This is a genomic window from Methylobacterium sp. GXF4 (assembly GCF_000272495.1).
GTDB classification, from domain to species: Bacteria; Pseudomonadota; Alphaproteobacteria; order Rhizobiales; family Beijerinckiaceae; genus Methylobacterium; species Methylobacterium brachiatum.
Genome location: NZ_AKFK01000010.1, coordinates 54,931 through 101,897, shown reverse-complemented (window position 1 = coordinate 101,897; position 46,967 = coordinate 54,931). Strand labels below are relative to the sequence as shown.

Genomic DNA, 46,967 nt, shown 5'->3' with positions numbered 1-46,967 from the left:
AGGGGTCAGGGGTGGGGGTGGTGCAGGATCGAGCGTCCCGGTGCCATCTGCCCCCCACCTCCAACGCCTCCCCGCAAGGGGGAGGAGCGTGCGTCCCGTCTCGCCGCAATCGCTGCGCCAAACACGTGGAAGGGCTGGGCTGAAACCCGATGCCGGCCGCCGGCTCAGGGCCCCACCGTCCCCGGTCTGCCCCCACCCGCGCTTGCGCCCGCGCCCCGGATCGCCGACAGCAACGGCTCTCCCACGGAACCGGGAATCACCCGCGTTGAACGTCCTGTCGATCCAGTCCCACGTCGCCTACGGCCATGTCGGCAACGCCTCGGCGGTGTTCCCGATGCAGCGGCTCGGAGTCGAGGTCTGGCCGGTCCACACGGTGCAGTTCTCCAACCACACCGGCTACGGGGCGTGGCGCGGCCCGGTCTTCGAGGCCGCGATGATCCGCGACGTGGTGCGGGGCATCGGCGAGCGCGGGGTGTTTCCCGCCTGCGACGCGGTGCTCTCGGGCTATATGGGCTCGGCCGAGATCGGGTCCGCGATCCTGGAGGCGGTGGATTCCGTGCGGGCGGCCAACCCGCAGGCGCTCTATTGCTGCGACCCGGTGATCGGCGACGTCGCGGAGGGCGTCTACGTGCGGCCGGGGATCGAGGCCTTTTTGCGCGAGCGCGCCGTGCCGGCGGCCGACATCCTCACCCCCAACCAGTTCGAGCTCGGCCTGCTCACCGGCCTGCCGAGCCGCACCCTGGCCGAGGCCGGGGCGGCGATCGCGGCGCTCCAGGCCCGGGGGCCCCGGGTGGTGCTGGTCACCTCGGCGCTCTGCGCGGACACGCCTTCCGACAGCCTCGACCTGCTGGCCGGGGCGGGGGGCCGGGTGTTCCGGGTCCGCACCCCGCGGCTCGCCATCGCGGTGAACGGGGCGGGCGACTGCATCGCGGCCCTGTTCCTGGTCCACTACGCCCGCACCGGCTCGGCCGAAGCGGCGCTCGGCGCCGCCGCCGCCTCGGTCTACGGCCTCCTGAAGCGCACCGCCGAAGCCGGCGCCCGGGAGATCCTCACCGTGGCCGCGCAGGAGGAGTATGTGAATCCGAGCGAGGTTTTTGTGGTGGAGGCGGTGTGAGGGGATTGGGTTGGGGGGCGTCGCGCAGGGCAGGGCCCTTGGGCCGCCGGGCGAGGTGCGGACTCCCTCTCCCGTGCGGGAGAGGGCTGGGGTGAGGGACGAGGTCCTTCCGGATACGGCGCATCCCTCACCCTGTCCCTCTCCCGCACGGGAGAGGGGACCCGCGCCTCAACAGACGACGGGTGAGCCTGCTCGCCCGCGCGGGACGCCGGCGACGCCCCCTCATTCCCCCGCCCGCACGATCGTCGGCTCGTGCGTCACGGTGAAATTCACCGAGCGGGCGATGAAGCATAGGGCGTGCGCCCGGTGGTGGAGCGCCAGGGCCTCGGCGGCGTCAGCGTCCGCGGTGATCGTCACGCGGGGGCGCAGGGTGACGGCGGTGAACTGGCCGGCGCCGTCGGCCTCCTCGGTCATGCGGCCCTCGGCCGTGTCCGTGTAGGCCGTCACCACGATCCCGGCCTGGGCGCAGAGGCCGAGATACCAGAGCTTGTGGCAAGCGCTGAGCGAGGCGACCAGCAGGTCCTCCGGGTTCCAGCGGGCCGGGTCGCCCCGGAAGGCCGGGTCCGAGGAGCCCGGGATCGGGGGCTTGCCCGGGACCTCCGCCGCGAAGGCGCGGTCGTAGCCGCGATAGGTCCGGGTGCCGGTGCCCCGGTTGCCGGTCCAGGTCACCGTGACCGCGTAGCTGTGCTCCGTCTCAGACATGGCGCCCTCCCGGCTGGACCGTCTGGGAAGCGGCACCGCACTCGGCTAGGCTTCCGGACCGCGCCGCCCGGATCGCATCGGGCGGCCGCACAGCCTAGCAAAGCGCACCGCCGCCAGCCGGTTGCGGGCGCCGCCTGGAGGACCGACACGATGGCGCGCCGCTTCGTCACCCTCGACGTGTTCACCGAGCAGGCACTCGCCGGCAACCCGCTGGCGGTGGTGCTCGACTCGGAGGGGCTCGACACGGCGGCGATGCAGGCCATCGCCGGGGAGTTCAACCTGTCCGAGACGGTGTTCGTGCTACCGCCGAGCGAGGCCCGCCACCGGGCGCGGCTGCGGATCTTCACGCCCCTGCACGAGCTGCCCTTCGCCGGCCATCCCACCGTGGGCGCGGCCGTGCTGCTGGCTTTGGAGGGGCCGGCGCAGGGGGATGCCCGGGCCTTCGGCCTGGAGGAGCGGATCGGGATCGTGCCCTGCGTGGTCGAGCCTTTCTCCGACGGGAGCGGCGGGCGGGCGCGGTTCAAGCTGCCGGCCCTGCCGGAATTCCTGGGCGAGGGGCCGGATCCGGCGGTGCTGGCGCCGCTCCTCGGGCTGGAGCCCGGCGATATCGGCACTGGCCGGCACGTCCCGAGCCGCCACGGGGTCGGCCCGAGCTTCACCTGCGTGCCCATCGCCACGGTGGCGGCGCTGGACGCCGCCAAACCCGCCCAGGGGCCCGAGGCCGCGGACGGGCTCTACCTCTATGCCCCCGATCCCGAGGCCACCGGCCAGAGCTGGCGGGTGCGGATGTTCGCGCCCCATCTCGGCCTCCGGGAGGATCCGGCCACCGGCTCGGCGGCCGCCGCCTTCGCGGGGGTGCTGATGCAGTTCGAGACCCTGGGGGAGGGCACCCACGACGTGGTGATCCGCCAGGGCGAGGCCATGGGCCGGCCGAGCGATATCGCGCTCCAGCTTACCGTCGAATCCGGCGCCCTGCGCTCGGTGGAGATTGGCGGCGCGGCCGTCATCGTGTCGGACGGACGTTTACGTGTCTGAGGGCTTCCGGATCAGCCGGCTCGCCGGCGTCACGGCCCGGCGCGTGGATTACGACTGGCCGTTTCCCCGGGACAACGCGGCGGCCATCGCCGACCATTGGCGGGCGCGGCTCGCCCGCAGCCCCGGGATGTTCGACGGCACCGTGCTGCTGGGCTGCGCCTGCGCGGTCGAGGCCGGGATCGCCCGGGTCGACCTGTTTCCGGCACGCTATTCCAGCTTCATCGCCTACCGGGATTGGGGGCGGACGGAGGGCGGCGTGGTCAACGCCTTCGCGGCGACCGTGCCCTGGAGCGCCGACGGCGCCGTGCTGCTCGGCGAGATGGGCGCCCACACGGCCAATGCCGGCCAGCTCTACTTCCCCTGCGGCACCCCGGACCTCGACGACGTGCGCGGCGACGCGGTCGACCTCGCCGGCAGCGCCGCCCGGGAGCTCGCCGAGGAGACCGGCCTCACCCTGCCGGAGGGCGCCGCGACGGCGTGGGTGATGCTGGCCGGGGCGGGGCAGTTGGCCTTCCTGCGCCCGGTGCTCTTCCCAGAGCCGGCGGAGGCTCTGTGCGCGCGCATCGCGGCCCATCACCGCCGCGAGGCCGAGCCGGAGCTTGCCGGGATCCACCTGGTGCGGGCCGCGGACGGCCCCGAGGCGGTCCGGATGCCGGGCTTCGTGCGGGCGTATCTCGCGGATGTTTTCGGGGGTTAGGGCGCCGAAGGCCGGTGGGATCAATCGCACAACGGCGACACGATAAACCACCCTGTCATTCCGGGGCGCCGCAGGCGAGCCCGGAATCCAGATCCGCCGCCGACGCAAGACCTGGAGCCATCCAGTGGTTCTGGATCCCGGGCTCCGCTGCGCGGCCCCGGGATGACAAGGAGAGTGAGAGAGCGGCCGGCGAACTCCCGATCTCTTGGTAGGAACAGGTCTTCTCTCGATGCGCCTGTCCCACCCCGACGATACCGATCTTCTCGCAGGGGCCGAGCGCGCAAAACACCATCACCCGAAGCGCCCGCAATACGGATCACCGTTTCCTTGTCCGCGGCAGGGGCTTCCTTAGACTTTGCCGCTCCGCTGGACCGCTCGCGCACGCGACGCCGAGCCACACGACAGGCCCCATGCCCCTCCGCTTCCCTGCTCCCCGCCTCACCCGCCGGCGCGCGGCCGCCGGGCTCGCCGCCGCCCTCGCGCTGTCCGCCGTCCCGTCGCGCGCGGCCGAGCCGGTGGTGCTGCGGGTCGGCGATCAGAAGGGCGGCAACCGCTCGCTGCTCGAGATCTCCGGCTTCGGAAAGGACCTGCCCTACACCATCGCCTGGTCGGAATTTCCCGCCGCCGCGCCGATCCTGGAGGCGCTCAATGCCGGCGCCCTCGATGTCGGCTATACCGGCGACCTGTCGCTGCTCACCGCCTACGCGGCCGGTGCCCCGATCAAGGCGATCGGCGGCACCAAGTCGGACCCGCGGAGCCAGGCGATCCTGGTACGCCAGGATTCGCCGATCCGCTCGGCCGCCGACCTCAGGGCCAAGCGCCTGGCCGGCACCCGCGGCGGCTGGGGCCAGTTCCTGATCGACGCGACCCTGGAGAAGGCCGGGATCAAGCTGGAGGACGCCACCTTCGCAGCCCTCAATCCCGTGGACGCCAAGGTTGCCCTGGTCGCCGGCTCGGTGGATGCCTGGGCGGTGTGGGAGCCCTACGTCTCCTTCGCGACCCTGAAGGACAAGGCCCGGGTGATCGCCGACGGCGAGGGCCTGACGCCGACCATCACCTTCATCGTCGCCTCCGACAGCGCCATCGCCACCAAGCGCGCCGCTGTGCAGGACCTGCTGGAGCGCCTGAACAAGGCCCGGCTGTGGTCCCTCGACCATCTCGACACCTACGCCAGGAGCACCGCCGCGCTGACCCGGATGCCCGAGGACGTGCTGCGCGCGGCCTACGGCGCCCAGCGATCCAGCCCGATTGGGATCGACGACGGCGTGGTGGCGGAGATCCAGGCGGCGTCCGATCGCGCCACGCGCTACGGGATCCTGGGCAAGCGCCTCGACGTGAGCCGGGTGCTCGATCGCAGCTTCACCGCGCCGGCCCCGAACGCGAACTGAGGCGAGCCCCGCCGGCCCCGAAATCGCACCGCAAAAATTCGCCCGCGCCGACGGGAGCTTCGCTGTGCCCGGGACGTTTGCGTTGCAGTCCGGATCACCGGCCGAGGCGCCCTGCGGTGCGCCGGCCGGCGTTCCGGGCTGCCAGCACCGGAGCTCCCATGGCCGACCCGATCCGTTCGACAAGCTCGTCCCGCGCGACCCGCACGCGCATCCAGGAAGGCCAACCCTATCCGCTCGGCGCCACCTGGGACGGGCTGGGCGTCAACTTCGCCCTGTTCTCGGCCCACGCCACCAAGGTCGAGCTCTGCCTGTTCGACGACCAGGGCGAGCAGGAGATCGAGCGGATCGAGCTCCCCGAATACACCGACGAGATCTGGCACGGCTACCTGCCGGATGCCCGCCCCGGCACGATCTACGGCTACCGGGTCCACGGCCCCTACGAGCCGAAGGCCGGCCACCGGTTCAACCACAACAAGCTGCTGATCGACCCCTACGCCAAGGGACTGGTGGGCTCGATCACCTGGAACCCGGCCTTGTTCGGCTACAAGATGGAATCGGGCGACGACCTGACCTTCGACGACCGCGACAGCGCGCCGTACAACCGCCGCTCGCGGGTGATCGACCCAGCCTTCACCTGGGGCCGGCACCGCAAGCCCAACGTGCCGTGGGAGAAGACGATCTTTTACGAGGCCCACGTAAAGGGCATGACCAAGCTCGACCCGCGGGTGCCGGAGAAGCTGCGCGGCACCTATGCTGGGCTCGGTACCCCGGACGTGCTCGACTACATCAAGAGCCTCGGCGTCACCTCGGTGGAGCTGCTGCCGGTGCATTCCTTCGTGCAGGACGATTACCTGCAGCAGAAGAACCTGGTGAATTACTGGGGCTACAACACGATCTCGTTCTTCACGCCCGCCCGGCGCTACGCGGCGGTGCCGGACTTCGCCTTCTCCGAGTTCAAGGAGATGGTCTCGCGCTTCCACGGCGCTGGCCTCGAGGTCATCCTCGATGTGGTCTACAACCATACCGCCGAGGGCAACGAGAAGGGCCCGACCCTGTCGTTCAAGGGCGTCGATAACGCCTCCTACTATCGGCTGATGCCGGGCGAGCCGCGCTACTACATCAACGACACCGGCACTGGGAACACCTTCAACCTGTCGCATCCGCGGGTGCTGCAGCTGGTGACCGATAGCTTGCGCTACTGGGCGACCGAGATGAAGGTCGACGGTTTCCGGTTCGACCTCGCCACGATCCTCGGCCGCGAGCCCTACGGCTTCGACGAGGGCGGCGGCTTCCTCGACACCTGCCGGCAGGACCCGGTGCTCAACGGCGTCAAGCTGATCGCCGAGCCGTGGGATTGCGGCCCCGGCGGCTATCAGGTCGGCGGCTTCCCGCCCGGCTGGGCCGAGTGGAACGACCGGTTCCGCGACGACGTGCGCGCCTATTGGCGGGGCGATCCCGGCCTGCTCCCGGACCTCGCCGCCCGGGTCTCTGGCTCGGCCGACAAGTTCAACAAGCGCGGCCGCAAGCCCTGGGCCTCGGTGAACTTCCTCACCGCCCATGACGGCTTCACCCTGCACGACACGGTCGCCTACAACGAGAAGCACAACGAGGCGAACGGCGAGGGCAACCGCGACGGCCACTCGCACAACCTCTCGTACAATTACGGGGTCGAGGGCCCGACCGACGACCCGGAGATCCAGGCGGTGCGCCTGCGTCAGATGCGCAACATGCTGGCGACCCTATTCCTGTCCCGCGGCACGCCGATGCTGCTGGCCGGCGACGAGTTCGCCCGCACCCAGGGCGGCAACAACAACGCCTATTGCCAGGACAACGAGGTCTCCTGGCTCGACTGGGGGGCGATCGGCGACGAGCAGCGGGACCTGGCCGAGTTCACCCAGCGCCTGATCATCCTGCGCAACGCCCTGCCGATCCTCAGCCGCGGACGCTTCCTCACCGGCCAGTACGACGAGGAATTCGGGGTCAAGGACGTCACCTGGCTGCGCCCGGACGGGGGCGAGATGGCCAGCGAGAACTGGTCCGAGGGGGGAGCGAAGGCCTTCGCAGTCCAGCTCGACGGCCGCGCCCAGGCCACCGGCCTGCACCGCCGCGGCGGCGACGCGACGCTGCTGATCATGTTCAACGCCCACCACGACCTGGTGACGTTCACCCTGCCCGAATCGCCTAACGGCATCGCCTGGACCCGGCTGCTCGACACCAACCTGCCTGACAGCCAGGACGTTGAGAGCTTCAAATTCGGCACCGGCTACGACGTGACCGGGCGCTCGCTGCTAATGTTCGTGCTCAAGCCGGAGGACACCCCAGGCGACGACGCCACCGAGATGGAGCGCTCCTACCAGCACGTGATGCAGGCCTACGAGCGCGCCAACGTGGAGAGCGTGCACTTCCACCTCGACCCCGAAGCGTAAAACGCCCGGGCGGGACGGTTTTCGTCCCGCCCGGGCCCCGCCGCCTTGCGCCCGGCGGCGCACCCGGCTAACAGCACCCCACCGCGCGGCCCTGGTCGCGCCCGGCGCCTTGCGCCCGGGCGCCGTGTCCGCGGCCGGAGGGGTGGCCGAGTGGTTGAAGGCGCACGCCTGGAAAGTGTGTATACGGGAAACCGTATCGCGGGTTCGAATCCCGCTCCCTCCGCCATCTGACCCGCACAAACCGTTATTTTGCAACGAGTTAGCGGTTTCCATCCTAACCTTGCTTACAATGATACCTACAAGCCCCTCGCACGGGATGCGCGAGCGGCGTTCGTTAGGAATGTGAGTTGACCGGAACGGTCGTCCCGGTATTCGCGGAATGTAGGTTGGCAGTGAGATGCGCCGACCTTCCCCGTCCGCCCCGAAGTGCCCCTCAACCCACAGATGGGGCGGGCGTGGTTGCAGTTGACGTTGGCAGTGCGCCGACGGCGTTCGCGAAAACTTCCACATAGGTGAGAGACAAGCTTTGCCGTGCAGCGGTAGCGCGGGAGGGTCGACCTCACACTCGACCTCCACGCCCGCGGTGATCGTTTTCCTCCCCCGATAGCGATAGGTCAGCGGGCGTGGGCGTCGGGAGGGGGTCGCGAACTGCTCCCCCCCCAAGCTCCCATAGCTTTCGCCAACTTGGCGACTCCTCAGCAGGCCAAGTGACAGAGTTTGCCACTTGGACCGACGCAGATCTGCGTTCGTCGTGGCCGACCGTGCAGATGCCAACTTGGCGCCTGCACCGGCTACGGGGGTGGTAAAACACCACATCCTCACCGCATCGAGGCCAGCGTCCGCAGGTCCGCCCGCACGTTATGCGCTAGTGGCGTTCGTTAGGCTGTGCATGCATTTTGCATTCAGTTTGAGGTCGGATTGGTCTCCGATCTCCCCGCCCGCCCCGACAAGCTTTCCTCCCCCGACTGCTCGAAGGGCGGGCGTGGATGCTGTGATGGCTAGCTGGCCGGGCAGAACGGTTTCCGTCCAGCAAGCTTCAGCATAAGGTGGCGGCGTCGGCACGCCTTGAGGGGGCGGTACGTCGGCCTTTCACGCCCGTCTCAGGCTCGCCCCAAGCTGCAAGGGGCGGGCGTGGATGCCAGGGGGTCGCGAATTGCTACCCCCTAAGCTCAACTTAGCCCTCCCCAACTTGGCGACTCCTCGGCCGACCAAGTGGCCAAGTTGGCCACTTGAACCGACACAGAGATGCGTTCGTCGTGGCCGCCCGTGCAGATGCCAACTTGGCGCCTGCACCGGCCAAGGGGGTCGTAAAACACCACCCCCTCACCGCATCGAGGCCAGCGACGGCAGGTCCGCCCGCACGCGATGCGCGAGCAGCGTTTGTGAGGGGCGTAATCAAGCCCGATCATTTCCTGGTCGCGCCTCTGGGAACCATCGACAAGCCCCCGAGCTTCCTAGCTTGACCGTGGGATGACCTGCACCTTCCGCGGCTCCGTGAGATGCCACCGTTCCCAGTGGCGGTACGAGAGGAGACATTCCTTGCGCACTTCGATGATCACCGCGGCCCTGCTCGCCACGCTCGGCGCCGCCGCTCTCGCGCCCCCTGCCTCGGCGGCCCCTCTCAGCCCGGCTCCGGCAGTGGCCGTCGCCGGCGTCCATGACAGCATCGTAGACGCTCGCTGGCACCCGATCCGCCGTATGCGTCGCATGATGCATCGGAACCAGCACCACCGCCGATAGCAGCCGAGCGGTCGCTGCCAGCGACATCGCCCAAGGCTCGGCCGCGGATGACACCGCAGCCGGGCCTTTCTTTTGCAATTGGAGCATCGGTCTGCTTCACCGCATCGAGGCCAGCGATGGCAGGTCCGCCCGAGCGGTTAGAGCCTCAGCTCGCCGCACCCGATCCCGGGACCGAGCGAACGCTGCATCACCGTCCCGGTACAGCATGTCTGATCGGGCGAGATCGAAGCGGGCGAGCCGGAGCATCCGGACCGCGAGGAAGGTGTAGATCACGCGCATAGCTTGATCACCTCCCGCAGGACCGTGATCACCATGCTCTCAAGGCCGTCCGGTGCCCTATTCTGCGCCGGATCCTTGAATGGGAATGTGTGAGACAGGTAGTCCTGAAGGCAGAGACGAGCCTTGGCATTCAGGTCGGCATGAGTCACCGACGGCTCTGCTAACGCGCGATCCCAGACCTCACCGTACAGCTCCATCTCGGCATCAAGTTTGTCGTCGTCTCAGTCCTCAGCCTCGCACCGAGGAAGTATGCCCGCCCAATGGGCAGTCGCCCAATCGCATGCGCGGGCTAAGATCAGCAAGATACTTTGGATTAAATATCTCGGCGCAACCCATCAGGTCACACGCTCGGCCTAATCTCTCCACGTGCGTATCACGTCCCGTGACGGCTCTGAGAGTTAGCTGCGCTGAATTAGACGCTAACTTTGTCGCAAAATCTGATCGGTCAATTAGCATCATCTCGAATAAGTAGAGTGTTCCCTGAAGAGACTTCCTCAGCAAAATGAAGGAAACCGCCATCTTACCTTTGCGAGAAGCCTCAAGCGCCTCATAAATCAAACTCAACGCATCAGATAAAGCCGCTGAAAAAACGTTGGACGCTAGTATATTTTCTAGATTTTCGCCCCTGTCTTGTTTTTGAAGCCATGCAAATATGTCATCAGAGGCTTCGAATGATGCACGCTCAACTTCATTCTCGAAATTTATTGCAGTGTAAAAGGATTTTTGTTCGACACCTGATTTTAGCAGTGTAAGCATGATGTCATGCATTGCGAAACAAAATTCGTGGGCAGGATGAATAGCCTCAGGTAATCTAATGTTTTACCTGCCGGCAATTGAGGATACGGTACCGGACATGAACGCTTCCTTTGGGAGAAACAGACTCGAAGCCAGCAATATCGGTGCTACGTGTAAATCCGCCGGTGGCGCCGAGCAAGGTGAAGTCTGCCATGATGACGGCATTAACGAGGGTCGATCTTGGCCGACCGCGAAGCTACCGACTTACAGAAGGCGATAATCGATGAAGATTTTTTCTTGCGCGGTCGAATAATATCACACTACTCTCATGCAGGGTTTCTGCTTGGAGATTTTTCGGTCAAATGCCACACACTTGGGCTGTATCAGGTGGACGATTTTAGGTTTCCATATCGCCTCGAAAGCAAGCTAGCCGTCGTTCGAGAAATATCAAGATCTGTCGTAGCCATCCAGAAATATGAAAGCCGCATCAATGGTCTAATCGACGAAATTTTTGCTTTTTAAGAAACGCGTCATTTCATGGCTCACAGTTGGATAATGCCAAAATACAATAAGACACAAAATCTCATCGAAATGAGCATGTATATTTAGAAAAAGGCCATCCCCTTATCCTCCAGATACGAGAATTCGACTTGGATCAAATGAGATCTCTTAGCGACTCGGCATCAAATTTTGTCGGACGAATGATCGACTTTTTCGTGAGATATATTTGAACGAGAAACTTGAGAGCAACTGACAGCGTGCTGGTAGTGTGGCCTTGCTCCCATGCGCACAGCCCTCGCCGCCCTCGCCTTCGTCGTCGCTGCCGGTCGGGCACGCGGCAGAAGGACCGGCTGCCCTCGCCACGGGATCAGTCTCTGAGCTGCCGCCTTCTCTCTAATATGAACCGCTTCGCACTCATCGGCATCTTCGCAGCCCTCTTCGCCGGGATCGTAGCCATCGGAGGCACTTGGTCATACGTGACGAGCATCAGCCCGGCCGTTGGGCCTGATACGAGCTCTACGCCCAATCCAACCGCGCAGAGGAAGCGGCCGTAGCTCGGCTTGCGGGACCCATACAAAAAGCCCGCGCCGGCGAACCGGGCGGGCGAAGGTTATGATTTCGAACTCTAGGGGGAGTCGAAAATCGCAGGGACCATACCGCAAATACCGGTAGAGGAAAGCCCGCCACGATGCTGGATCGGGCGGGCTTTCAGCCTCGGACAAAGGTGTCACCTCGGTGCCCGAGGCTCTGATGGCGCCAGCTGTTGAGACGGGCGCCGCAAACAATTTTAGTGCTGCAGCGCAACAAGGAAACCCGCCTCGGCAGTGCGCCGGGTGGGCTGAAGTTGTCATTGGGCTTCGAGCGCTATGCATGGCCCAGCCGATGCTGGTTCGCTTCGCCCGTTTGGATGACGTCAGGGCCTCACTCCGCCTTCGGCGTCTGCCGCCCATGGTTCTGGACCACGTCGCGGAATAGATTGGCTAGAGACGCATGCGGCAACCCTACGGTGAGTGCGACTTTCAGGCTGCGCTCAGGCCCATCAGCCCTACGGCCATTTGCCAACCAGCGACCAACATCGCGGCGATCCACGCCACCGTCGCGGCCCCGCCTGTGACCAGGATCAATACAACAAGGCGGTCCATCCGGGGGGGCATGGACTGATCTTGAACCAGAGCTGTCCCAATCTGAGCCATAATTCACCGCCTAATCAACGCACTTTATCGATATTTGCAAGCTTTGTTCCTGCTGCGAGCAACGGTACCGCCTGCCACTCAAGAGCATAAAATGTAGATCACACTCGCTGGAGCGATCACCGCATTGGCTGCGCCAATCAGAGCAAGAATCATGACGGCGTTCGCATGAAGTTTCGGCTTGTCCTTGAACAGCCACTCAGCAGGAAACGCGAGCACTGTTATTGGTAGCATGCATACGACTATTGCGATCCATAGCAGCGCGCCGGGCACTAAGAGGAAAATACCTAATCTGCTTCTGGGTAAAAATTCGCTCAGTTGCTCGCGTGTGAGGATGGCTTGTGCCATTGGACGCGCCACTCCTCTTCCAGTCGGCTACTACAACTGAAAGTAGTATATGCTCGGCGGCGCTACCTCAACGGGAGATCGCTCAGTGTCGGGAGGCGGATTACGCAGAACCTAAGCAGTAGTTGCGCGCCTGATTATCCACCGGCCTTCACCATCTGCCGCCCGTGGTTCTGCATGAAAAAGCACGTCCCGCAGCAGGCGAGTTAACGATTCGTTAACGAAATTTGTTAACATATCTTTACGTGCCGAAGTCGGTCGCAAGGCAGCCCCTTCAAGCAGAGGGTCTAATTCTCATGCGTTTCTACTTCGACTTTGAGAATGGCGAGGAAGCTGTCCGAGACAGCAACGGCTTCGAGGCGGTTAATCTAAAACAAGCTCTGGCCGATGCTCTGGATATAATCCTCGAAGTGGCTGAAGAGACCGCCGCTAACCGACCAGATGATCTATGGACATTGGTCGTACGGGACCAGACCAAAGCACCGGTCGCGTACCTGCCAATTAGGAAGAATGTGACTCAGGTCGCTCTGGCGGCCTGACCGCGCTGCGCACCCTCAGGTGCCACCAGCCGGCACCATCGTCCGCCCACGCTGCAGCACGACATCCTTGAACAGATTGTCGGAGGCCGAGGTGCGGACGCTGGTTTCCGGCCCAGGCTTCTGAACGAGGACGTTGACGCTGCCGTTCGCCCCGATCTCGCGTCCGAGTTGGCCGAGGCTCGACAGGCTGCCGGAGAGGCTGTTCGGCGCGTTCACGACGCCGGCCACCGCTACGCCGGTGCCAAGGCTCGTGACACCGATCGTTACCAAGGCGGGGTTGAGAACGGTCTGTGCCGCCTGCCTCGCCGATCTGGCCGCGCCTGATCGTCCCCCGACTTCACGGACATGGGGTTTAGCTCGCGTTCCGTTCGGCTTGCTCGGGCGTGATGTAGCCGAGTGCCGAGTGGATGCGCTGCCGATTGTAGTAGCCTTCGATGTAAGCGAACAAGTCGCGTCGGGCCTCGTCCCGGGTCGCCCATTGTCGCTGGTGGACAAGTTCGACCTTGAGAGTGTGGAAGTCCTTCGGCAAGCTCAGGATGAGGGCTTTCCATCGGAGCGTTATCGTGAGCCCCAGCCGGTCCGGCTCATGGAGGGGATCGCCTTCATGCCGACGAGTTGCTTTCGATAGGCCTCGGCGGCGTACTGGCTGCCGCGATCAGAATGACAGATGAGCCCAGCGGCCGGTCTCTGCCGTTGGGTGGCCATCATCAGGGCGGCCAACGTCAACTCGGTCCGCATGTGATCACGCATGGACCAGCCGACGATCTTGCGAGTGGCGAGATCGAGCACGGCGGCCAGGTAGAGCCAGCCCTCGCCGGTGGGCAGGTACGTGATGTCGGCGAGCCAGACCGTGTTGGGCAGCGCGGCGGAGAACTGCTGCTTCAGGAGGTTGGGGGCGATCGGCAGATCGTGGCGGCTGTCGGTCGTGCAGGGCCGGAATCGGCGCCCTGCCAGGGCTCGGCTGCCATGACGGCGCATCAGGCGCTCCACCCGCCCTCGACTGGCCGTTCGTCCCTCCGCACAAAGGGTGGCATGCACCCGAGGCGAGCCGTAGCGCCTGTGATGCCCGGCATGAATACGCCGGATGTCGTCGAGAAGGCGACGGTTGGACGCCGACCGGGCACTCTCGGGACGAGATCGCCAGTCGTAGTAGCCGCTGTGAGAGACTTCGAGCACGCGGCACATGAGACGCACCGGCCAGGTGCTCGCATGCTGCTCGATGAAAGCGAACGTCACTTGGGCATCTCCGCAAAGATGCCGATCGCTTTTTTTAGGACGTCGCGCTCCATGCGCGTCCGATCGAGTTCACGGCGCAGACGAACGATCTCAGCGGCTTGGTCGGAGGGGGAAGCCACCGGGCTCGCAGCCGCGGCTCCTGGTGATGCTGCTGCCCGTGGTGGTGAAGAGCCTCCCATCAGCGCCGTGCGCCACTGCCTCAGCATGGAGGGTTGGATCCCAAGTTCGGCCGCGATCTGCATCTGTGGTCGCCCGCTGCTTTCCAGCAGGGCCACCGCCTCGCGTTTAAACTCGGGCGTGAACTCGCGTCTCGTCTTCGCCATCAAACACCTTCCCAGCCCGCAAGGAGCGTATCAGAGGTGTCCGTAGAGCCGGGGGAGGATCAGTCTGACATGCCCCGGCGGTACGGGCGAATGATTGCCGAAACGGAAAAACCGGCCAGGCGCTGGGCCGGGTGGGCAGATGTCATTAGCGGTGTTCGCCGCCGCTCCCTCGACGGTGAGCACTCGGCCTTTCGTCGCACGCTGGCTTTTCCTCCGAACCGTTAGCGGCGCACGCAGTTGCCGCCTGACCACGATGGAGGAGAGCGCGATGTCGAACCCAGCCAAGGGACAGCACGGCGATGGCCAGCGCCACAGCACGATGAGCGCCAAGGAACAGAAGGCCGCCGAGGTCCAAGAGGCCGGGAGCGCAAAGGCCGACGCAGGCCACCCTGAGGTTCTCGAAGGTGGGAAAGCGGAGCCGACGACCGAGGGCAAGGGGCATCCCAAGTCGGCGGCATCGAATGCACCGGCAGGCGGGACCAGCGACGCGGCCACGAGCTCGGCGACAGTGGGCAAGGCTGAGAAGGAGGCTGCGGCTGCGGCCGGCGCTGAAAAGGACCAGCACGGGCGCGGACACCGGAAATCGGAGTAGCCTTCCCGTATCGAATGATCCGCTCGGCCCCGCCCCGATCTGCTCAGGGGGCGAAGGAGCATCCGATCTCACCAGCGGGCAATTGACACCGGCGAGGGCCCAGCCGGGGTTGTGCTTCATCGCCAGAGCCTGGAACAGCTTAGGCCGTGGATGGCGTTGCCATAAGCAACCCGCCGAAGCGATCGGAAGTCGAAATGGCCGACGACCTTACCCCGGACGAAAAGCGGGCCATCAACGAGGAGGCCCGCCTCAAGGTCGCGCGCATGCAGAAGACATGGGCGCAGCAGATCCGGTCCTTCAAGGTGAGGGCGCAGCTTCTCGCCGACGGAGGCAATCTGTCCCCGCGCGGTCGCTACGAAGCATCGGCCTACATCGCGGCGCTGGATCTCGCCGATGAAAAGCTGTCGCAAATTGCAGGAAGTTTGGCTGGGGGCGAGGTCACTGACGGCGAGACGCCGATAGCGGCGGCTTTGAATTGAACTTCAGGAAGGCTTTAGGCCGAAGTTAGAACGCCCGACACGCGAAAAAGCCCGCGCCGGTGGCCCCCGGGCGGGCTTGTCCAGACCTGAGCCCCGAGGGGTGGCGGGGCAGGATCCGGAGGCATTGTATCTCGGCGGCGGATACAGAAAAGCCCGCCGCGGCGCTAAGCCGGGCGGGCTGAAGGTGGTTCGGGAGGAACCGGGGAAGCTTCGCAAGCCGCAGGCCAGCTATGACGGGGCCTTCGACGAGGGTCCGCTCAAAAGTCACCCGGTCAGCCTCCACGCCCTGAATTGGGCTGCTGTCGATACTCGCCAGCTACGTGGCAGGAACAATATCGGCGGGCCGGATCCGCCTCTCAGTTGGGTCCTGGAACACCCCAGACCACAGACCCAGATGCCGCCCCCAGGCCCGCTCGGCGGCCTTCGTGTAGTCCAGCCCACGGCTCCGATCTGGCACGGCATAGCCACGTCCAATCATCCAAGCGCCGAGGTCCTCGTCGCCGACCCGGCAGATTGCTTCGACCGCACCCCCGGTCGCACCACCGCGAGGCTCACAGGCGATGGCAGCCCCGCCGATGTGATCCTCGAGTGCCCGCGCTGACGCTCGGCCGCATGGATAGGGCTGGTCCTGGGCGTCCGAGCAGGTCTGATCGGCATCGGGGGCTGCGATGCCGTAGAGGCTGATGCGGTGCGAGCCGACCATCACGGTCCCGCCGTCGAGCACTTGGGTTGGGCCGCGCAGCGGCTCGGCCGCCCTGGCGGGGGCGTGCCAGGCGAGGCCGCCCAGCAGGAACACCGCCAGCAGCGGCAGGCGCGAGCGCCGGGTGGAGTCGTCGGGGCAGAGCACGGTGCCGGCGAGGCCGGCGGCACAGGCGAGGAGGGCACCGAGGATCAGGGACATGGAGGCATCTCCGCAAGAGGACTGCCCGCCTTCTGACCGGATCCGGCCCCGCGACCCTGACGGCGCCTGTCAGCCCCCCGTCAGGCTGGTGGCGTCATGCCGTGCGGGCGCGGGATGATTTCGCGCGCTCGGATCCCACTTGCCCCGCCATGGTCGAGCCCGTCTCCGCATGATCCAACCCCCGTCGCGCCGCGCCGCGCTCCTGCTGCTTGCCGGCGCGGTCCGGCCAGTACGCGCCTCGGAGTATGCCGACCGGGCCCGCCGCTGGAGGCACGCGATCGTCCCAGTTAGGGATTGCTGGCTTGAGCGGCGCGACAGGCGTGCTCTCGACGAGCAGCGCCAACATTGCGGTGCGTGAGCTTAGAAGGACGGCCGGCGGCTCGCCTGTGATAAGGCGCCACCGCTCGACAAAAACGGCAGCCGGCAGAACGTTCACTGCATCCGCACTAGACCTCAGGCCGTTCTCTGGCGGCTGAACGGGTGTACCCATGCGCCCTGAACGGGCACTGCCCTCTTACGGTCCATTCCTTTGTCGGAGATGGTGAAGTGGGCGTTCCCGCGGCAGATCATGGAAAAAGCCGGCGCTGGCGAACTGGGCGGGCGAAGTCTGTGATTTCGAACTCTAGGGAAGTCGAAAATCGCGGGGCCATATCGCCAAAGCCGGCACAGGAAAGCCCGCCACGATGCTGGATCGGGCGGGCTTTCAGCCTCGGACAAAGGTGTCACCGCGGAGCCCGAGGCTCTGATGGCGCCAGCTGTTGAGACAGGCACCGAAGGCAATTGTAGTGCTGCGGTGCAACAAGATAACCCGCCGCGGCGTGAGCCGGGCGGGCTGAAGTTGGGTCTCGGGGAGAGAACCCAGACTAAACGGTCGACGGCCTGATACTCCATCATGTGGCAGTTTTCGCTGCGTTCGAAACAGAAAAGCCCGCTCTGCTGTTGCTGGCGGGGCGAAAAATTATAGGATATTAAGCCTTTTCAGCGTGGGCTCAGCTGTAACGGGGGCGGCCGCAGTCTTCTTTGCGAAGGCTCGTCAGCCACGGTGCCGTTCATGACGAAATAGTGTGACCGCTACGCGCCTGTCCTCATAGCTTCGTCGGAGTGGCGTGCCTAGGCCACCTTGTCCCTCTGAAGCATAGGCGCAAGCTAGATGTTCGGTCCCGGCATGTGGTTTGACGGATCGAGCCTGAAACGTTCGGGCTCTTTCGTCCAGGTCTGGCAGATGAACTCGTAGGGGGTGAGGCCGCGTAGGGTCTTGAGCCGGCGGCCGTAGTTGTAGGCATCCACGAACAGCTGCAGGTGCTGCCGGAGCTCGTCATGGCTGGCGTAATGGTAGCGCTGGACCGTGGCGTCCTTGATGGTTCGGTTCATCCGCTCGACTTGACCATTCGTCCACGGGCAGCGCGGCTTGGTCAGGCGATGCTCGATCTTCGTCTGCTCGCAGGCCCAATCGAACGAGTGCCAGCGGTAGATGCGCGGCCGATCCTGGGTCGCCCAGTAGGCCGCCGCTTTGGCCTCGGCCTCCTCGTCCACCGGACGATTGTCGGCGAACTGGATGCCGTTATCCGTCAGCACCGTGTGGATCGTGTACGGCACGGCGGCGACCAGATCGTGTAGAAAGGCTGCCGCGATGCGCTGCGTCGCCCTCTCGTGCAGTTGAACGAAGGCGAACTTGCGTGTGCGGTCGATGGCCACGAACAGGTGTAGCTTGCCCTGTTCGGTGCTGACCTGCGCGATGTCGATGTGGAAGTAGCCGATCGGGTAGGCCTTGAAGCGCGAGCGCTTGGGTTTGTCGCCGTCAACATCCGGCAGGCGACTGATGCCGTGACGCTGCAGACAGCGATGCAGCGACGAGCGGGTCAGGTGCGGCAGGCTCGGCTGCAACGCGTAGAGGCAGTCGTCGAGCGGCAACAGGGTATGCCGCCGGAAGGCGACGATGACCGCCTCGTCCTCCACGCTGAGCACGCTGGAGCGGGGCTCCTTCGGTCCCATCCGCGCATCGGTACTGGTCTGGCGCGAGCGCCACTTCTGCACCGTCGTGGCGCTGATGCCGTAGCGCTTGGCGGCGGCCCTCACGCTCTCTTGACGAGCTTGGATTGCCCGACGGATCGTCTCAGTCGTCGTGGCGCTGCCGTGGAGAACCTGTCCCATAGCGCGTCCCTCCATGCGGCATCATTCGTACCACCACACAGCGGGACCAAACATCAGGTTGACCAGCGCTACGTCGCCACCATGAGCGCGGACCACTGACCGCGCGATGGCCAGGCCGAGACCGGTCCCGCCCGTGGCCGCGTTGCGCGAACTCTCCAATCGTGCGAAGGGCGCAAACAACTCCTCGATCCTGTCAGGCGGAATGCCCGGCCCGTCATCGTCGACTCCTACGAACCTGCTTCGGAGTCTGACGCCCCGACATTTCGCTGGGCGCTTTGCTCAATATGGGCCGCCGCTCACTTGATGTCATGATGCTGATCGACACAGCAGGTCGTTTGCTCGATTTGTGAGAGACCAGTCATGTTCGACGTGACGAAGATGCTGGCCGACGCGCTTGGCGAGCACCTCGCGCTCACCTACCAGCGCACCTTTGGCAGTCGTGAACCACGTTTCGCGGAGGTGATCGAGGCGTCCGCACGTCTGACCATCGAGCGCATCGTCGGCAGCGATGCGCTTTACCACGATGGCGACCATACCGCCCTCGTCACCCTCGTGGCTCAGGACATCCTGCGCGGCCGGTTCCTCGACAAGGGCATCACGCCAGAGGATTGGCTGCATATGATCTTGGCCGCCCTGTATCACGACATCGGCTACGTGCGCGGTGTCTGCTCAGGTGACCAGGCGAACGCCTTCGTCATCGACGCGCAGGGCACGACCATCGGTCTGCCGCGCGGCGCCTCGGACGCGGCGTTGGCGCCCTACCACATCGAACGCTCGAAGCTGGCGGTGCAGGAGCGCTTCGGCACACATGATCTCGTCGATGCGCAGCGGGTGATGCGGGCCATCGAGTTGACCCGCTTCCCCGTGCCCGCGGACGATGAGCACCGGGAGACTGGGACCGAAGCTGGCCTAATGCGTGCGGCGGACCTGATCGGGCAACTCGGTGATCCACTCTACCCACGCAAACTGAACGCGCTGTTCCACGAGTTCGCCGAGGTCGGCCTCGACGCCCAACTCGGCTATGCCAGCCCGGCCGACCTCGCGGAGCGGTATCCGGCGTTCTTCTGGGGCAAGATCGAACCGGTCATCGGCGACGCGGTGCGCTTTCTCGATTTGACGGTGGAAGGGCGGAGCTGGGTGGCCAACCTCTACAGCCATGTGTTTGCGATCGAGCATGACCGTCGCCGCATGGGACCACACCCAGGCTGAGTTGCAGAAGTGGTCCTCACGCAGGCGAAAGTGGTGATAGCTTTCGAGAACAACCGCGCTCACGCTATGACGTATCGTCGGCTTTGCGCCCATCTCAGTCATTCAGGCAGCTCAGGCCGCTTCTCCATAGCAGACATTCAGCGCGACGGCTGTTTCGCTAAGCGATTCGCATTAGGGCACGCTACGGATCAAGGCGCACCGAGATAGTCCGCAGGCGTGTGCGACCCAGTGCGCGACTTGGGAAAGTCCGCTCCCAGGCTGACGAGAGGAGCGGCCTATAGCTGGTTTGGGTAGTTTTGGGCCCGTCCGCTTTCGGGAAGCAAAGTCGGGAAACCGAACATTCAATCAATTGGGGCGTAGGACAGCTTCGCGCCCAATGTCGCCATTTAACCAATCCTCGCAGCATCTTAAAAGCGAACGCTGCTGCAAACGTCGTGGGTTGGATCACCTGAACGAAGGTGCCCGGCCCGGGACGGACATGTGTACCTGCCGATTCGCAAGTATGCGAAGATCCCACACTCACATGTCTTCGGATGATCCGAGGAACGCCCGTACCGTATCGCGGAGAAAAGCCGCATCGGCCGGGTGGGTGGAGGGATTGCCCGCACGGTGGCCCCAAATGCTGGGGATCGGTCGCAGGATGGCATCGCGGAGGTGGGGCAGCTCGGCCGTGTTGTCGGCGACGCGGAAGTAGAGGTCGGTCTCCCCGGGCATCAGCAGCAGCCGGGCCGTGATCGCGCCGAGCGCCCGCGCCAGGTCGCCGTCGAAGCCCGGGTTGCGGCTGATGTCGCCCGTGTCCCAGGTGCAGAGCTGTGCGTAGAGGTCGGCCGCCGGGCGCCGGGCGAAGCGTTCCTCCCAGTCGGTGCGCAGGAAGGTGTCGAGGTCCGGCGCGCCGAGCGTCGTCCGGTGCAGGTCTGCCCGGTAGAAGTCCTGGCTGAGCGCCCAGCCGGCGTAGATGCGCCCGAAGGCCCGCAGCGACGCGGCGGGCTCGGCCGAGAAGCGGCCCGCGCCGCGATGCTCGGGCGCCGCCTCCAGCACCGCCATCAGGCCCTTCAGAAAGACGCGATTGTGGGTGGCCGTGCGGGCGCTGCCGCAATTGATCACCGCCCGGGCGACCCGGTCGGGGAACAGGGCTGCCCAGTGATAGGCCTGCTGGGCGCCCATGGACCAGCCGTAGACGGCGTGCAGGTGCTCGATCCCCCAGGTCTCGGCGAGCAGGCGGCGCTGGGCTTGGACATTGTCCCAGGCGGTGACGAGGCTTGGCCAGTCCGGCGTGTTCGACGGGCTCGACGACAGGCCGTTGCCGAACATGTCTGGGATGACGATGAACCAGCGCCCTGGATCGAGCACGCCGTCCGGGCCGATCAGCCATTCGAGATCCGGGTGCTGGGCCGCGTAGCTCGTCGGGTAGAGCACGACGTTGTCGCGCCCGGGCGAGAGGGTCCCGTGAGCCTTCCAGCGCAGATGCGCGCCCGGCAGCACGGCGCCCGACTGCAACGGCAGATCACCGAGTTTGAAGGTTCCTGTGGCCGTCGGCCATCCGGTCACGGGCGCAGCGTCCGGACGAAGCCGACATGCCATTTCGCGTAGCCGCGCTGGAGCACGACGAGCCGCTCGCGCATCGCCGCATGGGCGTCCGGCAGGCGGTGGAACGGGATCGACGGGTAGAGGTGGTGCTCGGTGTGGAACGGCATGTTCCACATGAGCAGACGCATCAGACCGTTGGTCAAGGTCGTGCGGGTGTTGGTCAGGCCGTTGTCGTCCATCGTGCAGAGCGTGTGCTCGGTGAGCAGGTAGAGCCGCAGGAACGGCTGCCCGAGGAGTTGCGGTCCTATCCAGAACACCAGGGGCGCCCACCAGCCGATCAGCACCATCGCAAGCACCGAGCCGCCGAGCATGAAGGCGCACATCAGCCGAAGCGACCGGATGATGCGCGGCGCGGCGCGCTCGGTGATGAAGGGGTAGGCCGAGAGGTCGCCGCGCAGGCCGGCCCAGGCCACCTGAAGGCGGGTGCGCCAGTAAGGCAGCGCGAGCACGCGCCAGACATAGGCATCGAGGGTGGAGGGCGGCAGCAGCGCGAGTTCCGGATCGTGGTCGGGATCCTGCGTATGGCGGTGATGGGCCAGGTGGAAGGCCGTGTAGAAGTGCCAGTTCAGGAGCGACGGGCAGGCCACCAGCCAGCCGACGACGGCGTTGGCCCGGCGCGAGCGGAACGCGGTCAGGTGGATGGTCTCATGGATCGGCGCGAACAGGGCCGATTGCACGATTCCCAGCAGAAACATGGCGGGCAGCAGCGTCCATGGCCCGGAGCGCCAGACCAGCCAGCCGGAACCTGCCAGCATCAACACATGCGCACCCAGGCGCAGCGCGCCGCGCAGGTCCGAGCGCTGCGACAGCGCCTTGACCTCCGCGCCCGTCAGAATTCGTCCGCTCGCCGAAGCCATGGATCTCTCTAAGGGTTGTAGACGCCGCGAAAACACACGTCAGGTGCATTATCCATGCCGGGGCCGCGGCCACTCTCAGGCGGTCAGCGCCTCGGGCGCCGGCGCGTCGAGGCCGCCGAACAGGCGGCGACCGGGCATCGCCGCCATGAGGCCGCGCGTGTAGGGGTGCTCGGGCGCGGCGAAGAGGGCCGCGGCCGGTCCCGTCTCGACGATCCGGCCCTGCTGCATCACCGCGACCCGGTCGGCGATCCGCGCGGCGATGCGCAGGTCATGCGTGATGAACAGCATCGCGAGGTTGTACTCGGCGCGAAGCTCCGCCAGAAGGTCGAGCACGCGGGCCTGGACGGAGACGTCGAGCGCCGAGACCGCCTCGTCGGCCACGAGGATGCGCGGCTTGAGCGCCAGCGCCCGGGCGATGCAGATGCGCTGGCGCTGGCCGCCGGAGAATTCGTGCGGGAAGCGCTCGGCCGCGCCGGCCTTCAAGCCGACCCGGTCGAGCAGCGCATGCGCCTCGGCGACGGCCTCGGCCTTCGGCACGCCGTACGCCATCGGGCCGCGGGCGATCGCCTCGCCGACCCTCTGGCGCGGGTTCAGCGCCGCGAACGGGTCCTGGAACACGATCTGGATGCGACGGCGCGCCACCCGCAGGGCCTCGCCCCGCAGGGCCAGGAGATCCCGGCCCTCGAAGCGGATCCGGCCCGAATCCGGCTCCGCCAGACGCAGGATCATCTGCCCGAGGGTCGACTTGCCCGAGCCGGACTCGCCCACCACCGCCACGGTCTCACCGGCCGACAGCGTCAGCGAGATCGCGTCCGCCGCGACCACGCGCCGGGCCGGACGGAACCATCCTTGCCGCGTGGTGAAGGTCTTGGAGAGCGCCTCGATCTCGAGCAGCGGCGGCGTCGCCCGCATTTTGGGGGAGGCGCGCCCCCGGGCATGGGGCACCGCGGCGATGAGCGCCCGGGTGTAGGGGTCGCGCGGCGCGGTCAGGACCGCCTCGGCGCTGCCCTGCTCGACGACCCGACCGTCGCGCATCACCACGACCCGATCGGCCATCTCGGCGACCACACCGAAATCGTGCGTGATCAGCAGGACGCCCATCTGCCGCTCGCTCTGGAGCCGGCGGATCAGCGCGAGGATCTGGGCCTGCGTGGTCACGTCGAGAGCGGTGGTCGGCTCATCGGCCACCAGCAGGGCCGGGTTGTTGGCCATGGCGATGGCGATCATCACCCGCTGGCGCTGCCCGCCCGACAGCGCGAACGGGAAGCTGGCGCGGATCCGTTCCGGGTCGGGCAGGCCGACGGCCGCGATCAAGGCGTCCACCTGCGCCCGGATTGCGGCGCGGGGCGTCGCGGGGGCATGGGCCCGGACCGCCTCGGCGATCTGCTCGCCGATCCGCTTCAGCGGGTTCAGGGCGCTGAGCGGCTCCTGGAAGATCATCGCGGCGTCGCGGCCGCGGACAGAGCGCATCTCCGCCTCGGACGCGGTGGCGATGTCGCGCCCGCGCAGCGTGACCGCGCCGCCGGTCACGGTCACGCCCGGCGGCAGCAGGCCCAGGATCGTGTGGGCGATCATCGACTTGCCGGACCCAGACTCGCCCACGAGGCAGACGATCTCGTTGGCCCCCACTGCGATCGAGACGTCGCTCACCGCCTGGGCTCGGTCGGCGCCCCGCGGCAGGCCGACGGAGAGGTTTGTAATCCTCAGGACCGGTTCAATCATGCGCCTCTCCCCCGGGCGAGCCGCGGGTTGAGCGCGTCGTTCAACGCCTCGCCGACGAGATTGATGGCGAGCACCGTGATGAGAATTGCGGCGCCGGGAAAAACGCTCGTCCACCAAGCCTGCCGGATGACCGTACGGGCGGCGCCGACCATGTAGCCCCAGGACATCAGGTTCGGATCGCCGAGCCCGAGGAAGCTCAAGGCGCTCTCGATCAGGATCGCGGTGGCCACGGTGAGCGAGCCGGTGACGATGATCGGCGCCAGGGCATTCGGCAGGATGTGGCGCAGGATCAGGGCCGCGGGGCGCTCGCCCTGGCAGGCGGCGGCCCGCACGAAGTCCCGGCCCTTCAGCCGGAGGAACTCGGCGCGGGTCAGGCGCGCCAGCGGCGGCCAGCTGATCACCGCGATGGCCAGGATCTCGTGGGCGAGCGACGGCCCGAGGGTCGCGACCAGCAGGACGGCCAGGATGAAGCCGGGAATCGTCTGGAACAGCTCGGCGATCCGCATCAGCGCGGTTTCGACGAGGCCGCCGCACCACCCCGCCGTCGCCCCGATCACCACGCCGACCAGCACGGCTGCCAACGTCGAGGCGAGGCCGATCGCCAGCGAGACCCGGGCACCGTGGGCGAGGCCGGCGGCGATGTCCCGGCCCATCGTGTCGGAGCCCAGGGGCAGGTCCGGGCTCAGCGGCGGCTCGAACGGGGCGCCGACCATCTCCCAGGGATCGACCGGGACGAGGAGCGGCGCGAAAATCGCCACCGCGACCACCCCCACGAGGAGCACGAGGCCGATCATCCCGCCGGGATTGCGCAGGAACGCCCGAACGAATCCCATCACGCGGCCTTCGCGGGGGCGGCGATCCGCGGATCGATCAGCCGCGAGAGCAGGTCGGTCAGCATGTTGATGAGGATCACGAGCACGGACATGACGAGGAAGATCCCGAGCAGGACCGGGTAGTCGCGTTGGCTGAGGGCCTCGAACACCAGCCGGCCGAGGCCCGGCCAGGCGAAGACGGTCTCGACCACCACCGAGCCGCCGACCAGTGCGCCGGCCTGCATGCCGGCTACCGTCACCACCGGCAGAATCGCGTTGCGGATCATGTGGTCGCGGATCACGCGTCCGCGGGTGAGCCCCTTGGCCCGGGCGGTCTTCACGAAGTCCTGGGCGGCCACCTCGACGATCGAGGTCCGCATCAGCCGGGCATAGACTGCGAGATAGACGGCGGCGAGCGACAGGACGGGCAGGATCAGATGCGCGAGCACGTCGCCGACCTGCCCGAGCGGCGAGAGGGTTGCGCCGACGCTGCGGTAGCCGAAGGCCGGCAGCCATTCGAGCTGGACCGAGAAGACCAGTACCAACATCAGGCCGAGCCAGAAGACCGGCATGGCGTAGAGCACGAGCGAAACGAGGCCGATCAGCGTGTCGGACCAGCGGCCCGCCCGCACGCCCGACAGGGTGCCGAGCAGGATCCCGGATCCGAGTGCCAGGGCGAAGGCCGTGCCGGTGAGGAGCAGGGTCGCGGGCAGGCGCTCCAGGACCAGGCCGAGGACCGGCCGCTGCTGCCGGTAGGAATAGCCGAGATCGAGCCGCAGGACCCGGCCCAGATAGGTCGCGAGCTGCACCGGGTAGGGTTTGTCGAGGCCGTACTCGGCCCGAAGCTGTCGGAGGAGCGTCTCGTCCGAGGCGCCGGACTGGCCGGCGATGACCTGCGCGGGATCCCCGGGCGCCGCGTGGACGAGGGCGAAATTCACGCTGGCGATGACCAGGATCACCGCCAGCGTCCGCGCGATCCAGGCGGCCAGTCCGGCCAGCATCCTCATGCGCGGTAGGCCCGGGCGAAGGTGTCGTTCACGCCGCTGCCGGTGACGACGAGATCCTTGATGCGCTTGTCGGTGAAGGTCGGGAAGTCGAGTTCCATGAGCCAGGCCACCGCTGCGTCCTCGACCAGGATCTTCTGGACCCGGCTGTAGAGATTCTGCCGGGTGGCGTCGTCCTGCGCCACGGCCGCCGCCTCGAACAGCCGGTCGACCTCCGGGTTGCTGTATCCGGAGGTGTTCGAGAACAGGATGCCCTTGCGGATGTTCGAGGAAATGTAGGAGCGTGCCACGCCGAGCGCCGGATCGCCGTACTGGTAGGTCCAGGGCGCGGACATCTCGAATTCCCAGTTGCCGCAGCGCGCCGCCCAGCCGCCGACGTCGATGCCCTCCAGCACGATGTCGATCCCGACTTTGCCGAGGGACTGGCGCACGTATTCTGCCACCCGCTGCCACATCTCGCCGTAGGGCGGCACGAGGTACTTGAGGCTCACCCGCTTGCCGTCGGCGGCGGGCTTCAGCCCCATCGCGTCGAGGAGCGCCACCGCCTTGGCGGGGGCGTACTCGTATTTTGGCACGTTCGGCTCGTAGAACCGGGTCTTCGACGAGACCGGGCCGGTGGCGACCTTGCCGAGTCCGAAGAAGACGCGCTTGCGCAGGGCCTCGCGGTCGATGGCGTGCAGCACCGCCTGGCGGAAGCGCTTGTCGTTCATCGGCGCGATGCGCGTGTTCATCTCCAGCCAGAGATGGGGCGCGTAGAATTCGTAGCCCTTCGTGGTCATGTCGAGGTTCGGCAGCGCCTTGAGGCGCGGCATGTCGAAGGCCTCGACGTCGTTCCACTGGGTCAGCTGGATCGTGCCGCTCTCCAGGGCGACCGCCCGCGAGGCGGCGTCCGGGATCACCCGGTAGTAGATCTCGTCGAGATAGGGCTCGCCCTTCCGGTAGTAGCCCTCGTGGCGCACGAGATGGATGTGGGAGCCCTTCACCCACTCCTTGAGCTTGAACGGGCCCGTGCCGATCGCCCGGGCGTTGTTCGGGTTCTGCCGCAGGTCGGTGTTCTCGTAGAGCGCCTTGGAGATGATCGGCGCGGTCGTCGCATCGAAGGCGTGCAGGAACGGTGCGAACGGCTCCTTCAGCTTGAACACCACGGTGAGCGGGTCCGGCGCTTCGGCCGAGGCCAAGCGTGAGAACGTGCCGCGCGCCCGGGCATGGGCTTCCATCAGCGCCTTCGTGACCGAGAACACCACGTCCTCCGAAGTCATCGGCGAGCCGTCGTGGAAGGTGATGCCGGGAAACAGCTTGAAGGTGTAGGTCAGGCCGTCAGGGCTGCGTTCCCAGCTCTGGGCCATGCCGGGCTTGGGCGTCAGGTCGAAATCGTAGGTCAGCAGACTCTCGTAGATTTTGCCGCATACCGTGAGCGTTGGCGCCTGCTGATTGAGCGCCGAAACCAGGATCGGTGGCTCGGGCTGGATCACGGTGTTGAGGACGCCGCCCCGGGTCTGGCCTGCAGCGCGCGTGATTCCGAAGGGGATCGGCCCCGCCGTCCCTGCGGCGAGCACCAGCTTGGCGAAATCGCGACGATTCATCCGGGACCTTTTCAAGCGCCTCGGACCGCCCGCGCGGACGGTCCTGCAATCCCCACGGCAGGCCGGGGCCGTTCCAGCCCAATGCATCGAACAGGCCACTTATGGGCGTTGAGACGATGCGGCCGACACGGACAAGGTGAAGATGTCCGTGCACCGCCGTCGAGAAACGCACCGCGCCCGGCCCGTGCCGCCGCGCCGCTGCCTCCTGCTGTGGCCTGACCCAGGGCCGCAACCGACGCCGGGACGATCGCTGAAGCGGAGAGTGGTATCGTCCTGGTATTGAGCTTGCCTATCCGGCCCGGACAGAGGGCGAAAGCACATGAGACGATCCTGGCTTCCCGGGCTGCTTGCAGCCGCGGCGGCGTTCCTGGCACCTCTGGCGCCTGCATCGGCCCGGGCGGAAACGACGGTGCGGGCCGTGCTTGAAGCCGAGATCGTTACCCTCGATCCGTATTTCACCACGGCCTACATCACGCGGACCTTCGGCTTCATGGTCTACGACACGCTGTTCGCGCCGGACGCGAAGGGCCTGTTCAAGCCGCAGATGGTCGACACGTGGTCGGTGTCGGACGATCGTCTGATCTGGCGCTTCACCCTGCGCGACGGCTTGCGTTTCCATGACGGTACGCCCGTCCGGGCCACCGACTGCGTCGTCTCGCTGAAGCGTTGGGCGGCCCGCAGCGCGCTCGGCGGCCGGCTTATGGACGTGGCGGCCGCCCTGGACGCCGTGGACGATAGGACCTTCGTGCTGACACTACGGGAGCCCTACGGCCTCGTGCTCGACACCCTCGGCACCACGTCGAGCCCGACGCCCTTCATCATGCCGGCCCGGCTCGCCGCGACGCCGCCCACGACGCAGCTCACGGAGGTCATGGGATCCGGTCCCTTCGTCTATGACCGCGCCGCGCACATCACTGGCGACCACATGCTGTTGCGCAAGTATCCCGGTTACAGGCCGCGTCCCGAACCGGCCGACTTCCTCGCCGGCGGCAAGGTCGTGAAAGTCGATGCCCTCGACATCCGCGTCATCCCGGACGGTGCGACCGCCGTCGGGGCCCTCGGCGCCGGCGAGATCGATCTCATGCAGTACGCGCCCTTCGATCTGATCGAGCAGATCGAGCGCAACAAGAATCTGGCGGTGATGAACTTCACCGGCCCGCACCGGTTCACGGGGCATTACAGGATCAATATGGCGGCCAAGCCCTTCGACGACCCGGCGATCCGGCGCGTGCTGCTCCGCCTCGTGGATCAGCGCGAAGTCCTGGACGGGTTCGGCCTCGACCCGCGCTTCTCGCAGACCTGCGACGCCTTCTTCATCTGCGGCTCGCCCTACGAGACGCATGTCGGGGCCGAGCTCCTGCGCGATCCGTCCGTGGCAGCGGCGCGGGCCGCCCTGAAGGCGACCGCCTACAAGGGTGAGCCGGTGATCGTGATGGCGGCCAACGACCTCGAGGCGGCGCGCGTCTCCTCGACGATCCTGGCCGACCGGCTGAAGCAGGCCGGCTTCACTGTCGATCTCCAGGTCATGGATTGGGCGGCCCTGCTCGCCCGTCGCACCAAGAAGACCGGCTGGAGCGTCTTCGGCATTCACGCCCTCGGCCTCGATCTCAGCTCGCCGCTGACGAACTCGGCGATCAACTTCACCTGCAAGGACGCGGCGAGTTCCGGGTTCATGTGCGACACGCGCATGGTCGGGCTGTTCGATCGGTTCGCCCGCGAGCCGGATCCGGACAAGCGGCGTGACATCGCCGGCGAGATCCAGTCCATCGTCTACGGCGAAGGCCTGGTCGTACCCTTCGGCCAGTTCGCCCAGCCAGCAGCCTACCGGACCTCCCTGACCGGGCTGATCCCGTCCGCCATTCCGCTCTTCTGGAACGTCGAGAAGCCATGAGCGCTGCCATGTACGATGTCATCGTCGTCGGCGCCGGCTCTGCCGGTGCCGCTCTGGCCGCGCGCCTGTCGGAGGATCCCGGCCGCCGGGTGCTCCTGCTGGAGGCGGGCCGCGACTGGCGGTCCGCAGAGGCCCCGCCGGCGCTTCGCTCGGCCAACATCGTTCCGTTCATGTACGACCCGATCCACCAGGCGGATTGGCAGTGGCCGGGGCTGATGAGCCGACGAACCCGCGCCCAGGAGCCCCGCTTCTACTGGCGCGGTCGCGCGCTCGGCGGCAGTTCGACGGTGAACGCGCAAATTGCGATCCGCGGTGTCCCGGCCGCCTTCGATGCCTGGGCGGCGCAGGGCTGCACGGGCTGGTCGGCCGGGGACGTGATGCCGCTCTTCGACCGGATCGAGGACGACGCCGAATTCGCCACCGAGGCAGGGGCCCGTCGCGGTGGTCCGCTGCCCGTCTATCGCGCCCCGCTGGACGCGTGGGGCGCCGTCGACCGCGGGCTGCGGGAGGCCGCACTGGCGGACGGCTATGACTGGAAGGCGGATCTCAACGCGCCGCAGGGCGAGGGCGTGTCGTGCAACCCGATCAACAGCCGCGACGGGCACCGGGTCACCACCAACGACGGCTATCTCGAACCGGCCCGCAACCGGCCGAACCTCGAGATCCGATGCGAGGCGCTGGTCGATCGCATCCTGTTCGAGGGGCGCCAGGCCGTCGGGCTCCGCGTCCGGTTCGGAACGGAGGCCTGGACCGAGACCCGCGGCCGCGAGATCGTCCTCTGTGCCGGCGCCGTCCACAGCCCGGCGATCCTGATGCGCTCCGGCATCGGCCCCGGCGAGCCGCTTCGCGCCCTCGGCATCCCCGTTCTTCATACGCACGAAGCGGTCGGCGGTAATTTCATGGATCACCCGATCCTGAGGGCGACGATGGATCTGAAGCCCGGCCACCGAGCCCTCGGGCCGGATGCCCGCCATACCAATTGCTGCGTGACCTATTCGAGCGGTCTCGCGGGAGGCGGCGAGCGCGACATGATCGTCGTGGCCTACAATCACCGCGGCCTGACGGGTCTGGAGCCGACCCCGCAGGGTGCCGTCGGCGTCGGTCTGTACGACGCGTTCTCGCGCGGTTCCCTGCACCTCACATCGGCCGATCCCGAGATCAATCCGGTCATTGAGGAGAACATGCTCGACGATCCGCGCGACCGCCTGCGGCTGCGCGATGCGGTGCGGCGGCTGGCGCGCCTGACGACGCATCCGGCGCTGGCCGACCTCGCGACAGCGATCCGGTTCGGCGAGAGCCCCCTCGCGCTGGGCGAAGCTGCGCGCCTCCCGGCTTCCGAACTCGACGACCTGATGCTCGCGGAAGCGGGCGACATCCAGCACGCGGCCGGCACCTGCCGCATGAGCGGATGGCAGGACGCATCCGGCGTCGTCGATCCCGATCTGAAGGTCCGCGAGATCGGCGGTCTGCGGGTCTGCGACGCGTCCATCATGCCCAGCGATTGCAGGGCCAACCTACATTTCACCTGTGTGATGATCGGCGAAAATCTTGCTCGGCGCATGAGCAATCAGTAGTTTCCGGCGCCTATCGACGCCAAATTATCAATTCTCTTGAGTGCATCGGTCGCTCGACATGGCCTGTGAGGCTCGAGATCAGACCCAATCGTGCGGGTCTTTGCGGTGATCGATTTGCGCCGACCGCAAAGACTGGCGCTGATGGAGCCGTTAAGCGCCGAAGAAGGGCTGATCCCTCTGATTTGAACACTTGAATGGCCAGCTGTCTTAGAGCCTCTCACAAAACTCCCGCCGCACCGTCGCGTGCGAAGGGAGAGCTCCCGGGAACCGGAAGTTCTGTGAGGTGCTCTTATTCAGCCAAATATTGCCATGGAAGCCAATCTACCCCTCGACGAAAATGGATCGAGTTCCGCTCCACCGCGACGGATGAGCCGCCGGGCGACAACGGTATCCGCGGCCGAGTCAATCCGTGTCGCGCTTCCAGCTTCAAGAAATAAGGACGGTCACTCAGAAACTGAAGCACGGTTCAACGCTGGATAAGGCGATGCCTGCTGGTCTCCTGGGCAAACGGCCTCGGGGGGCGGTGGAAACATGGTATCGCTGCCGGTCCGCTTCTTGCTCGCCCCGCTCTTGGGCTTCGATCGAGGCCGGTGAATCAGGAGATCCTGCATGCGCCGATCCCTGCACACGGACGAGGAGATCGCGTTCCTGCTCGCGGAGGCCGCGCGCGGCATACCGGTTGCCGAGATTTGCGCGAGCGCCCATGTCTCGCTCGGCACCTACTACCGCTGGCGACGGCGGCTCGGTGGGCTGAAGCCTGCGGGTGTGGCCCGGCTCGATCAGGTCGAGCGGGAGAATGCCGGACTCCGGGCAGAGGTGCAGCGGCTCCGCGCCGCCCTGCTCCTGCAGCCGGTGCGGGCAGAGCCGATCCGGACGGCCGTGACCGAACGCACGGCCCCCCACCAGGGACCGCGCCATCGCGGCGCGGCCGCCTGTGTCGGCCGCTTCGCCTTCGGGCGAAGCGCGAACTGATCTCCCGAATCCTCGCCGCTTCAGGCGGACTTGGCGGGAGCCGTGCCCAGGGCGGACTTGGGCATGAGCATGTGCACGCCCTTGTTGCCGTCCACTGTCTGGGTGATCCGCAGGTTACCGGCCAGCGAGCACAGCATGTAGGCTTGGTTGCGGGTGAGGCTGGTCCGGGCGCAGACCAGACGCACCATCTCGCGCACCGCCTGTCGCATCGCCTCGTCGAGGCTTTCGTGAAGGCCGATCGACATCAGGTCGGTGGGGGTCTCGGCGAAGGGCCAGGCGCCGGGGAGATCCTTGCGCACGGTGAGCCGGAAGGTGCCGGTGAGTCCCGTCTCCAGGGCGGTGATGCAGACCTCGCCGTCGCCCTGTACGCCATGGCCGTCGCCTGCATAGAAGCCGCCGCCAAGATTGAACACCGGCAGGTAGAGCGTCGTGCCGACGCGCATCTCTTTGTTGTCCATGTTGCCGCCGAAGGCGCGGGGAACCGGCGTACCGACCCTGCCCCAGGCGGCGGGCGGGGCGGTGCCCATAATGCCGAAGAACGGGTCGAGGGGCAGCTCGGTCCCCCAGGGCAGGCGGCAGAGGCCGCTGGCCGTGTCGATGTCGGCGTGGACGGTCTCGTACTCGGTGAACTCGTCCGGCAGGGTGCCGAGGAGCGGCAGGATCGACACGAAGCCCCAGTCGAGGCGGAACTTCAGGTCGAGGATATCGACCTGCAGCATGTCGCCGGGCTCGGCGCCCGCGACGTGGACCGGGCCGGTGACGAAGTGCGGGCCGGGACCGCGCTCCAGGGTGTCGAGGGCGTGGAGCAGGTCGGCGGGAACGCGGGCCGGATCGGGGTGAAGGGACTCGCGCCCGCCCGCCGGATGCGAATGCAGGGTGACGGTGTCGCCGGACGCGACGGTGAGGACGGGCGGCAGCGCGGCGTCGAAATAGCCGAGCACCATGGTCTCGGGCGTCGCGGGGATCTTGTGATGGGTCGGCACGGCGGCTCCTGTGCGGATGTCAGACGGCGATGTGACGGGTGAGGGCTTCGGGGTTCAACGCCTTCGGATCGCCGCGCTCGACGACGCTGCCGCGGGACAGCACCACCACGGCATCGGCGACCCGGAGGGCGAAATCGAGGTATTGCTCCACGAGCAGCACGGTGATCCGACCTTTGAGCCCGGCGATCACCGTCTCGATGGCGGCGACGATCGAGGGCTGGATGCCCTCGGTCGGCTCGTCGAGCAGGAGCGCGCGGGGCCGGGTGGCGAGCGCCCGGGCGATGGCGAGCTGCTGCTGCTGGCCGCCCGAGAGGTTGCCCCCCGGGCGGTGCCAGAGGCCGCGAAGCGCCGGGAACAGGGCGACGGCCTCGTCGACCGCGTCGGTCCGCTCCAGCCCGTGGGCCCGGGCCGCCACCCGCAGGTTCTCGGCGACGGTGAGATCGGGAAAGATCTCGCGCCCCTGCGGCACGTAGGCGAGGCCCGAGCGGGCGCGCCGGTCGGGCGACAGGCGCGTCAGCTCGGTCCCGTCGAGGGCGATCCGGCCGCGGCTTTCCGGGATCAGGCCGGTGAGGCAGCGCAGCAGCGTGGTCTTGCCGGCGCCGTTGCGGCCGAGCACGGCGAGGCAGGCCCCCGGCTCGACGGCGAGACCGATGCCGCGCAGCACCTGCGCGCTGCCGTAATGCTGGTCGAGTCCCTCGACGGCGAGGCGGGCGGGCGGAGATGCGTTCGTCATCGGCCGAGGAATACCTCGATCACCCGGGCATCGGCCCGCGCGCCGGCCATGCTGCCCTCGTAGAGCGTGCGGCCCTCGTGCAGCACCGTCACCCGGTCGGCGATGGCCTCGACGAAGTCCATGTCGTGCTCGATCACCAGGATCGCCCGGTCCGGCCGGCGAAGGCTCCGGATCAGCGCGGCGGTCTGGGCGGTCTCGGCGTCGGAGAGCCCGGCGACGGGCTCGTCGAGAAGGAGCAGCGCCGGCTCGGCGGCGAGCACCATGCCGATCTCCAGCCATTGCTTCTCGCCGTGCGCGAGGCTGCCGGCCGGCACCTCGGCGCGGGGGCCGAGGCCGATCTCGCTGAGCACGGCGGCGATGCGCGCCGGGCGGTCGCGCGGGCTGAGGGCGGGGCCGCAGCCGATCTCCAGGTTCTCGCGCACGGTGAGCGCCGGGAAGACGCTGGGCTTCTGGAACTTCCGCCGCACCCCGGCCTTCGCGATCTCGGCCTCGGAGCGCTTGGTCAGGTCGATGTGGTCGCCGAGCATCACCCGTCCGGAGACCGGTTTGGTGACGCCCGAGATCACGTCGAGCAGCGTGGTCTTGCCGGCGCCGTTCGGGCCGATCACGGCCCGGACCTCGCCGGGATCGACGGCGAGCGACACGGCATCGAGGGCCGTGAACCGGCCGAAGACGACGGTGAGGGCGTCGACCACGAGGGCGGTCATCGGGCGCCCCGCAGCCAGGTCGGGCGCAGGCCCCAGCCCACAAGGTCGAGGAGCCCGTTCGGCAGGACCAGCACCACGAGCAGCACCAGCCCGGACAGGATGAACGGCCACGCCTCCGGCATCGCGGCGCTGAGCCAGAACTTCAGGCCGTTGACCAGGATCGCGCCGATCACCGCCCCGCCGAGCCGGCCGAGGCCGCCGATCGCCACCCAGACGGCGATCTCGATCGACAGGTCGGGCGCCAGCACCCGCGGGTTGATGATGCCGACCTGCGGCACGTAGAGGATGCCGGCGAGCGCCGCGATCATGGCCGAGAGGCACCAGATCCCGAGCTTCAGCCGGGTGGTGCTGTAGCCCAGCGTGCGCAGGCGGGTCTCGTCGTCGCGGCAGGCGAGCATCCGCCGCCCGACGGCGCTCCCGACGAGGAGCCGCGCGCCGACGAGCAAAGCCGCCAGCGCCAGGAGGGCGGCGACCGCGAGGCCGGTCACCACGCCCGGTGAGCCCATCGGCCAGCCGAACAGCAGCGGGAAGCCGGTCATGCCGTTGTTGCCGCCGAGCCCGGTGTCGTTGCGGTACATCAGCAGCATCGCGACGTAGACGAGCGCCTGGCTGATGATCGAGAAATAGACGCCGTTGACTCGCGAGCGGAACGAGGCCAGCCCGAACACGAAGGCGACGAGGCCGGCGAGCGCCAGGGCGAGGACGAAGGCGTAGGCCGCGTGGTCGAGGCCGGCCCAGTAGGCCGGCAGGCTCTTCCAGCCCATGAACTGCACGAAGTCCGGCAGCACACCGGTCACGGCCACGCCGTGGGCCAGCAGGTGCATGGCGCAGACATAGCCGCCGATGGCGAAGAACAGCCCGTGCCCCAGGCTGAGGATCCCGAGATAGCCCCAGACCAGATCCAGCGACACGGCGAGGATCGCGAAGGCGGCGAGCTGGCCCACCGCGTTGACGAGATACGGGGCGGGTGACGCCACGAGGAGCCCGATCGCGGCCGCGAGGCAGAGCCCGACGGGGCCGGCGACTAGGGGATCGCGCACGGCGCGGCGTCCCGGTCCGGCGGGGGCGGCGAGGGCGGTCTGCACGGCGCCGCTCATCGCCGCCGCCGCACGGCGAACAGTCCCTCGGGCCGGCGCTGCAGGAACAGGATGATGCCGACGAGCACGATCACCTTGGCGGCGACCGCGCCGGAGATCGGCTCGATCAGCACGTTGGCGCCGCCGACCCCGAGAGCCGCCACCAGCGTCCCGATGAGGCTGCCGACGCCGCCGAGCACCACGACCATGAAGCTGTCGACGATGAAGCCCGAGCCCATCCCGGGATTGACGCTGTAGATCGGGCAGAGCGCCACCCCGGCGAGCCCGGCCAGGCCCGAGCCGAGCCCGAAGGCGAGACGGTCGACCCGGCGGGTCGGCAGGCCGAGGCAGGCGGCCATGTCGCGGTTCTGGGTCACGGCGCGGACGTCGAGCCCGAGCGGGGTGCGGCGCAGGATCAACAGGGTCAGCACAAGGGTCGCCGCCGCGAAGCCGATGGCGAACAGCCGGTTCCAGGTCATGACGAAATCGGCGTAGAGCGGCACGCCGCCGCTGACATAGGCCGGCATGACGAATTGCAGGTTCTGGGTGCCGACCGTCACGCGGACGAGGTTCACCAGGAACAGGCTCACCGCCCAGGTGGCGAGCAGGCTCATCAGCGGCCGCCGGTAGAGGTGGCGCAGGATCAGCGCCTCGACCACGATCCCCACCAGGGCGACCGCTCCGAAGGCGACCGGGATGGCGGCGAAGAGGTAGAGGTCGAGCAGGCCCGGGGCGAGGCGGCGGAAGGCCTCCTGCACGCCGTAGGTGGCGTAGGCGCCGAGCATGATGAACTCGCCCTGGGCGAGGTTGATCACGCCCATCAGCCCGAAGATGATCGCGAGCCCGGCCGCCGCCATGAACAGGATGCTGGCGAAGCTCAGGCCATTGTAGACGACCGCGAGCCCGTCGCCGACCGCCACCGCCCGGGAGACCCGCGCGAGGCCGGCATCGAGGGCCGCCCGGAAGGCCGGATCGGCGGCGTAGGCCGGATCGCTCTTGAGCGCCGCGAGGCGCGCCTGCGCGGCCCCGGACGGGCTCGCGGCCACGGCGGCGATCGCCGCCCGGCGCCGGGCCGGATCGGGCGACGACAGGGCGGCCGCCTGGGCGAGGCCGGCGGTCGTCCCCTTCAGCGCGGAATCCGTCTCCGCGTCGCGGGCCCGGTCGAGCACGGCCGCTGGGACGGTGGCGATGCGCCGCTCCAGCACCGCCAGACCGGCTCCGCGGGCGGCCGGATCCGGGCCGGTCAGCAGCGCGACGGTGCCGCGCGCGGTCTCGATTGCGGCGCGCTGGCGCAGGCCGAGGACCGGCGCGCGCGCCTCCGCGGCCGGCCGCGTCGCACCGGTGAGCGCGTCGCGGCCCTCCGGCGCCCCCGGGCGGTCGAGCAGGAGCGCGCCGTCCGCCGGGCAGGCCAGCCGGCGCTCGGCCAGGGCGCCGAGGAGCCCACCGGCGAAGGCGAGGTCGTCGGCCGCCAGATCGCCGCCGGCCTGGACGAGACCTTCGGCCCCGCGGACCTGCGCGGCGCCGTCACCGCATAAATCCGCCGCGAAGGCCGCCCGGTCGAGGGGCGCGGCGGAGGCCGGAACCGTCAGCAGCGCGAGACAGCAGAGGGCCAGGAGCGTGCGGAGCGGATCAGCCATAGGGGCTGAACGGGACCGGCTTCGGGGCGTTCGGCGATTGCCAGAGGACGTCGAAGCCGCGCTTCTCGTTGACCGAGCCGATGAAGACGCCGCGGGAGACGTAATTGTTCTCCCCCGTCATGGTCAGCGTGTAGCCCGACGGGTCGTCGAAGCTGAGGCCCGCGAAGGCTTTCCGCACCTCTGGAACCGCGAAGGAGCCCGCCTTGGTGGCGGCCAGCGCCCAGAGATGGACGCTGTCGTAGGCCGAGACCATCGGATCGATCACAGTGTCGGCGCTGAACGGGACATTCTTGGCTTTCACGTAGGCGGCCCAGTCGCCAAGGAACTTCTTGTTCCGCTCGCCCTTGGCGGCCTGGAGATAGGCCCAGCAATTCAGGTGGCCGACGAGCTTGGCCGTATCGAGCCCCTCGAGATCCGCCTCCACCATGTCGAGGCCGAGGATCGGCACGTCGGTGGCGCTGAGGCCCTGGTTGGCGAATTCGCGCAGGAAGTCGGGGATCGAGGAGCCGACGACGGTGAGCACCACGATCGCCTGACCGCCGGGCTGGCTGGCGAAGCTGCGCACTTGGTTCACGAGGGTCTGGAAGTTCGAAAAGCCGAAGGGCACGTATTCCTCGCGCCACGCGCTGTCTGGGATCCCCTTGCTGTTCCAATACCCCTTCAGCTGCTTGTTGATCGTGCGCGGCCAGACGTAGTCCGAGCCGATCATGAAGAACCGCTTCGCGCCGACGCCGTCCTGACCCATCAGGTAGTCCACTGCCGGCAGCACGGAACTCGCGGGCGGCGAGTTCATGTAGACGACGTTCTTGGAATTTTCGTCGCCCTCGAAATGGAGGGGGTAGAACAACAACCCGTCATTCTGCTCGACGACGGGCAGCACCGATTTCCGAGACACGGAGGTCCAGCAGCCGAACAGGGCCGCGACCTTCTCCTGCTGCAGCATCTGCCGTCCGACCTGCGCGTAGAGCGGCCAGTCCGAGGCCGGATCGGAGGTCAGCACCTCGATCTGGCGGCCGTTGACGCCGCCGCGGCCGTTGATCTCGTCGGCGGCCATGCGGACCACATGGTTCAGCCGGCCCTCGATATTGGCCATCGTGCCGGACGACGAGAACAGGCAGCCGAGCTTGACCGTGTCGGCGGCGAAGGCCGGCCGGATGAGAGCCGGCGCCGCGAGCAGCGCCGCGGTGCCGACGAAGCTGCGCCGCGTGAGATGCGTCATCGATCCCGAAGCTCCCATGGATTGAGCGCCCGATTGTCGGCCGACGTCCGGTCATCGGGAAGGTCAAAGAGGCTGCAGGCCGGCGGGGACCTTGCGCATATTAGCGGCACTTGCGCGCCCGAATGGCGGTCTTCGTATGTGAACGTCAAAATTATCGTATCGAATACGGACCTCTTCCCCGTCGGAAACGGGGCTCGACCTCTTCGACATCACGAGGGCGGGTGCATCCTGCCCCCGTCACCGGCGTGCAGGGATATCTCGGCCTGCCGAGGCGCATCTCAGCAGACGTTCAGCGCGCGAATGGCACGCTTCTTGTGAGGATTCCGCCAGCGCAGCGTCGCGCAAGGCGGCGACTACAGGTTGGCGTGCCGTCGATATTGTGAGGTGCCGGGTGACCGGATCTCCGCGACCACTCTGCCCCTGTCTTGACCTCGTCGCGCGTCCGGCCGGGAGCCGACGCACCGCCTGAAAGACTCCGACATCCGCCTCCTGAGGAGAGCCGATATGTGCGACCGTCACGGCGATTATCGCGTCCCCGACTTATCGCGGCTCAAGACCAGCCGCCGGCGCTTCCTGGGCGGCACCGCCGCGGCGCTGACCCTCGCGGCGGGGCCGGGCCTCGTCGGCCGGGCCGCGGCGGCCTCCGGTATCCGGGCGACGCACGGGACCGGCTTCTGCAATCTGAACTTCTTCCTGGCCGAGGCGATGCAACTCGCCAAGGACGATGGTCTCACCATCGACTTCGTGAACACGCCGACCTTCTCGGATCAGGTCACCTTCCTCGGCATGGGCCAGGTCGATGCCGGCGTGATGCCCTATACGAGCTTCATGGCCCTCTACGATGCCGGCGCCCCGGTGAAGATCGTGGCCGGCGGCGGCATCGAGGGCTGCGTGCTGGTTGCCCAGCCCGGGCTCGACAGCCCGGAGAAGCTGAAGGGCAAGACGCTCGGCACCTTCCAGCTCGATACGCTCGAAGTGCTGCCCTACGACTGGCTGAAGAAGAATGGCGTCGCCTTCAAGGACATCACGGTTCGCTACATGGGGTCCACCCCGGAAGCCGTGGAGGCGTTCCGCGCCGGCGCCCTCGACATCATCTCCACGATCGAGCCCTACGGCACGGCGCTGCTGACCGACGTGAAGGGCGCCGTAAAGCTCTCCGACGGCACCGATATCTACGGCAAGGGCTATACCGACTGCGTGCTCGCCGTGCGCAATGAGCTGATCGCCAAGAACCCGGCCGCCGTCAGAGCCCTGATCAAGGGCATGATGAAGGCTCAGGCCCTGGCCGAGGGCGACCCCCAGGCCGCCCTGAACAAGCTCGTCGGCTCCTACTACAAGACCTCGATGAGCAACGCCCAGCTCGCCATGGGCCGGCAGCCCTCGGTGGTGGACGCCCGCAACCAGACGCAGTTCATCCTCGACCGGACCGATTCCGTCGCCGAGATGGGCTACATCAAGAAGAAGCCCGGCCGCGACGCGATCGACTGGACGCTCTTGGAGCAAGTCATCGCCGAGAACCCGGATCTCTACAGCAAGCTCAAGCTGAAGTCGGCCTGAGCGGATGGCCGTCGATCTCGCCCGCGCCGCCGCCGTCCCGCACGGCCAGCCGCGCCTCCCATTCGCGCAGCGCCTCGCGCTGCCCGATGGGCTCGTACCCCTTCTGAGCCGGACCGGCTGGATGCTGGTCTCGGTCGGCTGTTTCGCCGGCCTCTGGGAGTTGCTCTGGGCGCTCGGCGTCGCCGATGCCAAGCTGCTTCCGCCGCCGCACATCTTCCTCGGCAACCTCGTCGAGCAGGCGCGGTTCTTCAACACCGCCCAGCGCTGGCAGATCGGCACCGGTATGAGCGCCGGCCCGAGCCCCGCCATGGCGGTTCTGATCACCGTGCTGGCCTCCACGGGCCGGGTGCTGGCGGGCCTCGCCTTGGCCGCGACCTTGTCGATCCTGGTCGGCGTGGCGATCCGCTACGTCGTGCTGTTCGAGCGGCTGACCCTGCCGACCATCACGTTGCTGGCGCCGGTCTCGCCGATCGCATGGTTGCCGGTGGCGATCTTCATGTTCGGGATCGGCAACGCCCCGGCGATCTTCATGGTGTTCATCGCCCTGTTCTTCACGATGGTCCTCTCGACCATCCATCAGATCGACGGCGTCAACCGGAACTACATCAACGTCGCCCGGACCATGGGGGCGTCGAAGCGTCAGATCTATGCCCGAGTGATCGTGCCGGCGATCCTGCCGGGACTGCTCGCGGTGCTGCGCCTCAACCTGTTCGGAGCCTGGATGGTGGTGCTCGTCGCCGAGGCGACCGGCGTCGGCTACGGGCTCGGCCAGGTGATCATGCTGGCGCGCAACACCTTCAACCCGTCGCTGGTCTTCTTCACCATCACCCTGATCGGCCTCCTGGGCTTCGCCTTCGACCTGCTGTTCCGCCTGGTGCAGCGGCGCATGCTCTACTGGCTGCCGCGCGATGCGGGGTCCTCCCTTGGCCTCTGAGTCCGCTCCCCTCGACGCCGTCTCTTGCCGCGGCGTCGCCAAGGTCTGGGCGGCCGGCACCGCTCGCGCCCACGAGGCGCTGCGCGACATCGACCTCACCGTGCGGCCCGGTGAGTTCGTGGTGTTCCTCGGTCCTTCGGGCTGCGGGAAGAGCACGCTGCTCTACCTGATCGCCGGGCTCGAAGCGGCCTCCGGCGGCGAGCTCCTGGCCTTCGGCGAGGCCGTCACCGGGCCGTCGCCGGAGCGCAGCCTGATCTTCCAGGAGACGTCGCTCTTCCCTTGGCTCAGCGTCTGGCAGAACGTCAGCTTCGGCCTGTCGCTGAAGGGGGTGCCGGAAGCGGAACGCCGGAGCATCGCCCGGGCCGCGCTCCAGCGCGTCGGCCTCGCCGAAGCTTTCGACAAGCGACCCGACGAGCTGTCGGGCGGCATGCGCCAGCGGGTGGCGGTCGCCCGTGCGCTGGCCATGCGCCCCAAGGTCTTGCTGATGGACGAGCCTTTCGCGGCGCTCGACGTCCAGACCCGCCAGAAGATGCAAGATTTCTTGCTCGACGTCTGGCGCGACAGCAGCGCCTCGGTCCTGTTCGTGACCCATCACATCGACGAGGCCGTGGCGCTCGCCGACCGGGTGGTGGTGTTCACCGCACGCCCCGGGCGGATCAAGACGATCGTCCGCAACGACCTCGCGCGCCCGCGCGACCCATTCTCGCCTGGAGCCGAGGCGATGCGGCGGCACCTCACCGAACTCCTGCGCGACGAGGTCGACCGCGCCTTCGCCGAGCAGGAAGCGCTCGTCTGAACCCCTTCCCCGATCACACGGACACGACCATGACCACATCGCTGATCCGCAGCCGGCGGATGATCACCCGCACCCTCGACCACGATCGCTGGGAGGAGATCGCCGACGGCGCGGTGCTGCAGAAGGACGGGATCATCGAGGACGTCGGCACCTACGCGGACCTACATGCCCGCTACCCCGACGCCCCCGTCATCGGCTCAGGCCGGGAGATCCTGCTACCGGGCTTCGTCAACGGCCACCACCATGTCGGCCTGACGCCGGTCCAGCTCGGCTCCCCCGACATGCCGCTGGAGCTGTGGTTCGTGACCCGGATGGTGGCGCGCAACCTCAACCTGTACCTCGACACCCTGTACTCCGCTTTCGAGATGGTCGGCTCGGGGATCACCACGGTCCAGCACATCCACGGCTGGATGCCTGGCTCCCTGGAGGAGGTCGAGGCGCGCTCGAACGAGGTGTTGCGCGCCTATCGCGACATCGGCATGCGGGTCTCGTACTGCTTCGCGGTGCGCGACCAGAACCGCCTCGTCTACCAGGCGGACATGGATTTCGTGGCGAGCCTGCCGGCGCCGCTCCAGGACCCGATGAAGCGCTGGTTCGAGCGCTTCCAGATGTCGCTGGAGGACAATTTCGCCCTGTTCCGCGGCCTGCACGGTGCCCAGGAGGGGGCACGCCGAGCGAAGATCCAGCTTGCACCCGCCAATCTCCACTGGTGCTCCGACGCGGCGCTCGAGGGCCTCGCCGAGCTCTCCGAATCCTACGACGTGCCGATGCACATGCATCTCGTCGAGACCGCCTACCAGAAGGCCTATGCGGAGAAGCGCGGCGGTGGGACCGCGGTGGAGTATCTGGACCGCTTCGGCATGCTCGGGCCGCGGCTGACCCTCGGCCACGGCGTCTGGCTGAACGAGTCCGACATCGACCGGGTGGCCGAGACCGGCACCTGCATCTGCCACAATTGCTCGTCGAACTTCCGGCTGCGCTCGGGCGTGGCGGCACTCAATCAATTCGAGGCGAAGGGGATCAACACGGCCATCGGCCTCGACGAGGCCGGCATCAACGACGACCGCGACATGCTGCAGGAGATGCGCCTCGTGCTGCGCGCCCACCGGGTGCCCGGGATGGACGAGGCCGATGTGCCCAGCATGGCCCAGGTGCTGCGCATGGCGACCGTCGGCGGCGCCCGCACCACGCCCTACGGCGACAGCCTCGGTACGATCGAGGTCGGCAAGGCCGCCGACCTCGTCCTGCTCGATTGGGACCAGATCGCCTACCCGTATCTCGACCCGGCGACGCCGCTCCTCGACGCGGTGATCCAGCGGGCGAAGACCGGCGGCGTCACCACGGTGCTGTGCGAGGGCGAGGTGCTCTACGCCGACGGGCGTTTCACCCGAGTGGACAAGGATGCCGCCCTGAAGGCGCTGCACGACGACCTGTCACGGGCGCTGTCGGACGACGAGGTCGAGCGGCGGCAGCTCTCGAAGGCGCTCCTGCCGCATGCGAGGCGTTTCTACGCCGACTACATCGACCCCGCGCGGCACGAGCCGTTCTACCGCCCGAGTTCGCGCGTCTGAGGCGCGCAGTTCCACGAAGAGCCGGACGTTCAGCCCGCGTCCCACTATCGTGAGCGCGCACTTTCGGGCCGCAGGGCGCACGCGGGATCGTGCGAGAGGCGCGGGTCGCGCCCGCGGCATCGGGGCGGCTCTGCAGCGTCGCCGGCGGCGCTGGCGATGGGGTGTTCGCAGCGGAAGGACAGCGATGGAAAAGTTTTCAGCGATCCGCTCAGCGACCTGTGCGCAGAGAGCCCGGGTCGAGGACCTGTTTGCGCAGATCGCCGAATGCGGCCGAACCGATCCCGGATTCACGCGAGCCTCGTACAGTCCCGAGGAGACCGCCGCGCACGCCGTGATGATGCGCTGCGCCGCCGATCTCGGGCTCGCCGTCCATCGGGACGCCGCCGCCAACACCTACATGACCCTGCCGGGCCGCGATCGGAGTCTACCGCCGATCCTGATCGGCTCCCACCTCGACACTGTTGCCCATGGCGGCAACTACGACGGCGCCGCCGGGGTGGTGGCCGGACTCGCGGCCATCGCGGCGATCCGCAGCCTCGGCCTGAGGCCGGCGCGCGACCTGACCGTCATGGGCGTGCGCGCCGAGGAGAGCGTCTGGTTCCAGGTCTCGTATGTCGGCAGCCGGGCGGCCCTCGGCACCCTGCCGGACGGAGCGCTCGACGCAGTCCGGATCGATAGCGGCCGGCGTCTTGCCGAGCATATCGCCCGTGAGGGCGGCGATCCGGAGGCTTTGGTGAGTGGGAAGGCCGCCCTCGACGCCGGGGCGATCCACGCCTTCCTGGAGGTGCATATCGAGCAGGCGCCGAGTCTCGAGGAAGCCGGGATCCCGGTCGGCCTCTGTACCGGGATCCCGGGCAACGTGCGCTATCCCTACGTCCGCATCGCCGGGCGTTACGACCATGTCGGCACGCCGCGCCGTTTCCGTCGCGATGCGGCCATGGCCGGCGCCGAGATCGCCCTGGCCCTCGACCAGGTTTGGCAGGCGCGCGAGGCGGCCGGCTGCCCGATGGCCGTGACCTTCGGACGGTTCCATACCGATGCCGCGGCCCATGGCCTGACGACGGTGCCGGGCGAGTTCCGGTTCAGCCTCGACATGCGGGCCTACGAGGCCGAGGTCCTGTCGGAGATCGAGGCCGCGTTCCTGGACGCGGTGGCGACCGTCGCGGAGAGCCGCGGCGTGACGGTGGCGCTCGGCTCGCGCGCCGAGGCGGGCGTCGGTATGGTCTCGGCCAGGATCCACGACGGGCTCACGGCGGCGGCGGCGGCGCTCGGCATCACCACCCGGCCCCTCGGCAGCCCGGCCTCCCACGATGCCGCCGCCTTCGCCAAGGCCGGCGTGCCGATGGCCATGCTGTTCGTGCGCAACGCCAATGGCAGCCACAACCCCAATGAAGCCATGGCCATCGACGATCTTCTCGATGCCGTCGCGATCCTCGCCAGTTGGCTGGTTGCGGAGACCTGCGGGATCTGAGGCCGAGCTGTCAGGCCGAGAAACGCGCGGGTCCGCCCCTCGGACTGCCGAGGACCGCATCCTCGCGCATGACGGGCTGGCCGCGCACGATCGTGGCCATTGGCCAGCCCGTTACGGCAGTGCCTGCGAACGGCGTCCAGCCGCAGGGCGAGACGATCCAAGACTCCTCGATCGTGCGGCACGCCTTCAGGTCCACGAGGGTGAAATCCGCGTCGTACCCGGCGGCGATGCGACCCTTGCCCAGGAGGCCGTAGACCCGAGCTGGACCGGCCGCCATCAGGTCGACGAGGCGGGACAGCGACAGGCGCCCGGCGGCCACGTGATCGAGCATGAGGGGCACCAGGGTCTGGACCCCGGTGAGGCCGGCCGGGCAATCGGGCCAGGGCCGCGCCTTGGCCGCCCGCGCATGGGGGGCATGGTCGCTGCCGATCGTATCGACGGTCCCGTCTTGCACGGCGGCCCAGGCAGCAGCCCGATGGCGCTCACCGCGGATGGGAGGATTCATCACTCCGAACCCGCCGAGCCTGTCGTAGCAGTCGGGCGCCACCTGGGTCAGGTGGTTGACCAAGACCTCGACGGTCGCGATGTCGCGATAGTCCCGGAGGTATTCGAGTTCCTCGGCGGTGGACACGTGGAGGATGTGCGTCGCCCGGCCGGTCTTGCGGGCCAGGGCCATGAGGCGACGGGTGCCCAGGAAGGCGCATTCCTCGTCGCGCCATTCCATGTGGGTCCGGTGCGGCTGCCCTCGGATGAAGAGCGGTTTGCGCGCCTGAAGCCGGTACTCATCCTCGCTGTGGAAGGCCATGCGCCTATGGCCGGACCGCATCGCCCTCTCGAGATGCGCGTCGTCCTCGATCATCAGGGAGGCCGTGGAGCTTCCCGCGAAGACCTTCACGGCACAGACACCAGGCTCGCGCTCGAGCGCGGCGAGGGCGTCGATATTGGTCTTGGCACCGGCCACGTACAGGCCGATGTCGCACCAGCTGCGGCCCGCGACGTAGTCCCGTTTCCAGGCGAGGCGCTCGATATCGGCGATCGGTGGATCGGTGTTGGGCATGTCGAACAGGGTGGCGATCCCGCCCAGGACAGCGGCCCGCGTGCCGGTCTCGAGCGTCTCAACGGCGGGATCGCCGGGATCGCGCAGGTGCACATGACTGTCGATCAGGCCCGGCAGGACATGCAAGCCGGCGGCGTCGATCCGCACCTCCGCGGTCGCGCCGATGGGCGCCCCGATGGCCACGATGCGCCCCTCGCGAACGCCGATATCGGCGATCTCGGTGCCCCAGGGCGTGACGCAGGTGCCGCCGCGGATCAGCAGATCGTAATGCATCGGCATCCTTCCTAAGGAACCTCGCGCAGCAGCACCGCCCCGAGGGCTGCGGCGACGGCCTGCTGACAGGGCTCGACGACCGGGCGCCCGATCGCGCGTTCGATCGCCATCCGGTGAGGCGCCATGCCGGCGCAGCCGAGCACGATGGCGTCGGCGCCGTCGCGCTCGATCAGGATCCGGGCTGCCGTGATCAGGCGGGCGCGGATGGCCTCGCCCACCGTCTCGTCCGCCCGCGCCTCCACCGGCCGGCTGCCGGCATAGCGCTCCCCGAGACCCATTTGACGGACCATCCGGCGCTGGCGATGCACGCTGCCCTCCGACAGCGCGACGATGCCGAAGCGCTCACCGAGGGTGAGCGCGCGAAGGATTCCCCATTCGGCGATGCCCATCACCGGCCGGCCAGCGGCGGCCTCGCGGGCGGTCTGCAGGCCCGGATCGCTGAAGCAGGCGATGACGAAGGCGTCCGCCGAATCTTCCGCGATGCGCCGCGCCAGCGGCATCACCACGCGATCCGCGTCCTGCTGGGAAGAGATGCTCTCGGGCCCTTCAGGCAGAGCCGTCACGGTGATGTCGGGACCGACTGGCAGCCGCAGCGGCCCCAGCGCCGCATCGATGGCGGCCGTCACCGTTCGGGAGGAATTCGGGTTGATCACCAGGATGCGCGCTGGCCTGATGGAGCCGGGATCGGGCATGCGGCCTCCTGTTCACCCCGCCAAGAGCCACCTTATCGTCGACGGACAGATCCCGACCTAGCGAGATTCGGGCCGCGCGCCACCTGCGACGCTCGCCCGATCGGGCACCGATCTTGCGCGCGTACCTGACCCGGTGAGGAGGTTCTCGATGCACGACAGCGCTGCGGATATGACGACCGGCGTCACCCTGGTGACGGGGGCCCGGTGGGTCGTCGCCTGGGATCCCGAGACCGGCGGCCATGTCTACCGCACCGGCGCGGACGTGGCTTTCGAGGATGGCGCCCTCATCCATGTCGGTCCGGACTACGCGGGTCCCCCGCCCGTGCGGACCATCGACGCATCCGGCTGCTTGATCATGCCCGGGCTCGTCGACATCCACACGCACCTGTTCTCGGAACCCATGAACAAGGGCATGTGGGACGAGGTCGGCAGCCCGCGGCTCTACAACACCTCTCTCTACGAGTACCTTCCGATCCTCAGGCCGGATGCGGCGGGCACGCGGGCGGCCTACGGGGTCGCCTTGGCGGAGCTGGCGCTCTCAGGCGTCACCACGGTGTGCGACCTCGCCCTGCCGAGCGAGGGCTGGCTCGACCTCCTCGGAAGCTCGGGCCTGCGGGTCTGCATCGCCCCCATGTTCCGGTCCGGCCGCTGGCTGACCCGGAACGGCCACCGCGTGG

At 67.7% G+C, this 46,967-nt stretch carries 40 protein-coding genes, 1 tRNA gene and 2 pseudogenes (1 of these 43 running past the window's edge); 20 read left to right on the top strand and 23 right to left on the bottom strand.

All coding sequences use genetic code 11. The features are described from left to right. Positions 1 to 265: 265 nt before the first annotated feature. Positions 266 to 1,114, top strand: coding sequence for a pyridoxal kinase PdxY (pdxY, locus tag WYO_RS02030; RefSeq protein ID WP_007558413.1), 849 nt, complete (start codon positions 266 to 268; stop codon positions 1,112 to 1,114). A 222-nt stretch (positions 1,115 to 1,336) separates the two neighbouring features. Here the strand turns inward: pdxY and WYO_RS02025 are convergent, their stop codons facing one another. Continuing rightward, complete coding sequence (locus WYO_RS02025; RefSeq protein ID WP_007558411.1) at positions 1,337 to 1,816, bottom strand: OsmC family protein; 480 nt, start codon at positions 1,814 to 1,816, stop codon at positions 1,337 to 1,339. Positions 1,817 to 1,966: 150 nt separating this feature from the next. On the opposite strand from WYO_RS02025, the gene WYO_RS02020 reads away from it, so the two are divergent. The 5 genes from WYO_RS02020 to WYO_RS02000 all read left to right on the top strand — a co-directional run bounded on the left by WYO_RS02020 (position 1,967) and on the right by WYO_RS02000 (position 7,588). Beyond that, positions 1,967 to 2,851 carry a PhzF family phenazine biosynthesis protein gene (locus WYO_RS02020; RefSeq protein WP_007558408.1) on the top strand — a complete coding sequence of 295 codons (885 nt, stop codon included), beginning with the start codon at positions 1,967 to 1,969 and terminating at the stop codon, positions 2,849 to 2,851. Further along, entirely contained in the window at positions 2,844 to 3,548 is a 705-nt protein-coding gene (locus tag WYO_RS02015) for a hypothetical protein (protein ID WP_007558407.1), read from the top strand. The genes WYO_RS02020 and WYO_RS02015 overlap by 8 nt, the downstream gene beginning before the upstream one ends. 410 nt (positions 3,549 to 3,958) lie before the next feature. After that, positions 3,959 to 4,936 (top strand): ABC transporter substrate-binding protein, encoded by a 978-nt coding sequence (locus tag WYO_RS02010; protein WP_007558405.1) that lies wholly within the window; start codon positions 3,959 to 3,961, stop codon positions 4,934 to 4,936. 158 nt (positions 4,937 to 5,094) lie between these two features. Beyond that, positions 5,095 to 7,362, top strand: coding sequence for a glycogen debranching protein GlgX (gene glgX / locus WYO_RS02005; protein ID WP_007558403.1), 2,268 nt, complete (start codon positions 5,095 to 5,097; stop codon positions 7,360 to 7,362). Between the two features lie 136 nt (positions 7,363 to 7,498). Further along, positions 7,499 to 7,588 (top strand) — tRNA-Ser (locus WYO_RS02000). Between the two features lie 1,783 nt (positions 7,589 to 9,371). Here the strand turns inward: WYO_RS02000 and WYO_RS01985 are convergent. Then, a complete protein-coding gene (locus tag WYO_RS01985; protein WP_007558397.1) occupies positions 9,372 to 9,578 on the bottom strand; it encodes a hypothetical protein in 207 nt (68 codons plus the stop codon). A gap of 31 nt (positions 9,579 to 9,609) precedes the next feature. Beyond that, positions 9,610 to 10,149: a hypothetical protein gene (locus WYO_RS30610; protein ID WP_128754911.1), complete on the bottom strand. Its 540-nt coding sequence runs from the start codon at positions 10,147 to 10,149 to the stop codon at positions 9,610 to 9,612. A 207-nt stretch (positions 10,150 to 10,356) separates the two neighbouring features. Between WYO_RS30610 and WYO_RS32010 the strand changes: the two genes are divergently transcribed. Beyond that, positions 10,357 to 10,638, top strand: coding sequence for a hypothetical protein (locus WYO_RS32010; RefSeq protein ID WP_210160728.1), 282 nt, complete (start codon positions 10,357 to 10,359; stop codon positions 10,636 to 10,638). A gap of 1,250 nt (positions 10,639 to 11,888) precedes the next feature. Here the strand turns inward: WYO_RS32010 and WYO_RS29570 are convergent. Further along, entirely contained in the window at positions 11,889 to 12,155 is a 267-nt protein-coding gene (locus WYO_RS29570; RefSeq protein WP_081496914.1) for a hypothetical protein, read from the bottom strand. 293 nt (positions 12,156 to 12,448) lie between these two features. On the opposite strand from WYO_RS29570, the gene WYO_RS29565 reads away from it, so the two are divergent. Further along, positions 12,449 to 12,691, top strand: coding sequence for a hypothetical protein (locus WYO_RS29565; protein WP_007558395.1), 243 nt, complete (start codon positions 12,449 to 12,451; stop codon positions 12,689 to 12,691). 15 nt (positions 12,692 to 12,706) lie between these two features. Here the strand turns inward: WYO_RS29565 and WYO_RS01980 are convergent, their stop codons facing one another. Together WYO_RS01980 and WYO_RS29560 are read right to left on the bottom strand one after the other, a co-directional pair. After that, complete coding sequence (locus WYO_RS01980) at positions 12,707 to 12,907, bottom strand: hypothetical protein (RefSeq protein WP_128754910.1); 201 nt, start codon at positions 12,905 to 12,907, stop codon at positions 12,707 to 12,709. 136 nt (positions 12,908 to 13,043) lie between these two features. Beyond that, positions 13,044 to 14,250 (bottom strand): annotated as a pseudogene (locus WYO_RS29560) (IS3 family transposase). Positions 14,251 to 14,518: 268 nt separating this feature from the next. On the opposite strand from WYO_RS29560, the gene WYO_RS01965 reads away from it, so the two are divergent. Beyond that, positions 14,519 to 14,842, top strand: a complete 324-nt coding sequence (locus tag WYO_RS01965; RefSeq protein WP_007558390.1) for a hypothetical protein — start codon at positions 14,519 to 14,521, stop codon at positions 14,840 to 14,842. A gap of 194 nt (positions 14,843 to 15,036) precedes the next feature. Continuing rightward, positions 15,037 to 15,321: a hypothetical protein gene (locus tag WYO_RS01960; RefSeq protein WP_007558388.1), complete on the top strand. Its 285-nt coding sequence runs from the start codon at positions 15,037 to 15,039 to the stop codon at positions 15,319 to 15,321. A 316-nt stretch (positions 15,322 to 15,637) separates the two neighbouring features. Here the strand turns inward: WYO_RS01960 and WYO_RS01955 are convergent, their stop codons facing one another. From WYO_RS01955 to WYO_RS29545, 3 genes and pseudogenes are all read right to left on the bottom strand, one after another. Beyond that, positions 15,638 to 16,222 (bottom strand): thermonuclease family protein, encoded by a 585-nt coding sequence (locus WYO_RS01955; RefSeq protein WP_007558386.1) that lies wholly within the window; start codon positions 16,220 to 16,222, stop codon positions 15,638 to 15,640. A gap of 1,146 nt (positions 16,223 to 17,368) precedes the next feature. Further along, positions 17,369 to 18,373 (bottom strand): IS481 family transposase, encoded by a 1,005-nt coding sequence (locus WYO_RS01950; protein WP_007558384.1) that lies wholly within the window; start codon positions 18,371 to 18,373, stop codon positions 17,369 to 17,371. Between the two features lie 21 nt (positions 18,374 to 18,394). After that, positions 18,395 to 18,604, bottom strand: a pseudogene (locus WYO_RS29545) (ATP-binding protein); the annotation flags it as partial. Positions 18,605 to 18,733: 129 nt separating this feature from the next. Here WYO_RS29545 and WYO_RS01945 point away from each other — a divergent pair. Then, on the top strand, positions 18,734 to 19,582 hold the full coding sequence (locus tag WYO_RS01945) for a hypothetical protein (RefSeq protein WP_007558381.1): 849 nt from the start codon (positions 18,734 to 18,736) through the stop codon (positions 19,580 to 19,582). Positions 19,583 to 20,101: 519 nt separating this feature from the next. On the opposite strand, the gene WYO_RS01940 is transcribed toward WYO_RS01945, so the two are convergent. The 6 genes from WYO_RS01940 to WYO_RS01915 all read right to left on the bottom strand — a co-directional run bounded on the left by WYO_RS01940 (position 20,102) and on the right by WYO_RS01915 (position 27,147). Further along, complete coding sequence (locus WYO_RS01940) at positions 20,102 to 21,130, bottom strand: alpha/beta fold hydrolase (protein ID WP_007558380.1); 1,029 nt, start codon at positions 21,128 to 21,130, stop codon at positions 20,102 to 20,104. After that, a complete protein-coding gene (locus tag WYO_RS01935) occupies positions 21,127 to 22,026 on the bottom strand; it encodes a fatty acid desaturase (RefSeq protein WP_007558378.1) in 900 nt (299 codons plus the stop codon). The genes WYO_RS01940 and WYO_RS01935 overlap by 4 nt, the downstream gene beginning before the upstream one ends. 75 nt (positions 22,027 to 22,101) lie before the next feature. After that, entirely contained in the window at positions 22,102 to 23,748 is a 1,647-nt protein-coding gene (locus WYO_RS01930) for an ABC transporter ATP-binding protein (RefSeq protein ID WP_007558376.1), read from the bottom strand. Beyond that, positions 23,745 to 24,581, bottom strand: coding sequence for an ABC transporter permease (locus WYO_RS01925; RefSeq protein ID WP_007558374.1), 837 nt, complete (start codon positions 24,579 to 24,581; stop codon positions 23,745 to 23,747). Before WYO_RS01925 ends, WYO_RS01930 begins: the two co-directional genes overlap by 4 nt. Further along, positions 24,581 to 25,561 carry an ABC transporter permease gene (locus WYO_RS01920; protein WP_202948046.1) on the bottom strand — a complete coding sequence of 327 codons (981 nt, stop codon included), beginning with the start codon at positions 25,559 to 25,561 and terminating at the stop codon, positions 24,581 to 24,583. Before WYO_RS01920 ends, WYO_RS01925 begins: the two co-directional genes overlap by 1 nt. Positions 25,562 to 25,563: 2 nt before the next feature. Further along, positions 25,564 to 27,147: an ABC transporter substrate-binding protein gene (locus tag WYO_RS01915; protein WP_007558371.1), complete on the bottom strand. Its 1,584-nt coding sequence runs from the start codon at positions 27,145 to 27,147 to the stop codon at positions 25,564 to 25,566. Between the two features lie 319 nt (positions 27,148 to 27,466). Here WYO_RS01915 and WYO_RS01910 point away from each other — a divergent pair, with 319 nt between their 5' ends. The 3 genes from WYO_RS01910 to WYO_RS01900 all read left to right on the top strand — a co-directional run bounded on the left by WYO_RS01910 (position 27,467) and on the right by WYO_RS01900 (position 31,584). Next, positions 27,467 to 29,038 carry an ABC transporter substrate-binding protein gene (locus tag WYO_RS01910; protein WP_007558369.1) on the top strand — a complete coding sequence of 524 codons (1,572 nt, stop codon included), beginning with the start codon at positions 27,467 to 27,469 and terminating at the stop codon, positions 29,036 to 29,038. A gap of 8 nt (positions 29,039 to 29,046) precedes the next feature. Then, on the top strand, positions 29,047 to 30,612 hold the full coding sequence (locus WYO_RS01905) for a GMC family oxidoreductase (RefSeq protein WP_039901952.1): 1,566 nt from the start codon (positions 29,047 to 29,049) through the stop codon (positions 30,610 to 30,612). A gap of 609 nt (positions 30,613 to 31,221) precedes the next feature. After that, entirely contained in the window at positions 31,222 to 31,584 is a 363-nt protein-coding gene (locus tag WYO_RS01900) for a transposase (RefSeq protein ID WP_007558365.1), read from the top strand. A gap of 20 nt (positions 31,585 to 31,604) precedes the next feature. Here WYO_RS01900 and WYO_RS01895 read toward each other — a convergent pair whose 3' ends face one another. Genes WYO_RS01895 through WYO_RS01870 form a run of 6 tightly spaced genes read right to left on the bottom strand, consistent with a single transcriptional unit; the run spans position 31,605 to position 37,939 of the window. Continuing rightward, on the bottom strand, positions 31,605 to 32,567 hold the full coding sequence (locus tag WYO_RS01895; protein WP_007558363.1) for an acetamidase/formamidase family protein: 963 nt from the start codon (positions 32,565 to 32,567) through the stop codon (positions 31,605 to 31,607). 19 nt (positions 32,568 to 32,586) lie between these two features. Further along, complete coding sequence (gene urtE, locus WYO_RS01890; RefSeq protein WP_007558360.1) at positions 32,587 to 33,300, bottom strand: urea ABC transporter ATP-binding subunit UrtE; 714 nt, start codon at positions 33,298 to 33,300, stop codon at positions 32,587 to 32,589. Further along, positions 33,297 to 34,007 (bottom strand): ATP-binding cassette domain-containing protein, encoded by a 711-nt coding sequence (locus WYO_RS01885; RefSeq protein WP_007558358.1) that lies wholly within the window; start codon positions 34,005 to 34,007, stop codon positions 33,297 to 33,299. The genes urtE and WYO_RS01885 overlap by 4 nt, the downstream gene beginning before the upstream one ends. Next, a complete protein-coding gene (urtC, locus tag WYO_RS01880) occupies positions 34,004 to 35,104 on the bottom strand; it encodes an urea ABC transporter permease subunit UrtC (protein ID WP_007558356.1) in 1,101 nt (366 codons plus the stop codon). Before urtC ends, WYO_RS01885 begins: the two co-directional genes overlap by 4 nt. Continuing rightward, positions 35,101 to 36,720, bottom strand: a complete 1,620-nt coding sequence (urtB, locus tag WYO_RS01875) for an urea ABC transporter permease subunit UrtB (protein WP_007558354.1) — start codon at positions 36,718 to 36,720, stop codon at positions 35,101 to 35,103. Before urtB ends, urtC begins: the two co-directional genes overlap by 4 nt. Then, a complete protein-coding gene (locus WYO_RS01870) occupies positions 36,713 to 37,939 on the bottom strand; it encodes a transporter substrate-binding protein (RefSeq protein WP_007558353.1) in 1,227 nt (408 codons plus the stop codon). Before WYO_RS01870 ends, urtB begins: the two co-directional genes overlap by 8 nt. A 504-nt stretch (positions 37,940 to 38,443) precedes the next feature. Here WYO_RS01870 and WYO_RS01865 point away from each other — a divergent pair. The 5 genes from WYO_RS01865 (at position 38,444) to WYO_RS01845 (ending at position 44,268) form a co-directional block, all read left to right on the top strand. Continuing rightward, entirely contained in the window at positions 38,444 to 39,496 is a 1,053-nt protein-coding gene (locus WYO_RS01865) for an ABC transporter substrate-binding protein (RefSeq protein ID WP_007558351.1), read from the top strand. A 4-nt stretch (positions 39,497 to 39,500) separates the two neighbouring features. Further along, positions 39,501 to 40,430, top strand: coding sequence for an ABC transporter permease (locus WYO_RS01860; RefSeq protein ID WP_007558348.1), 930 nt, complete (start codon positions 39,501 to 39,503; stop codon positions 40,428 to 40,430). After that, positions 40,420 to 41,226 (top strand): ABC transporter ATP-binding protein, encoded by an 807-nt coding sequence (locus WYO_RS01855; protein ID WP_039901949.1) that lies wholly within the window; start codon positions 40,420 to 40,422, stop codon positions 41,224 to 41,226. Before WYO_RS01860 ends, WYO_RS01855 begins: the two co-directional genes overlap by 11 nt. 29 nt (positions 41,227 to 41,255) lie before the next feature. Next, complete coding sequence (locus WYO_RS01850) at positions 41,256 to 42,797, top strand: amidohydrolase family protein (RefSeq protein ID WP_007558344.1); 1,542 nt, start codon at positions 41,256 to 41,258, stop codon at positions 42,795 to 42,797. Positions 42,798 to 42,981: 184 nt separating this feature from the next. Next, on the top strand, positions 42,982 to 44,268 hold the full coding sequence (locus WYO_RS01845) for a Zn-dependent hydrolase (RefSeq protein ID WP_007558342.1): 1,287 nt from the start codon (positions 42,982 to 42,984) through the stop codon (positions 44,266 to 44,268). 10 nt (positions 44,269 to 44,278) lie between these two features. Here WYO_RS01845 and WYO_RS01840 read toward each other — a convergent pair whose 3' ends face one another. Together WYO_RS01840 and WYO_RS01835 are read right to left on the bottom strand one after the other, a co-directional pair. Next, entirely contained in the window at positions 44,279 to 45,604 is a 1,326-nt protein-coding gene (locus tag WYO_RS01840; protein ID WP_202948045.1) for a dihydroorotase, read from the bottom strand. Positions 45,605 to 45,609: 5 nt separating this feature from the next. Then, the gene (locus tag WYO_RS01835) at positions 45,610 to 46,290 is read right to left on the bottom strand and encodes an aspartate/glutamate racemase family protein (RefSeq protein ID WP_007558338.1); all 681 of its coding nucleotides are present in this window, start codon (positions 46,288 to 46,290) and stop codon (positions 45,610 to 45,612) included. Positions 46,291 to 46,438: 148 nt separating this feature from the next. On the opposite strand from WYO_RS01835, the gene WYO_RS01830 reads away from it, so the two are divergent. After that, a protein-coding gene (locus tag WYO_RS01830; protein ID WP_007558336.1) for an amidohydrolase family protein crosses the window boundary here: on the top strand, positions 46,439 to 46,967 show its beginning. It continues 938 nt past the right edge of the window; the window shows 529 of its 1,467 coding nt (coding positions 1-529); it begins with the start codon at positions 46,439 to 46,441; its stop codon lies beyond the right edge, outside the window.

What these genes read in the sequence shown, in the direction of transcription:
- WYO_RS02025 (WP_007558411.1), bottom strand. Translation starts at nt 1,816, where the DNA reads ATGTCTGAGACGGAGCACAGCTACGCGGTCACGGTGACCTGGACCGGC.
- WYO_RS02020 (WP_007558408.1), top strand. Translation starts at nt 1,967, where the DNA reads ATGGCGCGCCGCTTCGTCACCCTCGACGTGTTCACCGAGCAGGCACTC.
- WYO_RS02010 (WP_007558405.1), top strand. Translation starts at nt 3,959, where the DNA reads ATGCCCCTCCGCTTCCCTGCTCCCCGCCTCACCCGCCGGCGCGCGGCC.
- glgX (WP_007558403.1), top strand. Translation starts at nt 5,095, where the DNA reads ATGGCCGACCCGATCCGTTCGACAAGCTCGTCCCGCGCGACCCGCACG.
- WYO_RS01985 (WP_007558397.1), bottom strand. Translation starts at nt 9,578, where the DNA reads ATGGAGCTGTACGGTGAGGTCTGGGATCGCGCGTTAGCAGAGCCGTCG.
- WYO_RS30610 (WP_128754911.1), bottom strand. Translation starts at nt 10,149, where the DNA reads ATGCATGACATCATGCTTACACTGCTAAAATCAGGTGTCGAACAAAAA.
- WYO_RS29570 (WP_081496914.1), bottom strand. Translation starts at nt 12,155, where the DNA reads ATGGCACAAGCCATCCTCACACGCGAGCAACTGAGCGAATTTTTACCC.
- WYO_RS29565 (WP_007558395.1), top strand. Translation starts at nt 12,449, where the DNA reads ATGCGTTTCTACTTCGACTTTGAGAATGGCGAGGAAGCTGTCCGAGAC.
- WYO_RS01965 (WP_007558390.1), top strand. Translation starts at nt 14,519, where the DNA reads ATGTCGAACCCAGCCAAGGGACAGCACGGCGATGGCCAGCGCCACAGC.
- WYO_RS01960 (WP_007558388.1), top strand. Translation starts at nt 15,037, where the DNA reads ATGGCCGACGACCTTACCCCGGACGAAAAGCGGGCCATCAACGAGGAG.
- WYO_RS01955 (WP_007558386.1), bottom strand. Translation starts at nt 16,222, where the DNA reads ATGTCCCTGATCCTCGGTGCCCTCCTCGCCTGTGCCGCCGGCCTCGCC.
- WYO_RS01950 (WP_007558384.1), bottom strand. Translation starts at nt 18,373, where the DNA reads ATGGGACAGGTTCTCCACGGCAGCGCCACGACGACTGAGACGATCCGT.
- WYO_RS01945 (WP_007558381.1), top strand. Translation starts at nt 18,734, where the DNA reads ATGTTCGACGTGACGAAGATGCTGGCCGACGCGCTTGGCGAGCACCTC.
- WYO_RS01935 (WP_007558378.1), bottom strand. Translation starts at nt 22,026, where the DNA reads ATGGCTTCGGCGAGCGGACGAATTCTGACGGGCGCGGAGGTCAAGGCG.
- WYO_RS01930 (WP_007558376.1), bottom strand. Translation starts at nt 23,748, where the DNA reads ATGATTGAACCGGTCCTGAGGATTACAAACCTCTCCGTCGGCCTGCCG.
- WYO_RS01925 (WP_007558374.1), bottom strand. Translation starts at nt 24,581, where the DNA reads ATGGGATTCGTTCGGGCGTTCCTGCGCAATCCCGGCGGGATGATCGGC.
- WYO_RS01920 (WP_202948046.1), bottom strand. Translation starts at nt 25,561, where the DNA reads ATGCTGGCCGGACTGGCCGCCTGGATCGCGCGGACGCTGGCGGTGATC.
- WYO_RS01915 (WP_007558371.1), bottom strand. Translation starts at nt 27,147, where the DNA reads ATGAATCGTCGCGATTTCGCCAAGCTGGTGCTCGCCGCAGGGACGGCG.
- WYO_RS01910 (WP_007558369.1), top strand. Translation starts at nt 27,467, where the DNA reads ATGAGACGATCCTGGCTTCCCGGGCTGCTTGCAGCCGCGGCGGCGTTC.
- WYO_RS01905 (WP_039901952.1), top strand. Translation starts at nt 29,047, where the DNA reads ATGTACGATGTCATCGTCGTCGGCGCCGGCTCTGCCGGTGCCGCTCTG.
- WYO_RS01900 (WP_007558365.1), top strand. Translation starts at nt 31,222, where the DNA reads ATGCGCCGATCCCTGCACACGGACGAGGAGATCGCGTTCCTGCTCGCG.
- urtE (WP_007558360.1), bottom strand. Translation starts at nt 33,300, where the DNA reads ATGACGAACGCATCTCCGCCCGCCCGCCTCGCCGTCGAGGGACTCGAC.
- WYO_RS01885 (WP_007558358.1), bottom strand. Translation starts at nt 34,007, where the DNA reads ATGACCGCCCTCGTGGTCGACGCCCTCACCGTCGTCTTCGGCCGGTTC.
- urtC (WP_007558356.1), bottom strand. Translation starts at nt 35,104, where the DNA reads ATGAGCGGCGCCGTGCAGACCGCCCTCGCCGCCCCCGCCGGACCGGGA.
- urtB (WP_007558354.1), bottom strand. Translation starts at nt 36,720, where the DNA reads ATGGCTGATCCGCTCCGCACGCTCCTGGCCCTCTGCTGTCTCGCGCTG.
- WYO_RS01870 (WP_007558353.1), bottom strand. Translation starts at nt 37,939, where the DNA reads ATGACGCATCTCACGCGGCGCAGCTTCGTCGGCACCGCGGCGCTGCTC.
- WYO_RS01865 (WP_007558351.1), top strand. Translation starts at nt 38,444, where the DNA reads ATGTGCGACCGTCACGGCGATTATCGCGTCCCCGACTTATCGCGGCTC.
- WYO_RS01860 (WP_007558348.1), top strand. Translation starts at nt 39,501, where the DNA reads ATGGCCGTCGATCTCGCCCGCGCCGCCGCCGTCCCGCACGGCCAGCCG.
- WYO_RS01850 (WP_007558344.1), top strand. Translation starts at nt 41,256, where the DNA reads ATGACCACATCGCTGATCCGCAGCCGGCGGATGATCACCCGCACCCTC.
- WYO_RS01845 (WP_007558342.1), top strand. Translation starts at nt 42,982, where the DNA reads ATGGAAAAGTTTTCAGCGATCCGCTCAGCGACCTGTGCGCAGAGAGCC.
- WYO_RS01840 (WP_202948045.1), bottom strand. Translation starts at nt 45,604, where the DNA reads ATGCCGATGCATTACGATCTGCTGATCCGCGGCGGCACCTGCGTCACG.
- WYO_RS01835 (WP_007558338.1), bottom strand. Translation starts at nt 46,290, where the DNA reads ATGCCCGATCCCGGCTCCATCAGGCCAGCGCGCATCCTGGTGATCAAC.